This window comes from Geodermatophilus sp. SYSU D00867 (assembly GCF_054050315.1).
The window spans coordinates 1-57671 of record NZ_JBJGZC010000005.1 but is presented as its reverse complement, the minus strand read 5'-3'; the positions used below and the strand labels follow the sequence as shown (position 1 = coordinate 57671).

General features: G+C 76.2%; 52 protein-coding genes (1 of these 52 running past the window's edge). 13 read left to right on the top strand and 39 right to left on the bottom strand.

Translation table 11 applies throughout. The features are described from left to right. From ACI8AK_RS06070 to ACI8AK_RS06060, 3 genes are all read right to left on the bottom strand, one after another. Window positions 1-670 carry the start of an alkaline phosphatase gene (locus ACI8AK_RS06070; protein ID WP_456955510.1) on the bottom strand. It extends 674 nt beyond the left edge of the window, so the window shows 670 of its 1344 coding nt (coding positions 1-670); its start codon is at window positions 668-670; its stop codon lies beyond the left edge, outside the window. Between the two features lie 206 nt (window positions 671-876). Next, the gene (locus ACI8AK_RS06065; protein ID WP_456955509.1) at window positions 877-5781 is read right to left on the bottom strand and encodes an NAD-glutamate dehydrogenase; all 4905 of its coding nucleotides are present in this window, start codon (window positions 5779-5781) and stop codon (window positions 877-879) included. A 135-nt stretch (window positions 5782-5916) separates the two neighbouring features. Next, entirely contained in the window at window positions 5917-6282 is a 366-nt protein-coding gene (locus tag ACI8AK_RS06060) for a phage holin family protein (RefSeq protein ID WP_387991841.1), read from the bottom strand. Window positions 6283-6430: 148 nt separating this feature from the next. Here ACI8AK_RS06060 and ACI8AK_RS06055 point away from each other — a divergent pair, with 148 nt between their 5' ends. Then, a complete protein-coding gene (locus ACI8AK_RS06055; protein WP_456955508.1) occupies window positions 6431-7381 on the top strand; it encodes a chemotaxis protein CheB in 951 nt (316 codons plus the stop codon). Between the two features lie 7 nt (window positions 7382-7388). Here ACI8AK_RS06055 and ACI8AK_RS06050 read toward each other — a convergent pair whose 3' ends face one another. Together ACI8AK_RS06050 and ACI8AK_RS06045 are read right to left on the bottom strand one after the other, a co-directional pair. Next, the gene (locus ACI8AK_RS06050) at window positions 7389-7772 is read right to left on the bottom strand and encodes a nuclear transport factor 2 family protein (RefSeq protein ID WP_456955506.1); all 384 of its coding nucleotides are present in this window, start codon (window positions 7770-7772) and stop codon (window positions 7389-7391) included. Window positions 7773-7826: 54 nt separating this feature from the next. Then, the gene (locus ACI8AK_RS06045) at window positions 7827-8543 is read right to left on the bottom strand and encodes a GAP family protein (protein WP_456955505.1); all 717 of its coding nucleotides are present in this window, start codon (window positions 8541-8543) and stop codon (window positions 7827-7829) included. 72 nt (window positions 8544-8615) lie between these two features. On the opposite strand from ACI8AK_RS06045, the gene ACI8AK_RS06040 reads away from it, so the two are divergent. Both ACI8AK_RS06040 and ACI8AK_RS06035 read left to right on the top strand, forming a co-directional pair. Then, entirely contained in the window at window positions 8616-9215 is a 600-nt protein-coding gene (locus tag ACI8AK_RS06040) for a TetR/AcrR family transcriptional regulator (RefSeq protein WP_387991853.1), read from the top strand. 54 nt (window positions 9216-9269) lie between these two features. Further along, window positions 9270-10457 carry an AAA family ATPase gene (locus ACI8AK_RS06035; RefSeq protein ID WP_387991856.1) on the top strand — a complete coding sequence of 396 codons (1188 nt, stop codon included), beginning with the start codon at window positions 9270-9272 and terminating at the stop codon, window positions 10455-10457. On the opposite strand, the gene ACI8AK_RS06030 is transcribed toward ACI8AK_RS06035, so the two are convergent. Next, a complete protein-coding gene (locus ACI8AK_RS06030; protein ID WP_456955504.1) occupies window positions 10411-11286 on the bottom strand; it encodes an alpha/beta fold hydrolase in 876 nt (291 codons plus the stop codon). The two genes, ACI8AK_RS06035 and ACI8AK_RS06030, sit on opposite strands and share 47 nt — an antisense overlap. A gap of 137 nt (window positions 11287-11423) precedes the next feature. On the opposite strand from ACI8AK_RS06030, the gene ACI8AK_RS06025 reads away from it, so the two are divergent. Together ACI8AK_RS06025 and ACI8AK_RS06020 are read left to right on the top strand one after the other, a co-directional pair. Continuing rightward, complete coding sequence (locus ACI8AK_RS06025) at window positions 11424-12191, top strand: ZIP family metal transporter (RefSeq protein WP_456955502.1); 768 nt, start codon at window positions 11424-11426, stop codon at window positions 12189-12191. A gap of 17 nt (window positions 12192-12208) precedes the next feature. Next, window positions 12209-13132 carry an alpha/beta fold hydrolase gene (locus ACI8AK_RS06020; RefSeq protein WP_456902931.1) on the top strand — a complete coding sequence of 308 codons (924 nt, stop codon included), beginning with the start codon at window positions 12209-12211 and terminating at the stop codon, window positions 13130-13132. Here the strand turns inward: ACI8AK_RS06020 and ACI8AK_RS06015 are convergent, their stop codons facing one another. After that, entirely contained in the window at window positions 13133-14905 is a 1773-nt protein-coding gene (locus ACI8AK_RS06015; RefSeq protein ID WP_456955500.1) for a SpoIIE family protein phosphatase, read from the bottom strand. A gap of 171 nt (window positions 14906-15076) precedes the next feature. Here ACI8AK_RS06015 and ACI8AK_RS06010 point away from each other — a divergent pair, with 171 nt between their 5' ends. Then, a complete protein-coding gene (locus ACI8AK_RS06010) occupies window positions 15077-16759 on the top strand; it encodes a SpoIIE family protein phosphatase (protein ID WP_456955498.1) in 1683 nt (560 codons plus the stop codon). Between the two features lie 113 nt (window positions 16760-16872). Beyond that, window positions 16873-17328 carry an ATP-binding protein gene (locus tag ACI8AK_RS06005; protein ID WP_387991874.1) on the top strand — a complete coding sequence of 152 codons (456 nt, stop codon included), beginning with the start codon at window positions 16873-16875 and terminating at the stop codon, window positions 17326-17328. Between the two features lie 104 nt (window positions 17329-17432). Here the strand turns inward: ACI8AK_RS06005 and ACI8AK_RS06000 are convergent, their stop codons facing one another. The 19 genes from ACI8AK_RS06000 to ACI8AK_RS05910 all read right to left on the bottom strand — a co-directional run bounded on the left by ACI8AK_RS06000 (window position 17433) and on the right by ACI8AK_RS05910 (window position 39218). Next, a complete protein-coding gene (locus ACI8AK_RS06000) occupies window positions 17433-17927 on the bottom strand; it encodes a hypothetical protein (RefSeq protein ID WP_387991877.1) in 495 nt (164 codons plus the stop codon). Continuing rightward, entirely contained in the window at window positions 17924-18286 is a 363-nt protein-coding gene (locus ACI8AK_RS05995) for a response regulator (RefSeq protein ID WP_387991880.1), read from the bottom strand. Before ACI8AK_RS05995 ends, ACI8AK_RS06000 begins: the two co-directional genes overlap by 4 nt. Next, entirely contained in the window at window positions 18283-18801 is a 519-nt protein-coding gene (locus ACI8AK_RS05990) for a chemotaxis protein CheX (protein ID WP_456955496.1), read from the bottom strand. The genes ACI8AK_RS05995 and ACI8AK_RS05990 overlap by 4 nt, the downstream gene beginning before the upstream one ends. After that, on the bottom strand, window positions 18798-19187 hold the full coding sequence (locus ACI8AK_RS05985; RefSeq protein WP_456902936.1) for a response regulator: 390 nt from the start codon (window positions 19185-19187) through the stop codon (window positions 18798-18800). The genes ACI8AK_RS05990 and ACI8AK_RS05985 overlap by 4 nt, the downstream gene beginning before the upstream one ends. Further along, window positions 19184-20008: a CheR family methyltransferase gene (locus ACI8AK_RS05980; RefSeq protein ID WP_387991888.1), complete on the bottom strand. Its 825-nt coding sequence runs from the start codon at window positions 20006-20008 to the stop codon at window positions 19184-19186. Before ACI8AK_RS05980 ends, ACI8AK_RS05985 begins: the two co-directional genes overlap by 4 nt. Beyond that, entirely contained in the window at window positions 20005-21126 is a 1122-nt protein-coding gene (locus tag ACI8AK_RS05975; RefSeq protein ID WP_456955494.1) for a protein-glutamate methylesterase/protein-glutamine glutaminase, read from the bottom strand. Before ACI8AK_RS05975 ends, ACI8AK_RS05980 begins: the two co-directional genes overlap by 4 nt. 395 nt (window positions 21127-21521) lie before the next feature. Continuing rightward, entirely contained in the window at window positions 21522-22415 is an 894-nt protein-coding gene (locus ACI8AK_RS05970) for a hypothetical protein (RefSeq protein ID WP_456955493.1), read from the bottom strand. Between the two features lie 157 nt (window positions 22416-22572). After that, window positions 22573-23019: a chemotaxis protein CheW gene (locus ACI8AK_RS05965; RefSeq protein ID WP_387991897.1), complete on the bottom strand. Its 447-nt coding sequence runs from the start codon at window positions 23017-23019 to the stop codon at window positions 22573-22575. Window position 23020: 1 nt separating this feature from the next. Next, a complete protein-coding gene (locus tag ACI8AK_RS05960) occupies window positions 23021-25396 on the bottom strand; it encodes a chemotaxis protein CheA (RefSeq protein WP_456955491.1) in 2376 nt (791 codons plus the stop codon). 205 nt (window positions 25397-25601) lie between these two features. After that, window positions 25602-27203, bottom strand: coding sequence for a methyl-accepting chemotaxis protein (locus tag ACI8AK_RS05955; RefSeq protein WP_456955489.1), 1602 nt, complete (start codon window positions 27201-27203; stop codon window positions 25602-25604). A 401-nt stretch (window positions 27204-27604) separates the two neighbouring features. Then, a complete protein-coding gene (locus tag ACI8AK_RS05950) occupies window positions 27605-29227 on the bottom strand; it encodes a methyl-accepting chemotaxis protein (RefSeq protein WP_456955487.1) in 1623 nt (540 codons plus the stop codon). A 19-nt stretch (window positions 29228-29246) separates the two neighbouring features. Beyond that, window positions 29247-30848 (bottom strand): methyl-accepting chemotaxis protein, encoded by a 1602-nt coding sequence (locus tag ACI8AK_RS05945; RefSeq protein WP_456955485.1) that lies wholly within the window; start codon window positions 30846-30848, stop codon window positions 29247-29249. 306 nt (window positions 30849-31154) lie between these two features. Then, window positions 31155-31895: a trehalose-phosphatase gene (gene otsB / locus ACI8AK_RS05940; protein ID WP_387988567.1), complete on the bottom strand. Its 741-nt coding sequence runs from the start codon at window positions 31893-31895 to the stop codon at window positions 31155-31157. Further along, the gene (locus tag ACI8AK_RS05935) at window positions 31892-33283 is read right to left on the bottom strand and encodes an alpha,alpha-trehalose-phosphate synthase (UDP-forming) (RefSeq protein ID WP_387988568.1); all 1392 of its coding nucleotides are present in this window, start codon (window positions 33281-33283) and stop codon (window positions 31892-31894) included. Before ACI8AK_RS05935 ends, otsB begins: the two co-directional genes overlap by 4 nt. Window positions 33284-33357: 74 nt before the next feature. Next, window positions 33358-33708 carry a fluoride efflux transporter FluC gene (locus ACI8AK_RS05930; RefSeq protein WP_387988569.1) on the bottom strand — a complete coding sequence of 117 codons (351 nt, stop codon included), beginning with the start codon at window positions 33706-33708 and terminating at the stop codon, window positions 33358-33360. Beyond that, complete coding sequence (locus ACI8AK_RS05925; RefSeq protein WP_387988570.1) at window positions 33705-34091, bottom strand: fluoride efflux transporter FluC; 387 nt, start codon at window positions 34089-34091, stop codon at window positions 33705-33707. Before ACI8AK_RS05925 ends, ACI8AK_RS05930 begins: the two co-directional genes overlap by 4 nt. Continuing rightward, window positions 34088-35845 carry an N-acetylglutaminylglutamine synthetase gene (gene ngg, locus ACI8AK_RS05920; RefSeq protein WP_456904169.1) on the bottom strand — a complete coding sequence of 586 codons (1758 nt, stop codon included), beginning with the start codon at window positions 35843-35845 and terminating at the stop codon, window positions 34088-34090. The genes ACI8AK_RS05925 and ngg overlap by 4 nt, the downstream gene beginning before the upstream one ends. Before the next feature lie 11 nt (window positions 35846-35856). Further along, window positions 35857-37638 (bottom strand): N-acetylglutaminylglutamine amidotransferase, encoded by a 1782-nt coding sequence (locus tag ACI8AK_RS05915; protein ID WP_456955483.1) that lies wholly within the window; start codon window positions 37636-37638, stop codon window positions 35857-35859. Window positions 37639-37745: 107 nt separating this feature from the next. Further along, window positions 37746-39218: a S8 family serine peptidase gene (locus ACI8AK_RS05910; protein WP_456955481.1), complete on the bottom strand. Its 1473-nt coding sequence runs from the start codon at window positions 39216-39218 to the stop codon at window positions 37746-37748. A 137-nt stretch (window positions 39219-39355) separates the two neighbouring features. On the opposite strand from ACI8AK_RS05910, the gene ACI8AK_RS05905 reads away from it, so the two are divergent. Beyond that, window positions 39356-40027 (top strand): hypothetical protein, encoded by a 672-nt coding sequence (locus ACI8AK_RS05905; protein ID WP_456955480.1) that lies wholly within the window; start codon window positions 39356-39358, stop codon window positions 40025-40027. An 85-nt stretch (window positions 40028-40112) separates the two neighbouring features. Here ACI8AK_RS05905 and ACI8AK_RS05900 read toward each other — a convergent pair whose 3' ends face one another. The 4 genes from ACI8AK_RS05900 to ACI8AK_RS05885 form a co-directional block, all read right to left on the bottom strand. After that, entirely contained in the window at window positions 40113-40871 is a 759-nt protein-coding gene (locus ACI8AK_RS05900) for an iron ABC transporter ATP-binding protein (RefSeq protein WP_387988575.1), read from the bottom strand. Next, on the bottom strand, window positions 40868-41875 hold the full coding sequence (locus tag ACI8AK_RS05895) for an iron chelate uptake ABC transporter family permease subunit (protein WP_456955479.1): 1008 nt from the start codon (window positions 41873-41875) through the stop codon (window positions 40868-40870). The genes ACI8AK_RS05900 and ACI8AK_RS05895 overlap by 4 nt, the downstream gene beginning before the upstream one ends. Beyond that, entirely contained in the window at window positions 41865-42821 is a 957-nt protein-coding gene (locus ACI8AK_RS05890; RefSeq protein WP_387988577.1) for an ABC transporter permease, read from the bottom strand. Before ACI8AK_RS05890 ends, ACI8AK_RS05895 begins: the two co-directional genes overlap by 11 nt. Before the next feature lie 79 nt (window positions 42822-42900). After that, window positions 42901-43911 carry a siderophore ABC transporter substrate-binding protein gene (locus ACI8AK_RS05885; protein ID WP_456904176.1) on the bottom strand — a complete coding sequence of 337 codons (1011 nt, stop codon included), beginning with the start codon at window positions 43909-43911 and terminating at the stop codon, window positions 42901-42903. A gap of 133 nt (window positions 43912-44044) precedes the next feature. Here ACI8AK_RS05885 and ACI8AK_RS05880 point away from each other — a divergent pair, with 133 nt between their 5' ends. Further along, window positions 44045-45037: an aldo/keto reductase gene (locus tag ACI8AK_RS05880; protein WP_456955477.1), complete on the top strand. Its 993-nt coding sequence runs from the start codon at window positions 44045-44047 to the stop codon at window positions 45035-45037. On the opposite strand, the gene ACI8AK_RS05875 is transcribed toward ACI8AK_RS05880, so the two are convergent. After that, window positions 45007-45912 (bottom strand): PaaX family transcriptional regulator C-terminal domain-containing protein, encoded by a 906-nt coding sequence (locus tag ACI8AK_RS05875; protein ID WP_456955475.1) that lies wholly within the window; start codon window positions 45910-45912, stop codon window positions 45007-45009. The genes ACI8AK_RS05880 and ACI8AK_RS05875 overlap by 31 nt on opposite strands. Before the next feature lie 62 nt (window positions 45913-45974). Between ACI8AK_RS05875 and ACI8AK_RS05870 the strand changes: the two genes are divergently transcribed. Then, the gene (locus tag ACI8AK_RS05870; RefSeq protein ID WP_387988581.1) at window positions 45975-46340 is read left to right on the top strand and encodes a hypothetical protein; all 366 of its coding nucleotides are present in this window, start codon (window positions 45975-45977) and stop codon (window positions 46338-46340) included. Then, window positions 46333-46821 carry a hypothetical protein gene (locus tag ACI8AK_RS05865; RefSeq protein WP_456955473.1) on the top strand — a complete coding sequence of 163 codons (489 nt, stop codon included), beginning with the start codon at window positions 46333-46335 and terminating at the stop codon, window positions 46819-46821. Before ACI8AK_RS05870 ends, ACI8AK_RS05865 begins: the two co-directional genes overlap by 8 nt. Window positions 46822-46825: 4 nt before the next feature. Here ACI8AK_RS05865 and ACI8AK_RS05860 read toward each other — a convergent pair whose 3' ends face one another. Beyond that, entirely contained in the window at window positions 46826-47692 is an 867-nt protein-coding gene (locus ACI8AK_RS05860; protein ID WP_456955471.1) for a hypothetical protein, read from the bottom strand. Between the two features lie 119 nt (window positions 47693-47811). On the opposite strand from ACI8AK_RS05860, the gene ACI8AK_RS05855 reads away from it, so the two are divergent. After that, entirely contained in the window at window positions 47812-50211 is a 2400-nt protein-coding gene (locus tag ACI8AK_RS05855; protein ID WP_456955469.1) for a SpoIIE family protein phosphatase, read from the top strand. A 74-nt stretch (window positions 50212-50285) separates the two neighbouring features. On the opposite strand, the gene ACI8AK_RS05850 is transcribed toward ACI8AK_RS05855, so the two are convergent. Further along, a complete protein-coding gene (locus tag ACI8AK_RS05850) occupies window positions 50286-50786 on the bottom strand; it encodes a flavin reductase family protein (protein ID WP_387988585.1) in 501 nt (166 codons plus the stop codon). After that, window positions 50783-51727, bottom strand: a complete 945-nt coding sequence (locus ACI8AK_RS05845; RefSeq protein ID WP_456955467.1) for a hydroxymethylglutaryl-CoA lyase — start codon at window positions 51725-51727, stop codon at window positions 50783-50785. Before ACI8AK_RS05845 ends, ACI8AK_RS05850 begins: the two co-directional genes overlap by 4 nt. 130 nt (window positions 51728-51857) lie before the next feature. On the opposite strand from ACI8AK_RS05845, the gene ACI8AK_RS05840 reads away from it, so the two are divergent. Continuing rightward, window positions 51858-52748 (top strand): diguanylate cyclase domain-containing protein, encoded by an 891-nt coding sequence (locus ACI8AK_RS05840; protein WP_387988587.1) that lies wholly within the window; start codon window positions 51858-51860, stop codon window positions 52746-52748. A 6-nt stretch (window positions 52749-52754) separates the two neighbouring features. Here the strand turns inward: ACI8AK_RS05840 and ACI8AK_RS05835 are convergent, their stop codons facing one another. The 5 genes from ACI8AK_RS05835 to ACI8AK_RS05815 all read right to left on the bottom strand — a co-directional run. Next, window positions 52755-53408: a hypothetical protein gene (locus ACI8AK_RS05835; RefSeq protein ID WP_387988588.1), complete on the bottom strand. Its 654-nt coding sequence runs from the start codon at window positions 53406-53408 to the stop codon at window positions 52755-52757. A gap of 66 nt (window positions 53409-53474) precedes the next feature. After that, a complete protein-coding gene (pgm, locus tag ACI8AK_RS05830; protein ID WP_456903480.1) occupies window positions 53475-55109 on the bottom strand; it encodes a phosphoglucomutase (alpha-D-glucose-1,6-bisphosphate-dependent) in 1635 nt (544 codons plus the stop codon). A 49-nt stretch (window positions 55110-55158) separates the two neighbouring features. Beyond that, window positions 55159-55521, bottom strand: a complete 363-nt coding sequence (locus ACI8AK_RS05825) for a hypothetical protein (RefSeq protein WP_456955466.1) — start codon at window positions 55519-55521, stop codon at window positions 55159-55161. After that, window positions 55518-57233 (bottom strand): 5,6-dimethylbenzimidazole synthase, encoded by a 1716-nt coding sequence (gene bluB, locus ACI8AK_RS05820; RefSeq protein WP_456955465.1) that lies wholly within the window; start codon window positions 57231-57233, stop codon window positions 55518-55520. The genes ACI8AK_RS05825 and bluB overlap by 4 nt, the downstream gene beginning before the upstream one ends. After that, window positions 57230-57671: hypothetical protein (locus ACI8AK_RS05815; protein WP_456955463.1), on the bottom strand; the 442-nt coding region annotated here is incomplete at its 5' end. The genes bluB and ACI8AK_RS05815, both read right to left, overlap by 4 nt.

Genomic DNA, 57671 nt, shown 5'->3' with positions numbered 1-57671 from the left:
TGCGGGACACCTCCGGGTCCTCCGTGTCGCCGGTGCGCGGCGGGTGGGTGCCCTCGTCGCCGGCGGGCAGCCACCAGTCCTCGCCACCGCCGAGGACCACCTCGGGCCGGCTGCGCTCCAGGTACTGGCGGGCGATGTCGTCCTGCGCGGCACGGTCGGTGCTGTTGGCGAAGAACGCCGCGGGGCTGGCGTCGGTGACCTGCGCGGTGGTCACGATGCCGCCGGCCAGGCCCGCGTCCTCCACCTGCTGCCCGACGGTCGGCAGCGGCTCGCCGTCGACGTCGACGCTGATCGCCCCGTTGTAGGTCTTCACGCCGGTGGCCCAGGCCGACGCCCCGGCCGCGGAGTCGGTGACCGTGTCCTCCGGGTCCCGCGCGTCGGTGGTCTGCAGGCCGGCGATCGGCAGCGAGTCCATCGCCAGCTGCCCGTCGAAGCCGACCTGGTCGAGCCGGGCGGCCTCGCGGTGGGCGGCGCCCATGCCGTCGCCGGTGATGAAGATGACGCTGCGCGGGTGCCCGTCCGCGTGGCCGCCGCCGTGTCCTCCGCCGCCGTGCGCGGATCCGCCCCCACCGGCGAACGCCCCCGTCAGGGGCAGCAGCGCGAGCGTGCCGCCGGCCACCGCCACCACGGTGGCCGTCCGCAGCCGCCGTCCTGTCCTCGGGTCGGTCATGGTCGTCCTCTCGTCGCCGGGCCCCCGGCGACCGGTCGCACCGCCCGGGGGACGCCCCACCGTGGGACGTGACCCGGGTCACTCGCGCAGGCGACGCACCACCGGCGTTCCGGGTCGCGGCCGGTCCGGTCGGACCGTGACGGACCGACCCCTCACAGCGACCGCACAGCCGCCTCCCAGCCGGCGCCCGGTGGCGGCTCCGGTGGTCAGCGGCGGCGCAGGCCCCGCAGGGTCCGGACGGCGACCAGCAGCTCGGGCAGGTCGTGCCGGTCGCCGGCGGCGATGTCCGCGAGCTGGGCCGCGGCCCGCCGCTGGGCGGGGTCCCAGCCCTCCACCCAGCCCGCGACCAGGGTCGTGGCATCGGGGGAGGCGTCGTTCCCGCTCCCCCGCCCGGCCAGCACCTCGACGGCGAGCTCGGCCTGCTCGGCGGCCAGGTCGTCGCGCAGCGCCGCGCGGGCCATCGACGGCCAGCGCCGGTCCCGGGGCAGCGCCGTCACGAGCTCCCGCAGCGGCACCAGCGCCAGCCGCTCGGCCAGCTCCTCGGTGACCCGCCCGGCCAGCTCGATCGGCGCGCCGGTGCGCTCGGCGACGACGGCCAGGTCGAGGGCCGTCGGCAGCAGCGGCGCGGCCGCCAGCTCGCCCGCCAGCCCGGCCGGCACGCCCGCGGCCTGCAGCCGCCGCGCCCGCTCGGCGTAGGCGGCGGCCTCGTGGCCCAGCAGCCAGCCCGGCAGGCCGGCCCGCACCGCCGCCACGGGGCCGGCGAACCGCTCGGTGAGGGCGGCGATCCCCGCCGCGGGGTGCGCGCCGATCTCGGGCAGCCGCAGCAGCCACCGCGCCGCCCGCTCGGCCAGCCGGGTCGCCTCGGTGCGCAGCTCCACCTGCACCGGCGCGGGCACCCGGTTGTCCAGCGGCCGGACGGCGTCCCACAGCCGGTCGACGTCGAACACCGCGCGGGCCACCGCGTGCGCCCGGACGACGGCGGCGAGGTCGAGCCCGCTCTCCTCGGCCAGCCGGAACAGCCCGGTCACGCCGGCGGTGTTGACCGCCCGGTTGGTCAGCGCGGTGGCGGTGATCTCCCGGCGCAGCGGGTGGGCCTCGACCGCGTCGGGGAACCGCTCGCGCAGCGGGACCGGGAAGTACTCGCGCAGCAGCCGGGCCAGGGCGGGGTCGTCGGGCAGGTCGGAGCCGAGGACGGCGTCGCCCGCCTCGAGCTTGGCGTAGGCCAGCAGCACCGACAGCTCGGGGCTGGTCAGCGCGTGCCCGTCGCGGCGCCGCTGGGCGAGCGCCCGGTCGTCGGGCAGCGCCTCGACCGCGCGGACCAGCCGCCCCGACCGCTCCAGCGCCCGGATGAACCGCTCGTGCGCGTCGAGCAGGCTGCGCGCGGAGGTCACCTCGACGGCGAGCGCGGCGTTCTGCGCGTGGTTGTCGGTGAGGACGGCCGCCGCGACCTCCTCGGTCATGTCGGCCAGCAGCGCGGCGCGGCCGTCGGCGTCGAGCACGCCGGCCTCCACCACCTCGTTGAGCGCGATCTTGATGTTCACCTCGTGGTCGGAGGTGTCCACGCCCGCGGAGTTGTCGATGGCGTCGGTGTTCACCCGGCCGCCGGCCAGCGCGTACTCCACCCGCCCGCGCTGGGTGAGGCCGAGGTTGCCGCCCTCCCCCACCACGCGCACGCGCAGCCGGTGGCCGTCGACCCGGACGGCGTCGTTGGCCTTGTCGCCGACGTCGAGGTGGCTCTCGGTGGCGGCCTTGACGTAGGTGCCGATGCCGCCGTTGAACAGCAGGTCCACCGGGGCCAGCAGCACCGCGCGGACGAGCTCCACCGGGGAGAGCGTGTCGACGTCGGCGTCGAGGCCGAGCGCGGCCCGCATCGGCTCGCTGACCGGGATCGCCTTGGCCGTCCGCGGCCACACGCCGCCGCCCGCGCTGATCAGCGCGGGGTCGTAGTCGGCCCACGACGAGCGGGGCAGGTCGAACAGCCGCCGGCGCTCGGCGTAGGACGTCGCGGCGTCGGGGGTGGGGTCGACGAACACGTGGCGGTGGTCGAAGGCGGCCACCAGCCTGATGTGCTCGGACAGCAGCATCCCGTTGCCGAAGACGTCGCCGCTCATGTCGCCGATGCCGACGACGGTGAACTCCTGGCTCTGCACGTCGACGCCGAGCTCGCGGAAGTGGCGGGTCACCGACTCCCACGCGCCGCGGGCGGTGATGCCCATGGCCTTGTGGTCGTAGCCGACCGAGCCGCCGGAGGCGAAGGCGTCGCCGAGCCAGAACCCGCGCTCGAGCGCGACGGCGTTGGCGATGTCGGAGAAGGTCGCCGTCCCCTTGTCCGCGGCGACGACGAGGTAGGCGTCGTCGCCGTCGTGGCGGACCACCCGCTCCGGGGGCACGACCTTCCCGCCCACCAGGTCGTCGGTGAGCGACAGCAGCGCGCCGATGAACAGCCGGTAGCAGGCCTGGCCCTCGGCCAGGACCTCCTCGCGGGAGGCGCCCTCCGGTGGGGGGTTGCGGACGACGAAGCCGCCCTTGGCGCCGGTGGGCACGATGACGGTGTTCTTCACCATCTGCGCCTTGACCAGGCCGAGGACCTCGGTGCGCAGGTCCTCGCGGCGGTCGGACCAGCGCAGCCCGCCGCGGGCCACCGCGCCGAACCGCAGGTGCACGCCCATCACCCGCGGGGAGCTGACGAACACCTCGCGGGCCGGGCGCGGCTCGGGCAGGTCGGGGACCGTCCGGCAGTCGAGCTTGATCGCCAGCGGCCCGCCCGCGTAGTAGGTGGTGCGCTGGGTGGCGAGGACGGCGGCCAGCAGGCTGGTGAGCACGCGGTCGGCGTCGAGGGTGTCGACCCGGCCGATGGCCTCGCGCAGCGACGCGGCCAGCGCCTCCTGGCGGGTGGCCCGGCCGGCCTCGCGCCCGGGCGAGAACCGGGTCTCGAACAGCGCCACCAGCCGCGCGACGACGTCGGGGTGGGCGGCCAGCGTCGTCTCCACGTACCGCTGGCCGAAGGGCAGCCCGGCCTGGCGCAGCCACTGCACGTAGGCGCGCACGACCGTCACCTGCCGCCAGTTGAGCCCGGCCAGCAGCACCAGCGCGCCCAGGCCGTCGTCCTCGGCGTCGCCGCGCCACACCGCGGCGACCGCCTCGGTGAACCGCTCGGGCAGCGAGCCGGGGAAGGGCAGCTCCCCGCCGGGGGCGGTCAGCCCGAAGTCGTAGATCCAGGCCGGTGGGGCGCCGATCCGGTCGATCTCGTAGGGCCGCTCGTCGACGACGTCGACGCCCATGTGCTGCAGCACCGGCAGCACGTCGGACAGCAGCAGCCGCTCCCCCACCCGGTAGACGGTCAGCCGCGGCTCGGTGGCGTCGGCACCGCGCGGTCGGCGCAGCCGCAGGCCGAGCTCGCCGGGCGGCAGCGCGTCGAGGCGGGCGAGGTCCTCGACGGCCGTCGCCGCCGGGAAGTCCTCCTGGTAGGCGGCCGGGAAGGCGTCGGCGATGCGGGCGAGGACCTGGTCGCCGTCCGGGCCGTACCGCTCGGCCAGGGCGTCGGACAGGTCGTCGGTCCAGCTGCGGGCGACGGCCGCGAGCTCCTGCTGCAGCGCCTCCGCGTCGACGTCGGGCAGCGCCGGCGTCCCGCCCCGGCCCACCGGCAGCCGGACGACGAAGTGCAGCCGGGCCAGCACCGACTCGGTGGAGCGGGCGGTGAACTCGATGTCCCGGCCGCCCAGGCGGGACAGCAGCAGCCGCTGCATCGCCAGGCGGACCTCGGTCGTGTAGCGGTCGCGCGGCAGGTAGACCAGCGCGGACCAGAACCGGCCGTAGGGGTCGAGGCGGAGGAACAGCCGGGTCTGCCGGCGCTCCTGCAGGTAGAGCACGGCCAGCGCCACCGGCAGCAACTCGGCGGCCGACGCCTGGAACAGCTCGTCGCGCGGCAGGGTGTCCAGGACGTCGACCAGCGTCTTGCCGGTGTGGCTGTCGGCCGGCACGCCGGAGCCCTCGACCACCTCGGCGACGCGGCGGCGCACCAGCGGCACGTCGCGGACGTTGGCCGCCGCGGCCGCGGAGGGCAACAGCCCGACCAGCCGGTGCTGGCGGGCGGGGCGGTCGCCGTCGGCGGGCTCGGTCACCGCGACCAGGTCCAGCCAGGCGCGGCGGTGCACCGTCGAGCGGATGTCGGCCTTGGTGACCGTCAGCAGCGCCGGGCCCAGCGGGCCGGCGGCCTCCGGCAGCGCGGTCCCGGTGTCGCTGCGCAGGACGCCCAGGCCGGTGCCGGGGACGGCGCGCACGGCGGTCCCGACCTCGACCTCGCGGGCGCCGAGGAACACGAAGTTGCCGTCGGCCAGCCAGCGCAGCAGGGCCGCGGCCTCGGCGGGGTCGTCGGCCGGGTCGGCGGTGTCGGCGCTGCCGCGCTCCTCCAGCCGGGTGGCCAGCTCCAGCGCGCGGGCGGCGGTGCGCGGGGCGTCCTCGTCGACGGCGCGGACGTCGGCGAGCACGGTGCGCAGCCCGGCGACCAGGTCACCGGCGGCCTCGTCGTCGAGCGGGCCGTCCAGGACGGCGGCCATCCACGACTCGGCCAGCGCGTCGGGGCCGCAGCGGGCCACGGCCGTGCCGGGGCTGTCGCAGAAGGCCCGCAGCACGCCGGAGACGTCCCGCCGGACCACGACCACGGGGTGCACGACGTGCTGCAGCCCCACGCCCTGCCGGACCACCTCGGCGGTCACCGAGTCGACGAGGAAGGGCATGTCGTCGGTGACGACGAGCAGCAGCCCGCGCCCGTCGCCCAGCCGCTCGACGACGACGGTGGCCGCGCCCTGCGCCCGGACGCCGGCCAGCCGGAGGTGGCGCAGGGCCAGCCCGGCGAGGTCGGCCGGGTCGTGCCCGAGGACCTCGGCGGCCGGCTCGCTCCAGTAGTAGCGCTGCAGCAGGGCCGGGAGGTCCGCGGTGCCGCACCCGGCGGGCAGGTCGGGCCCGCCGTCGGCGTCGTCGGCGGCGGCGCGCGCGGCCTCGGCGAGCAGGGCCCGCTTCTCCTCGTTGGCGGCCTCGAGGGCGACCAGTCCCGGCGGGACGTCGTCCTCCGGTCGGTCGGGGACGACGGTGTCCACGCCGGTGGTGCTCATGTCCGGCGACGCTAACCCGCCCGTGCCACCTCGTCAGCGCGACGCGGCCACCCGGCGGGGTGACGTGCTGGAACAGCCCCGCTGCAGGGGCCCGCCGCGAGCCTGCGAGCGGTGGGGGGCAGCGGGGTCCTTCGTCTAGCGGTCCAGGAGCTGGTCGGCGGCCCAGCCGACGACGGCGAGGACGAGCCCGCCCAGGATCGCGGTGCCGAAGCCGTCGACCGAGAGCCGGTCCGACAGCGCGGCGGTGAGGCCGAGCAGCGCGGCGTTCACGACCAGGAGGAACAGGCCGAGGCTCAGCAGGATCGCCGGGAAGGACAGGAACCGCAGGATCGGCCCGACCACCGCGTTGACGACGGCGAACAGCAGCGCCACCCAGAGGAAGGTGCCGCTGACGCCGAGCGCCCCGTTCTCGTTGCCGTCGATCTGGATGCCCGGCAGCAGCCGCGTGAGGCCGTAGAAGGCCAGGGCCATGACGACGACCTTGAGCGCGAACCTGATCACGCGTCCACGCTAGTGGCCGGACCTGGCAGTCCCCTGGTCCTGCACGCCTCTACCGCTCTCTGGCGTCCGCGCTAGAGAGCCGTAGAGCGGCCTCGACGTGCGTGCGGGCGCGTCCGTGTGGGCACTGCGGACGGTGAGGGGGTGCGCCGTGGTGGACCGGCTGGTGGTCGTGGGTGCGTCCGCGGGGGGCGTGGACCCCCTGCGGCAACTGCTGGCGGCGTTGCCCGCCGACCTGCCGGCCGCCGTCGCCGTCGTCCTGCACCTGTCCCCCACCGGTGAGAGCCGGCTGCCGGAGCTGCTGTCCCGGGCCGGACCTATGCCCGTGCGGCACCCCACGGAGGGCGGGGCCCTGGTGCCGGGGCAGGTCGTCGTCGCACCGCCCGACCGGCACCTGGTCGTGCGCGACGGCCGGGTGCACCTCACCCGGGGGCCGCGGGTCAACCGGCAGCGGCCGGCCGTCGACGTGCTGTTCCGCAGCGCCGCGCTGTCCCACGGCGCCGGCGTGGTCGCCGTCGTCCTGTCCGGCGCGCTCGACGACGGCGCCCTCGGGGCGGCCGCCGTCGCGGCGCAGGACGGCCGCGTGCTGGTGCAGGACCCCCGTGAGGCGCGGGTGTCCGCCATGCCCCGGGCGGCGCTGGCCGTCGTGCGCCGGGCCCGCGCGGCCCCCGCCGCCGAGCTGGGGCCGCTGGTCGCCGAGCTGGTCGGCAGCCCTGCTCCCCCGGCGCCCACCGCCGGCGCCCCGTCCGACGAGAGGAGTCCGCAGATGGCCGGCGGACCGACAGCCGAGACCGACCTGGGTGTCCCCGCGGCCCTCGGCTGCCCCGAGTGCCAGGGCGGCATGTTCGAGAACGCCGCCGACGGGTCGGTGAGCTGGACCTGCCACGTCGGCCACTCGTGGTCGGCGCAGAGCCTGCTCGAGGCGCAGCGCCAGGCCGTCGAGAGCGCGGTCTACAACGCCGCGTCGAAGCTGCTGGAGATCGCGTCGGTGCACCGCCGGCTGGCCGAGCTCGGCACCGGCGGCAGGGACGAGCACCTGCGCGCGGCCGAGCGGGCCGAGACGCGGGCCGCCCAGGTCCGCGGCGAGGCCGGCGGCGGCTGACCGGCGGTCAGCGCGCGGGCGTCTGCGTGTAGAGCGCGAGCCGCCAGCGGTCGCCGTCGCGGACGTAGAGGCTGCTCATCGCCCCGGTGAACGGCGGCTCCTGCTCGTGCCGCCAGGCCCGGCCGGTGTAGACCAGCGCCGCCGCGTCCGCGCCGGCGCGCACCAGCCGGACGTCGCCCAGTTCGTAGCGCAGCCACGGCGGGGAGGCGCCCAGGGCGGCGACGACGGCGGCGCGGTCCATCACCGCCCCGTCCGCGAGCACCATCAGGCCGTCGTCGGCCATCACCTCGCCGTAGAAGTCCCCGCCGGTCGCGTCGCACAGGGCGTCCCAGCCCCGCCGCTCCAGGGCGAGGAGCTCGGTCTGCACCTCGGTCTCCGTGTGGGTCCCCATGTGCCCGACCCTGGCCCGCGCAGGTGCCGGAAGTCCAGCCCCCGGCCGACGTCGTCAGGTGAGCGGCAGGGCGTCGGCGAGCAGGTAGAGGCCGAGCAGGAACAGCACCCAGGCCACCACCTCACCCGAGGTGCGCGACAGCCGGCCCTCGATCCGGGCCAGGACGGGCGTGAGCCGGTCGTGCAGCGCCGTGCGGAGGGCCAGCAGGACCAGCGCCGGCAGGACCATGAGCAGGCAGTAGCCCGCGAGCAGGGCCAGCGTCGCCGCCGGACCCGGTGCCGACGTCACGAGCAGGGCGATCGCGGCGAGGTAGGGCAGCATCGAGGCCGCCTCGATCCCCACCGCGGTGACGGCGAGGACGACGACCGCTCCGGGCGGGCCGTCGCCCCGGGTCCGGTCGCGCCACCGGCCCAGCCGCCCCGGTCCCCGGGCCGCCCGCGCAGCGCGCCGCCGCTCCTTGCCCTCCCGCGTCCACGGCTCCACGGTCAGCCCGAGCAGGACCAGGACGGCCCCCACGGCGAGTTCGGCGACGCGGCCGGCCGTGCTCTCCAGGGCTGCGCCGAGCGGTTCCAGCAGCACCCCGGCACCGAGGACGAGCGCGATCCCGAGCAGCAGGTACGCGCCGGCCACCGTGCCGAGGAAGAGCAGCACCCTGGCCACCCGGACCCGGCCGGGGGCCAGCAGCAGCCACAGCGGGAGGACGAGCGTGCCGACGCTGGTGCTGTCCACCAGGGCCAGGCCGGCCAGTGGCAGCAACAGGGCGACGTCCACGGCTCCTCCGGTGTCTTGGCAGCACACCTGTGCTGTTCTGCCAACGTAGCACAGTCGTGCTAGAACGAGGCCGTGCCCAGGACCGTCGACGCCACCGTGCGCCGGAGGCAGCTGGCCGAGGCCGTCTGGCGGGTCATCCGGCGCGACGGCGTCTCGGGCGCCTCGGTGCGCAACGTCGCCCGGGAGGCCGGCACGTCGACGGGCTCGCTGCGGCACTGGTTCGCCACCCAGGACGAGCTCCTGCACTTCGCGATGACCCTCGTGATCGAGCGCGCCCGGGAACGGGCGGAGGCGGTCGCGGCCGCCGGCGGGCCCCTGGTGCCGAGCCTGCTGCGGGTGCTGGAGGAGACCCTCCCCCTCGACGAGGAACGGCGCGCCGAGACGGAGGTCTGGCTGGCGCTCACCGCGCGCGCCCTGGTCGACCCCCGCCTGGCCGAGCTGCGCGACCGGTCGGCCGCCGACCTGCGCGCCTTCTGCGCCCACGCCGTGCAGGCCCTGGTCGCGGCCGGGGAGGCCCGCCCCGACCTGGACCCCGACCTGGAGGCCGAACGGCTGTACGCGGTCCTCGACGGCCTGGCCGTGCACGCCGTGACCCGGCCGTCCACGCTCCCGCCGGACCGGGCCCGGGAGGTGCTCGCGGCGCACCTGCGCTCGCTGGGCGACACGCCCTAGCCCGTTCTACCGATCTCTACGGCGGGGGCTAGACGGGGCCATACGGTGCTCGACGTGGACCCCGTCCGGAACCCCTACGCCCCCGGCGCGGGGCAGCGCCCGCCGGAGCTCGCCGGCCGCGACGACGAGCTGTCGGCCTTCGACGTCGTCCTGGAGCGGATCGCCCGCGGCCGGCCCGAGCGGTCGCTGGTGCTCACCGGGCTGCGCGGCGTGGGCAAGACGGTGCTGCTCAACCAGCTGCGGTCGGCGGCGATCGGCCGCGGCTGGGGCACCGGCAAGATCGAGGCGCGACCGGACCAGTCGCTGCGCCGGCCGGTCTCCTCGGCGCTGCACATGGCCCTGCGCGAGCTGCGCCACCCCGACCAGGAGTCGATGGACGCCGTCCTCGGGACGCTGAAGGCCTTCGCCCAGCGGCTGGCCCCGTCCGACGCGAAGCTGCGGGACCGCTGGCAGCCGGGCATCGACGTGCCCGCCACCACCGGCCGGGCCGACTCCGGCGACATGGAGATCGACCTGGTCGAGCTGCTCAGCGACGCCGCCGGGCTGGCCGCGGACGTCGGCAGGGGCGTCGCGCTGTTCATCGACGAGATGCAGGACGTGCAGGCCCCCGACGTCTCGGCCATCTGCGCGGCCTGCCACGAGCTGTCGCAGCAGGGCGCGCCGCTGATCGTCGTCGGCGCCGGCCTCCCGCACCTGCCGGCGGTGCTGTCGGCGTCGAAGAGCTACTCCGAGCGCCTGTTCCGCTACCTGCGCATCGACCGGCTGGACCGGCCCGCCGCCGACCGCGCGCTGCTGGCGCCCGCCGAGCGCGAGGAGGTCACCTTCGAGCCGGCCGCCCTCGACGCCCTCTACGCGGCCGCCGACGGCTACCCGTACTTCGTGCAGGCCTACGGCAAGGTCACCTGGGACGTCGCGGCGGCCTCCCCCATCACCGCCGACGACGTCGCGATGGCCGCGCCGGTCGCCGAGGCCGAGCTGGCGGTCGGGTTCTTCGGCTCCCGGTACGACCGCGCCACCCCGGCCGAGCGCGAGTACATGCACGCGATGGCCGAGCTCGGGGGTCCGGCCGGCGCCCCGGTGGCGACGTCGGAGGTGGCCGCGACGCTGGGCCGCAAGCCGGCGTCGCTGTCGCCGGCGCGCGACTCGCTGATCAAGAAGGGGCTGGTCTACTCCGCCGAGCGGGGGCAGATCGCCTTCACCGTCCCCCACTTCGGCCGCTACCTCCTGCGCCACCCGGACTAGCGGCCCGGGTGTCGCGTCGGCCTGGCAGGAGGAAGGCGTCCAGGTCGGCGGCGAGGGCCCGCGGGCACTCCCAGTTCGGGCAGTGGCCGGTGCCCTCGTGGACGAGCAGCCGGGCGTCGGGGAGCGCGGCCAGGAGCCGGTCCTGCTGCCCGCGGTCGAACAGCGCGTCCCGGTCGCCCCACACCAGCAGCGTCGGCGCGGTCACGGCCCCGAGCCGGTCGCGGTCGTCGACGGCCACCATCTCCTCCCAGGCGTCCCGGTAGACCCACCCCGGCGCCCGGCGGCCCTCCGCGACCAGTGCGTCGAAGAACGCCGGCTCCACCGGCCGGTACACCGCGCTCGCGGCGAACTCCCGCACGAAGCCCTCGGGGACGTCGTCGGGCAGGTCGGCGATCGCCGCCCGCACCTCCGCGGCCAGCCGCCCGCCCACCCGGTCGGCCGAGTCGACGAGCACCATCCGGTCGACCAGCCCGGGGTGCTCCTCCGCCGCCCGCCGCACCACGAAGCTGCCGTGGGAGTGGCCCACCAGGTGCGCGCGCCCGATCCCGAGCACCTCGCACAGGGCCACCAGGTCCTCGGCGAGCCGGTCCACCGCGTAGCCGGCCCGCGGGTGGTCGGACCCGCCGAACCCGCGCTGGCTGTAGGCGACGACGTGCAGCCGCGGGTCCAGGTGCGCGAGGACGCGGCTCCAGGAGAACCAGGAGTCGGGCCAGCCGTGGACGAGGACGACGACCGGCCCGCCGGGGTCCCCCTGCTCCACGGTCTCCAGCCGCAGCCCGCCCGGGAGGGTCACGGTGCGCGGGCGGAGGGTCTGCGTCGTCCCGGACACGGGGCCTCCCCGGAGCCGTCCCCCCGCACGGCCACGGTAGGGGCGCAGCCCTCCCCGCGGGCCGGTCGGATGCGGCAGGGGCGGCCGCTTCTGCCGCCCGGACGGTTGCTGCGCGCAACCGGGGGCAGGAGCGTCCCGTGCCCGACGTCGTCGAAGCCGGTCTGTGGGGTCTGCTAGGCGGCGCCGCCCTGGTGCTCGGGGCGCTGGTCGCCTGGTTCGTGCGGGTGCCGCAGGCGGTGATCGCCTCGGTCATGGCGTTCGGCTCGGGGGTGCTCATCTCCGCCGTCGCCTTCGACCTGGTGGAGGAGGCCGCCGACACCGGCGGGCTGGGTCCCACCGCGATCGGCTTCCTCGGCGGCGCGGTCGCCTACCTCGCCGCGAACGCGGCGCTGGCCCGGCGAGGCGCCCGGCACCGCAAGCGGTCGGGCGGGGCGGGGAGCGAGCAGCAGCCGTCGGAGGGCGAGCAGGGCGGCAGCGGCGCGGCGATCGCCGTCGGCGCGCTGCTCGACGGCGTCCCGGAGTCGGTCGTCCTGGGGCTCGGCCTGCTCGGCGGCGGCGCGGTGAGCGCGCCGGTCCTGGCGGCGGTCGTCATCTCCAACGTGCCCGAGGGCCTGTCCAGTGCCGCCGGCATGAAGGCCGGCGGACGGCCGGCCGGCTACGTCTTCGGGCTCTGGGGCGGCATCGCGGTGGCCAGCGGCCTGGCCGCGCTGGTCGGGTACGCCGCCCTGGGCAGCGCCCCGCCCGAGGTCATCGCCGTCATCACCGCCGTCGCGGCCGGCGCCATCCTCACGATGATCGCCGACACGATGATCCCGGAGGCCTTCGAGCGGACCCGCACCTGGACCGGTCTGATCACCACCGCGGGGTTCCTCGTCGCCTTCGCGATCGAGCGGCTCGGCGCGTGAGCGGGCAGGGTGGGTCCGTGGCAGAGGCACGCGACCCCGTCCAGATCAGCGTCCCCGTCGACGGCGGCGAGCTGTCCGCCCTGCACTGGGCCGCCGACGCCCCCGGCTCCCCCATCGCCGTGCTGGTCCACGGCATCACCGCCAACGCGATGGCCTGGGCCCGCGTGGCGGCCGCGCTGGCCGGCGAGTTCGAGGTCGTCGCCCCCGACCTGCGCGGGCGGGCCGGCTCGGCCGGGCTGCCCGGCCCCTACGGCCTGGAGCGGCACGCCCGGGACGTCGCCACCCTGCTCGACCGGTTCGGCGCCGACGACGACGCCGGAGCCGACGCCACGGTGGTCGTCGGCCACTCGATGGGTGCGTTCGTGGCCGCGATGGCCGCGGCCGGCCCGGCCCGCGACGAGGTGCACGGGCTGGTCCTGGTCGACGGCGGGCTGGCCCTCGCCCAGCCCCCGGGCGCCGACGTCGACGCGATGCTCTCCGCCGTCCTGGGCCCGTCGCTGGACCGGCTGTCGACGTCGTTCCCCGACGTCGCCGCCGTGCGCGCGTTCTGGGCGCGGCACCCCGCCGTGGGCCCGTGGGTGGACGTGCCCTCGGTGGCCGCCTACCTCGCCCGCGACCTCGCCCCCGGCGGGCCGCCGCTGCGCAGCGCCTGCGTGCCCGAGGCGGTCCGCGTCGACGGCGGGGACGTGCTGCTCAACGAGCGCGTGCTGGAGGCCACCACCGCCCTGCCGGTGCCCGCCACCCTGCTGTGGGCCACGCGCGGCCTGCTCGACCAGACGCCCGGCCTCTACGACGAGGTGCGCCTGGCCTCGCTCGGGCTGGAGCCGGCCGGCATCACCGCGCGCGAGGTGCCCGGCACCAACCACTACTCGGTGCTGTGGGCCGAGGAGGGCGTCGCGGCGATCGCGGACGAGGTCCGGGCGGCCGCCGCCCGGACCTGATCAGGCGGGGTGGCCGAGCAGCGGGGGCAGCACCTCGGGCCCGGCCTCGGCCGGGCGCTCCCCGCCCACCGGGTGCGCCCGGACGGCGAGCACCGCGACGTCGTCCTCGGCGCCGTCGCCGAGCATGCTGGCCAGCAGCCCGTCGCACAGGTCGGCCAGCGACGAGCCGGCCGCGGCCTCGACCAGCCGGCGGAGCTCCTCGCGGCTCTCGTCGAGCGGCACGCCACGCCGCTCGAACAGCCCGTCGGTGAACAGCAGCAGCGTGCTGTCCGCCGGGATGACGTCGTGCCCGTCGGCGCGGGGGCCGCGCCAGCCGATGCCCAGCGGCGGGCCGACCGGCGCGGAGAGGTCGCGGACGGTCCCGTCGGGCAGCAGCAGCATCGGCTCGGGGTGGCCGGCCGTGGCCCAGCGCAGCCGGCGCAGTCCCACGGCCGCCTCGGCCGGGGTCTGCTCGACCCGGCACACCAGCGCGGTGGCCATCGCGGGCACGGCGAGGCCGACCAGGGCGTGGTCGACCCGCCGCAGCACCCCCGCGGGCTCCTCCAGCCGGTCGAAGGCGATGGCGCGGACCAGCGTCTTGACCTGCCCCATGGCCGCGGCGGCCTCGATGTCGTGGCCCATGACGTCGCCGATCACCAGCACGGTGTCGCCGTCGGGCTGCAGGAACGCGTCGTACCAGTCACCGCCGATGGACACCCCGCGGGTGGCGGGCCGGTAGCGGACGGCGAGCTCGAGGTGGTCGGGCTGCACCGGCGGGGACAGCAGACTGTGCTGCATCCGCTCGGCCACCTGCTGGGCGGCGCTGGCCAGCCGGGCGTTGTCCAGGGCCAGCGCGGCCCGCCGGGAGGCGATCTCGGCGGTGCGCAGCTCGGCGTCGGTGTGCGGGCCCCGCTCGGGCTCGTTGACCAGCGTGAACGCGCCGAACACCTCGCCGCGGGCGAGCAGCGGGAAGGTGGCGACGGCGGACACCCGCAGCGGCGCCAGCGCCTCGCGGCTGGCCTCGTCGGCGACCATCACCCGGACGTCGTCGTCGGTGACCTGCGGGAGGACCACCGGCCGCCCGCTGGCCAGCGCCGTGGGCACCGGGGCGTTGGGCCGGTTGCTGCGCACCCGCAGGTCGGCGTAGCGGTGCATCGCCGGCACCATCGCCGGGTCGCTGTGCGCGCGGCCGACGTCGCGGCGGGTGCCGTCGGGGTCGACGACGCTGACCAGGCACCAGTCGGCCAGCAGGGGCACGACCAGGTCCGCGAACCGGGCGACGGCCTCGTCGACGTCGGTGGTCGACGTCATCGCCTGGCTGATGTCGCCGAGCAGCACCAGGTGGCGGGCCGACACCTCGGCCCGCGCCGCGGCCGCGGCCGCCTCCGCGGCGGCGGACTCGCGGGCCGCGACGGCCGCGGCGCGCTCCTCCTCGGTGCGCCGGCGCTGCGTGACGTCGTCGTAGGTGACCACCAGGCCGGCCCCGGTGAGGAACGCGTCGGCGCGGAACCACCGCCCCAGCGGGGGGAAGAACGCCTCGGTGGTGCCGGACTCGCCGGTCTCGCGGACGTGCCGGTACAGCTCCTCGAACGGTCCCCCGACCGCCTCCGGGAACTCCTCCCAGATGCCCCGGCCCTGCAGCCCCGCGACGGTGCGCTCGAGGACCGCGGCCCCGGCCGGGTTGACGTAGCGGAACCGCCAGTCGTCGTCGAGGACGAACAGCGGCCGGTCCATGCCCTCCACGGCCTGGACGAGCAGGTCACGGGGCGGCGGAGCGGCGCCGTCCGGGGTCATGGGGCCATGCTGCCCCATCCCCGGCGGCCGGCCCGCCTGCGGTCCCTCGTCGTGGGGAACGGTCCGGCGCGGACCCGTTGGCAGCGCGGCCCGGGCGCGGAACGATCGGGGCCGGCCCGTGGCGTCCGGCACCCGTCCGCCGGTGCGGACGGCCGGCGAGGAGGTGCGGGCATGGCCGATCCGCTGCCGGCCCCGCCCGCCGGTCCGGGAGCGGGGTGGCGGCAGGACGCGCAGCACCGGGCGACCGTGCCCCTCGCCTGCCGGCTGCCCGACCCCGCGGCCCTCGCCGCCCTGGCGGACCGCCTGCCGGCCGCCGTCCTGGCGCTCGACCCGGCCGGCCGGCTGGCCTGGCTCAACGCCGCCGCAGCGCGGCTGTTGGGCGGCACCGCCGCCGGGCTGACCGGCCGGCCGCTGGACGACGGCGTGCCCGGCGCCACCGGCCACGTCCTGGCCCAGGCCTGCTCCGAGGCCGCCGCCACCGGCGAGCCGGTGACCGTCGCCGCCGGGGACGGCTGGTACGAGGTGCGGGCCCTGCCCGGGCCCGAGGGGCTCGCGGTGACGGTCACCGACGTCACCGCCCGGCGCGCGGTGCAGGAGCAGGCCGACCGCGCCGCGGCCCGCGCGACCCTGTTGGTGCGGGTCAGCGGGGAGCTCTCCGGCGCGCTCGACGGCGTCTCGGCGCTGGGCCGGCTGGCGCGGCTGGTGGTGCCGGTGCTGACCGATGGCTGCGTGGTCACCGTCGTCGACCGGGAGGGCCGCGCCCGCGACGTCGGCTCCTGGCACGCCGACCCCGAGCGCCGCGAGCTGCTGGCCCGCTACACCCGGGTGCGGCTGGAGCGCATGTCGCCGTCCTCCCCCGTGGCGCAGGCACTGCGCGCGGGCACGCCGCTGACCACCTGCGTCGCCGACGTCCTGGAGGACATGACCGACGAGGACGCGCGCGAGATGCTGCGCGGCCTGCGCGCGGAGTCGGTGGTGGTCCTCCCCCTGCCCGCCGAGTCGCGGACCGTCGGCGTGCTCACCCTCTACCTCGACGCCGGCCGCACGCTGGGCGAGGCCGACCTCGCCACCGCGCGGGCGGTCGCGGTGCAGGCCGGCCGCGCGGTGGACCGGGTCGGGCGGCAGAGCCGGCAGATCCAGCTGGCCGAGGCGCTGCAGCGCAGCCTGCTCACCGACCCGCCGTCGTTCCCCGGACTGGAGGTCGCCGTGCGGTACCTGCCGGCGGCCGAGGCGGCCCGGGTGGGCGGGGACTGGTACGACGCCTTCTCCTCCCCCACCGGCGACCCGGTCGTGGCGATCGGCGACGTCGTCGGCCACGACACCGCGGCCGCGGCGACGATGGGCCAGCTGCGCGGCCTGCTGCGGGGGATCGCGCACGCCCGCGGCGCCGGTCCCGCGGAGGTGCTGCACGGCCTGGACGAGGCCATGGCGGACATGCACCCGGAGACGCTGGCCACGGCCGCGGTCGCCCGGCTGGAGGACGGCGGCCGGCGGCTGCGGTGGGCCAACGCCGGGCACCCGCCCCCGGTGCTGCTGCTGCCCGGCGGCCGGGTCGTCGCGCTCGACCACGGCGACCCGATCGGCGACCTGGCGCTGGGCGTGGACGCGACGGCCGAGCGGCGCGAGTCGGCGGTCGCCCTTGTCCCGGGGACGACGGTGCTGCTGCACACCGACGGGTTGGTGGAGCGGCGCGGCAGCACGCTCGACGCGGACACCGCCCGCCTGCACGACGTGCTGGCCGGGCTCGCCGGCCGGCCGCTGCCGCAGCTGTGCGACGAGCTGCTCGCCCGCCTGGTGCCCGGCCCGCCCGAGGACGACGTCGCGCTGCTCGCGGTGCGCGTCGGGGCGGGCTGAGCCGAGATCCGGCTCACCCCGCGGAGGCAGGTGGGCGCCGGCAGGGTTGGGCCGCCGGCCGGCTGGGCACCGAGTCATCGTCCGAGCAACAGGACGACGACGGAGAAGAGGTCATGGGCCGACTGACCTGGCCGCTACGCCCGCTGCCCGACGGGCGCGGCGAGTTGTGGCGCCGGGACCTGAGGGGCCTCGCCGAGCTGCCCGCCGCACGGGCCGGCCTCCGCGACCACCTCAGCAGCGTCGGCTTCCCGCGGGACGACGACCCGGCCACCGACCGGATGATCCTGGCCTTCGACGAGCTGGCCTCCAACGCGCTGCGGCACGGCGTCTCGCCGGTCGTCGCGACCGTGGTGGCCGGCTCCGGCGGCTGGCTGCTCGACGTGAGCGACCGCGACCCCGACACCATGCCGGCGCCCGCGGTCGGCCGGGACCCCGCGCAGGGCGGGCTGGGTCTCTACCTGGTGGCCCGGCTGTCGGTGGCCCACGGCTGGTACGTCGACGACGGCTGCAAGCACGTGTGGGCCTGCCTGCCGACGACCTTCGAGGAGTGCGCGGCCACCGCCTCCTGAGGACGCGGGCGCGCCCGGGGCGGCGGGGAGGGCGGTCCCTGCGCCGCCCCGGGGCGGCCGGTGCGGGCGCTCCCGGCCGGGTCCCGGCCGGGAGCGCCCGTCGGTCAGGAGGGGACCACCAGCGACAGCCGGCCCTTGCCGTAGCCGGGGACCTCGACGGCGAGGTCGAGCCGGTTGAAGGCGGCGAGCATGCCGGCGACGTCGCCCGGCAGGTCGTCGCCCGGCGCGTACAGCTGGTAGAGCTTCGAGTGCGGGGCACCGGGCACGTTGAACAGCGCCGACAGGACGTTGACGACCTCGTGCAGGGCCTCGGTGAGCATGGCGGTGAGCTCCCCGTCCTCCTCCACGACGTCCTGGACGCCGCCCGGGGGCAGCAGGGCCAGCGCGCCGCCGGTCCAGGCCGACAGCGGCAGGTCCATGACGCACAGCGCGTTGACGGCCATGGTCGGGCTGACGTAGACGGCCACCGAGACGGGGTCCTTCTCGGTCGGCGTCACCGGGGCGCCCGGCGTCACCGCGACGGGCTTGCCGACGAGGCCGGACAGCATGTCCTTGACGGCCTTGGCGTCGGGCAGGACGACGGTCAGCGGCGCGGTCACGCGAGCACCCCGTCGAGGTGCTCGGTGAAGGTGTCCGCGGTGAACGGCTTGGCGATGAGGAACAGCGCGCCGGCGTCGGCGGCCTTCTCCCGCATCTCCGCCGACCCCTCCGAGGTCACGAAGCCGAACGGGACGGTCGAGCCCGAGCCGCGCAGCGCCTGCAGGCACTCCAGGCCGCTCATGTTGGGCATGTTCCAGTCCGACAGGACCAGGTCGGGGCTCTCGCTCTGCACCTTGTCGTAGGCGTCGCGGCCGTCCTCGGCCTCGACGATGTCGTGGTCGTCGTAGCCGGCCTGCCGCAGGGTGCGGATGACGATCTGCCGCATGACGCGGCTGTCGTCGGCGACCAGGATCTTCACAGGGGCACCTCGTTCTCTTCCTCGGCGTGCGACTGCACGGAGACGGTCAGGGGCTCACCGCGCCACAGGACGGCGACGCGGCAGGTGTCGGCCTCGCGGCCGGCAGGCGGGGTGTCGCCGGTCTCGGGCAGGCCGAGCACCGACGGGCCGGGGAGGACGGCCTTGACGTTCCCGCCGACGACGTTGGCGAGCTCGCCCAGCGCGTCGTCGACGTCCTCCTCCTCGAGCGCGGCGGGGGCGTGCTCGCGGAGCAGGGCCCGGGTCAGCTCCTGCGCCGTCCCCCGGCCGCAGGTGAGCACGACGGCGCCGGTCCACGGGCCGACGATCTCGACCCAGGCGCTGCGCGTGTCCGCGGGCAGCGGCGCCGGCAGCGGGACGAGCACCTCGTCCTCGCCGACGAGCGCGCACCACGCCTGCTCGGTGATCCCCTGGACCGTCGCCTCGTCGATCAGCTCGCGGACCGCCGGCGGGCGGTCGGACGCGCGGCGGCGCAGCCCGGTGTCCGGACGGATCACAGCGAGACCTCCTGCGGGAGCAGGCCGAGCAGCGCGAGCTTGTCGCGGATGGCGTCGGCGGTGAACGGCTTGATGACGTACTCGTGGGCGCCGGCGGCCAGCGCGCGCACGATCTGGCCGTGCTCGCTCTCGGAGGTGACCATCATCAGCGTCACCGCGCGCCAGGCCGGGTTGGCGCGGACGGCGTTGACGAACTGCAGGCCGTCCATCACCGGCATGTTCCAGTCGATCGTGCAGAGGTCGGGCACCCAGCCCTCGTGGAGGACGTCGAGCGCCTCCTGGCCGTGGCCGGCCTGCCGGGTCTCGTAGCCGAACCCCTCGAGGGTCCCGGTCACGATGCGCCGCATGGCGCGGGAGTCGTCGATCACCAGAGCACGCACGGTCATGCCCCCTTCAGCGGGCGGTAGGCGGAGCTGCGGCCGAGCACGACCCGGCTCCAGGAGTCGTCGACGCCGAGGGTGGTCTCGGCGGCACCGAGGAACAGCCAGCCGTCGGGGCGCATGAGCTCCCGCACCCGGCGGAGGATCGCCTGCTTGGTGGGCAGGTCGAAGTAGATGAGCACGTTGCGCAGGTAGACGACGTCGAACGGGCCCATCCGCGGCAGCGGGGCGGCCAGGTTGCACTCCCGGGCGGTGACCATGCGGCGCAGGCCCGGGGCGACCTCCCACTCGCTGCCGGCCCGCTGGAAGTGGCGGACCAGCATCGGCGCGGGCAGGCCGCGGTTCACCTCGAGCTGGCTGAACCGGCCGGCCCGGGTGCGCTCCACCATCTCGCGGGAGATGTCGGTGGCCGTGATCGAGACCCGCGCCGAGGCGTTGGGCAGCGCGTCCTCGAGCAGCATCGCGACCGTGTAGGGCTCCTGGCCGCTGGAGCAGGCGGCCGACCAGATCTGCAGCCGCTCGGCGGGACCGCGGGCGGACAGCAGCGAGGGCAGCACGGTCGAGGTCAGGGCGGTGAACGGGTCGCCGTCGCGGAACCACGAGGTCTCGTTGGTGGTCAGCGCCTCGACGATGGAGCGGGTGTCGTCCGGGCGGGGGCGGCTGCGGACGGAGTCGACGAACGCGTCGACGTCGGTCAGCCCCATCCTGCGGGCCAGGGGGAGCAGGCGGGCCTCGACGAGGTACTCCTTGCCCGGCGCGAGGACGATCGCGCTCTCCCGGTGCACCAGCTGGCGCACCCAGTCGAAGCGGGTGGCGGTGAGGGTCATCGTGGTGCTCCCGTCGCGTGGATCAGGGGGGCGGGCTGCGGCGGGATGCCGGGGACGGCGCGGCCGAGGTGGCGGGTGATCGCCTCGGCGACGCGGTCGAGCGGGAGGACCTCGTCGGCGAGGCCGGCGGAGGCGACGGCGCCGGGCATGCCCCACACGACCGAGGTGGCCTGGTCCTGGACGACGACGGTGCCGCCGGCGTCGCGGACGGCACCCGCGCCGCTGCGGCCGTCGGAGCCCATGCCGGTGAGCACCACGGCGAGGACGGCGCCGTCGTAGGCGGTCACCGCGCTCCGGAACAGCGGGTCGACGGCGGGCCGGCAGAAGTTCTCCGGCGGGCCCTGCGACAGGACCGTCGTCGCGCCGCGGCCGGTGCCGCGCACGGTGAGGTGGTGGTCGCCGGGGGCCAGGTGGACGGTGCCGGGCAGCAGCGGCGAGCCGTCGACGGCCTCGACGACGCGCAGCGCGGAGAGGCGGTCCAGCCGCTGGGCGAACTGGCGGGTGAAGACCGGCGGCATGTGCTGCACGAGCAGGACCGGCACCGGGAGGGCGGCCGGCAGCGCGGGGAGGACCCGGGCCAGCGCCTCGGGGCCACCGGTGGAGGAGCCGATGACCAGCACCGCGGGCGCCTTGTGCGGCGCGCTGCGCGGCGCCGGCGGGCGCGGTGCGACGGGGGCCGCCACGGGGCGGGCCGCGCCGAGGCCGACCGGGCGCCCGGTGAGGGCCTTGATCTTCGGGATGAGCTGCTCGCGGACGCTCTCCATCGACTGCGCGACGCTGCCGACGTTGGCCGGCTTGGTGACGTAGTCGTTGGCGCCGGCGGAGAGGGCGTCGAGGGTCGCCGCGGCGCCGCGCTCGGTGAGCGTGCTGAACATGACGATCGGCACCCGGTCGCGGCGGGCCCGGATGGCGCGGACCGCCTCGATGCCGTTCATCTCCGGCATCTCGATGTCCATCGTGACCAGGTCGGGCTTGAGCGCGTCCAGCTTGACGAGCGCGAGCCTGCCGTTGACCGCCGTGCCGACGACCTCGATGGCGGGGTCGGAGGACAGCACGTCGGTCACGATCTTGCGGACGACGACCGAGTCGTCGACCACCAGCACGCGGATCGGGTCCACACGTCCTCCTGCTCCGGCGACGACGGCCGGCGGGGGCCGTCGTCGGGGTCTCGGCAGCGCGGCGGGGGGCCTCAAGGTCAGCTCCGGGCTGTTCCGGAACGTCCTCGGGCGTCCCACCCGCATCGCCTGTCCCAGGAGTTGTCGGCCGTCCCACCCGCCGGGTTGACGCGGGCAGCGCAACCGTTACGGGGTGGGCGGTGACCACGGGCCCCGCGGGGACTTGTCGACCCGCGTGCCGGTGGCGGGGAGCAGCCGGCGCGCGCCCGACCTGCGCGGTCCCGGGGATCGGCGGGTCGACCCTCGGCTCGTCGCCGCTCCCGGCGGCGTGTCACCCCGTGCCGGCGGCGACTCGGTGATCGACCGGGAGACGGCGGGCGGTCGGGCGCCCGCGCGGCTCAGCGGCCGGTGGCGCGGTGCCAGGGGGCGAGCAGCACGCCCAGGGCGCTCGCGTCGAGCAGGTCGCCCATCGTCAGCGCCTGGACGACGCCCGCGAGGGCGTTCCACGAGCCCGTGGCGCCGTCGTGGGCGTCGAGGCCGCCGTCGGCGAACGCGCGGACGGCGAGCAGCTGGGCGGTGGCGAGCGTCCGGGTGCGGCCGGAGACGTGCGCGGCCCACGCGGCCTCGTGCATGGCGGCCGCCCACGGGCGCCGGGTGGCGCGGCCCTCGTCGACGGCGGCCCGCCAGCGCTCGCGGCCGCGGGCGTCCAGGCCGGCGAAGGTGGCCAGCAGCGAGCCCAGCTCGGGCGTGGCCGGGCCGAGGTCGGCGTCCGCGCCGCGGGTGCCGGCGTCCGGGACGGCGGCGTGGAACGGCGCCACCAGCTCGCGGTGCACGAGCCGCGGCAGCACGTCGGCGGCCCACTCCCCCACCGCGGCGTCGGCGAGGACCTCGGCGGCCTGCTCGCGGACGTCGTCGTCGGCCTGGGTGAACGCACCGTGCTCGGGGCCGAGGACGTCCTCGCGCAGCAGCCGCTCCAGGGCCGCGGCGTTGCCGATGGTGCCGCGCTCGAGCTGGGCGACCAGGACGGCGGCGCGGTCCTCCCCCGGCTCCGGGGACACGGAGCGCAGCTGGGGCACCGCGGCGGCGAGCTCGCGGGCGCGGCGGGCGCGGACGGCCAGGACGGTGCGCTGGTCGCGGTCGGCGCCGCGGGAGCGGGCACCATCGGCGATCGCGGTGAGCTCGGCGGGGCCGGCGGTGAGCCCGGTGAGCAGCACGTCGGCGACGGCGCGGCCGGCGGGCAGCCGCACCAGGTCGAACCCGAGCGTCGCGGCACTGACCAGCGAGTACGGCACGTCTCCCCCTCCGACGGCACCGCCGTCGAGCAGGCGGTCAGCCCATGCTCGCGGTGATCACCCCGCAACGCCACGCGGCCGTCACCCGATCGCCGGAGGGGCGAGGGGTGACGGCCGCGTGTCGGAACCGGTCGGGTGAGGCGTCAGTGACGCTGTGTCACGCGCCGACCGCCTTCTGCACGTCGAGCGCCAGGAGCAGCTGCCCGTCGAGCTTGTAGGCGCCGCGGATGAGCTCCCGGGCCTGCCCGTCGAGGGTGTCCGGCGGGGCCTCGAAGTCGGCCGCGTCGACGTCGACGACGTCGGCGATCGAGTCGACCAGCAGGCTCACCGCCTCGCCGTGCAGCCGCACCACGATGACGACGGCGTCGGTGCCGGCCGGCCGCGGCGGGCGGCCCAGCCGCTCGCGCAGCTCGATGGCGGTGACCACCTGGCCGCGCAGGTTGATCAGCCCGGCGACGGCCGGCGGGGCCAGCGGCACCCGGGTCAGCTTCTGGCTGCGCAGCACCTCCTGCACGTGCTCCACCTCGACGCCGTACAGGTCGCCGTCGAGCCGGAAGGTGGCCAGCTGCCCGCTGGTGGCGCGGGTGGCGGTCTCGATGGTCACGTCAGACCTCCAGCAGAGCGGACGCGGGGGAGTGGTCGTCGGTGGCGTAGAACGCCGGGTCGGCCGCGAGGATCGCGGCGCGGACGTCGAGCAGCTCGGTCACCTTGTCGCCGAGGACGGCGGAGCCGAGCAGGCCCATGTCGTCGATGTCGCTGCGGACGGCGGCGCCGCCGTCGACGATGTCGAGGATCTCCTCGACGACGATCGCGACGCTGCGGCCGTGGTCGCTGTAGACGATGACCTCGAGCACCTCGCGCTCGCTCGTGCCGTAGGCGCCCAGGTGCCGGTCGAGCCGGACGATCGGCAGGATCGCGCCCCGGTACTGCACGACCTCCCGGTTGCCGACCCGCTCGACGGCCTCGGCGCGCACCTGCTCGAGGCGGGTGACGGTGTCCAGCGGGATCGCCACGCGGCGCCCCTCGCCGATCGCGGCCAGCAGCATGCGCTGGCGCTCGGTCTCGCCGCCGCCGGTGCCGGCGGCGGCCGCCCCGCGGGCCTCCTGCCGCTCGCTGCTCTCGGTGCGCAGCGCGCGGCGGGCCAGGGCCTGGACGTCGAGGATGAGCGCCACCGCGCCGTCGCCGAGGACGGTCGCGCCGGAGTAGAGGCCGATCGCCTTGAGCTGGCCGCCGACGGCCTTGACCACGATCTCCTCGGTGTTGATGACCCGGTCGACGACGAGGCCGAAGCGCCGGCCCTCCGACCGCAGGACCGCGATGACGACGTGGCCGTCGTGCCGGTCAGAAGCGAGGCCGAGGACGTCGGTGAGCCGGACGAGGGGGAGCAGCTCGCCGCGCAGCCGGTAGACCGGTGCGCCGCCGACCTCCTCGACGGCGTTGGCCGCCTTCTCGGCGTCGAGGCTGACCAGCTCCTGCAGGCTGATCTGCGGGATGGCGTAGCGGTCGCCGGCGCACTCCACGGTCAGCGCCGGGACGATCGCCAGGGTCAGCGGGATGCGCAGCCGGCAGACGGTGCCGCGGCCGGGCTCGGACTCGACCTCGATCGTGCCGCCGATCGCCTCGATGTTGGTCTTGACGACGTCCATGCCGACGCCGCGGCCGGAGACGTTGGTGACCGCGGCGGCCGTGGAGAAGCCCGGCAGGAAGATGAGCTGGAAGACGTCGGCCGGGCTCATCCGCGCCAGCTGGTCGGCGGTGACGAGGCCGCGCTCGACGGCCTTGGCACCGACCTTGACCGGGTCGATGCCGGCGCCGTCGTCGGCGACCTCGACGACGACCTGCCCGCTCTCGTGCTTGGCGCGCAGGGTGAGCACGCCCTCGGCGGGCTTGCCGGCGGCGCGGCGGCGGTCGGGGGCCTCGATGCCGTGGTCGACGGAGTTGCGGACCAGGTGGGTCAGCGGGTCCTTGACCGCCTCGAGCAGCGTCTTGTCCAGCTCGGTGTCCCGGCCCTCCATCTCCAGGCGAACGCTCTTGCCGCACTGGATGCCGAGGTCGCGGACGACGCGCGGCAGCTTGGACCAGATGTGGTCGATCGGCTGCATGCGCGTCTTCATGACGCCCTCCTGCAGCTCGCTGGCGATGAGGTTGAGCCGCTGCGAGGCGCGCACCAGGTCGGTGTCGGTGGAGCGGCCCACGTACTGGACGATCTGGTTGCGGGTCAGCACCAGCTCGCCGACCAGCAGCATCAGCGAGTCGAGCAGGTCGACGTCGACGCGGATGGTCGAGTCGGCGACGGCGCGGCGCTGCTGAGCACCCTGGCCCTCGGGGCGGGCGGCCCCGGCCGGCAGGCCGCCGTCGGCGTGGTCGTCGTGCACCTCGTCGTGGTGCTCGTCGTGCACCTCGTCGTGGACGGGCTCGAGCTCGGGCTCCGCCTCGGTGGCCGCCTCGACCACGGCCTCGGCGGCCGCGACGACCTCCGCGGCGGCCTCCGGAGCGATCTCCGGGGCGATCTCCGGGGCGACCTCGGCGGGCGCCCCGGCGACGGCGGCGGGGGCGGCGACGGGCGCGGGGGCGGCGACGGGCGCGGGGGCGGGGGAGTCCTCCATGGCCGCACTGATCTCAGCGACGACGGCGGAGACGTCCACGCCGCCCTCGCCGCCGGTGGCCTCGATGGAGGCGAGCAGCGAGCGGACGGTGTCGACCATCCGCAGCAGCACGCTGGTGCGCTCGGGGGTCAGCGCGAGGACGCCGTCCCGCAGCCGGGAGAGCATGTTCTCCCCGACGTGGGTGACCTCCTCGAGCCGGCCGAAGGCGAGGAAGCCGCTGGTGCCCTTGATCGTGTGGATGGTGCGGAAGATGCTCGAGAGCCGCTCGCGGGAGTCGGGCTCCTGCTCGAGGGCGACCAGGTCCGTGTCGAGCTGGTCGAGGTTCTCGTGGCTCTCGACGAGGAACTCCTCGACGATGTCGTCCAGACCGTCCACCGTTGCCTTCTCTCTCGCGTGCAGGGGACGGATCCGTCCCCGGATGGTCTTCGGCGGCCCGCCGTCGGACTCAAGGTGAGCGCCGGGCGGCCGCGGGGGTGTCGGGGCGCCTCCCGCGGCCGGCCCCGGAGGCCGGCCGCGGGAGGTGGCCCCCCTGCCGGGCCCCGCCGCGGGCGTGCGGGCGGTGGGGGCAGGGGCGGCCCTCTCAGTACGTGAAGCGGGCGACGCTGGTGCGCAGGTCGGCGGCCATGCGGGAGAGCTCGTCGACGGCGGTGCGCGTCTGGGTCAGCGCCTGGGTGGTGGAGTCCGCCGCGGCCGAGACCCCGGAGATGTTGTCCGCGATCTGCCCCGAGCCCTGCGCCGCCTCGGACACCGACCGGCTCATCTCGTTGGTGGTCGCGGTCTGCTCCTCCACCGCGGAGGCGATGGTGGTCTGCCGGTCGGAGATCTGCGCGACGATCGAGCTGATCTCCCCGATCGCGGCCACCGCGGCGGTGGTGTCGCCCTGGATGGCCTGCACCCGGCGGGCGATGTCCTCGGTCGCCTTCGCCGTCTCCTGCGCCAGCTCCTTGACCTCGTTGGCCACCACCGCGAAGCCCTTGCCGGCCTCCCCGGCCCGCGCCGCCTCGATGGTGGCGTTCAGCGCCAGCAGGTTCGTCTGCTCCGCGATGCTCGTGATCACCTTGACCACGTTGCCGATCTCGGCCGACGAGTCGCCCAGCTTGGCCACCGTCGCCGTCGTGGTCTCCGCCGCGGTCACCGCGCGGGCGGCCACCGCCGACGCCTCGGCGGCGTTGGTGGCGATCTCCCGGATGGAGGCGCCCATCTGCTCCGCGCCCGCGGCGACCGTCTGCACGTTCCGGCTGACCTCCTCGGCCGCGCCGGCCACGACGCCGGACTGCGCCGAGGTCTCCTCGGCCGAGGCCGAGATCTGCGCCGAGGACGCCGACAGCTCCTCGCTGGAGGCCGCGACCGCGTCCGCCGAGGCGACCACGGCCGACATCACCGCGCGCAGGTTCTCCTGGGCCTCGCCGAGGGCGGCGGCCATGCGGCCGAGCTCGTCGCGCCCGCGCACCTCGGGGGTGACGGTGAGATCGCCGGCGGCCAGGGCCTCGACCGAGTGCTGCACCGAGCGGACGGTGCCCACGAGCCGCCGGACCACGAGGACGGTCAGCCCGCCCGCGACCAGCGTGCCCAGCGCCAGGGAGACCCACAGGGTGGTGGTGGCCGAGGAGACGATGCCGACGGCGTCGTCGGTGTCGGCCTGGCCGGCGGCGACCCGCCGCTCCTGCATGGCGTTGTACTGGTCCATGAGCACGTCGGAGCGGTCCTGCAGCGGGCCGGTGATGACGGCGGCCGCCACGGCGAGGTTGCCGGCGTCGGCCGCGGGCAGCAGCTGGGTGTCGGCGATCGTGTAGTAGTCCTCGACGGTGCCGCGGAACTCCTCGAACGCCTCCCTGTTGACCGTCACGGCGGCGTAGGCGTCGAGCTGGCCGTCGATGGTCTCGCGGCGCTCGGCCAGGTCGGCCCGCAGGGCGGCGCGCTGCTGCGCGTCCGCGATCGGGTACGTGTTGTAGCGCGACCGGTCGCCCTGCCAGGAGCGCTGGATGTTGGCCAGGTCGGACAGCCGGACGACGTTGTCGTTGATCCGGGCGGCCGCGTCCTGGACCGCCGACAGCCGGTTGACGGCGAGGACGGTCATCGCGACGGCGACCAGCGCGAGGACGGCGACGGCGGCGCCGATCTTGACGCCGACGGGGCGGTCGGCGAACCAGCCGCCGGTGCGGCCGGCGCGTTGCGTGCTCATGGGGACTGCTCCTGGGTTCTCGGGGTGGCCGGTGGTGAAGAAGCGGGCGCTCTCGGGGTAGGAGAGTGACGGATCCGGAAAGGAACTCGCGTCGTCCGGAAATGGCGTGTCGGTAACGATCCGAACACGGCCGTTATTGGTTGCGGCGGGCAACGCCGGGACCATTTCCGGCAGCAAGTCGACAAGCGGTACGACTTGGACGAGCAGCACAGATGCCCAAGTCGACAAGGGCATCCGCGCTGCCGGCCGAGCTCTTCAACGGCGGATATGGCCATTTCCGCCGGTCGGGGCGGGGGCGGACGACCGTGCTCGGAGCCATTGTCGAGGAAATGGCTCCGGACGGGTCCGTGGTCACCGGTTGCCGGGACGGACGGCCATTCCCGGCGGCCGGGTCACACGGGTCAGTGCGTGAAACGGCCGACGCTCGCCCTGAGCTCGGCGGCCATGCGGGAGAGCTCGTCGACGGCGGTGCGCGTCTGGGTCAGCGCCTGGGTGGTGGAGTCCGCCGCGGCCGAGACCCCGGAGATGTTGTCCGCGATCTGCCCCGAGCCCTGCGCCGCCTCGGACACCGACCGGCTCATCTCGTTGGTGGTCGCGGTCTGCTCCTCCACCGCGGAGGCGATGGTGGTCTGCCGGTCGGAGATCTGCGCGACGATCTGGGAGATCTCCCCGATCGCGGCCACCGCGGCGGTGGTGTCGCCCTGGATGGCCTGCACCCGGCGGGCGATGTCCTCGGTCGCCTTCGCCGTCTCCTGCGCCAGCTCCTTGACCTCGTTGGCCACCACCGCGAAGCCCTTGCCGGCCTCCCCGGCCCGCGCCGCCTCGATGGTGGCGTTCAGCGCCAGCAGGTTGGTCTGCTCCGCGATGCTCGTGATCACCTTGACCACGTTGCCGATCTCGGCGGAGGACTCCCCGAGCTTCGCCACGGTGGCGGTGGTGGTCTCCGCGGCCGTGACCGCCCGGGCCGCGACGGCGCTGGCCTCGGCGGCGTTGGTGGCGATCTCCCGGATCGACGCGCCCATCTGCTCGGCGCCCGCGGCGACCGTCTGCACGTTCCGGCTGACCTCCTCGGCCGCGCCGGCCACGACGCCGGACTGCGCCGAGGTCTCCTCGGCCGAGGCCGAGATCTGCGCCGAGGACGCCGACAGCTCCTCGCTGGAGGCCGCGACCGCGTCCGCCGAGGCCACCACCGCGGCCATCACCGCGCGCAGCTCGTCCTGGGCGGCGTCGAGCGCGCGGGCCAGGTCACCGACCTCGTCGCCCTGCTCGATGCCGGTCCGCGCCGTGAGGTCACCGGCGGCCAGGCGGGCCGCCACCACCTGCACCCGGCGCAGCGGCCGGACGACGGACCGCCCGACCAGCACCGCGCACAGCCCGGCGAGGACGAGCGCGGCCAGCCCCACGACGCTCAGCAGCACGGTGGCGCGGGTCTGCGCGGAGTCCTGCTCGACGCGCAGCTGCGCGGCCCGCTCGGTCGCCGAGGCCTGCATGCGGTCGGCCAGGTCGAGCACGGCGCCGTAGCCCTCGCCGGCCTCGCCGCCGTTGATGCTCTCCAGCGCGGTGCGGTAGCCCTCGGTCGTGCCCGACGACAGCCACGTGACGACCTGGTCGTCCCACCGGAAGTAGTCGTCCCACGCCGGCCGCAGCCCGGCGAAGGCGGCGACCTCCTCCTCGTTCATGGCGGAGGTGTCGACGTCGTCCAGCCAGGCGTAGACACCGTCCTTCGCCTCCAGCAGGCCGGAGCGGTTGTAGGCGTCGGGCGCCAGGGCGACCACGGGGCCGAAGGTGACCGCGTCGGCGACCACCAGGCCCTGCCACCCGGTGACGTCGGCGATCTGGAAGCGGGCGGTCTCGGCCTCGGCCAGGACGGCGTCGGCGCGGCTGAGCTCCTCGGCGAGGTCGCGCTGCTCGGCGACGGCCGAGAGGCCGGTGCCGGCGCTGACGGCGACCAGGACGCCCACCACGCCGAAGGCGAGGGCGAGCCGGCGGCCGATCCGCAGGGACGAGAGCCAGGACAGGTGCACGGTGGTGCCTCTCAGGGTGTCAGTGGGTGAAGCGGCTGACGCTGGTGCGCAGGCCGGCGGCCATGCGGGACAGCTCGTCGACGGCGACCCGGGTCTGGGTCAGCGCCTGGGTGGTGGAGTCCGCCGCGGCCGAGACCCCGGAGATGTTGTCCGCGATCTGCCCCGAGCCCTGGGCGGCCTCCTGCACCGAGCGCGACATCTCGCTCGTGGTGGCGGTCTGCTCCTCGACGGCGGAGGCGATGGTGGTCTGCCGGTCGGAGATCTGGGCGACGATGTGGGAGATCTCGTCGATCGCCGCGACGGCGGCGCCGGTGTCCTTCTGGATCGCCTCGACGCGGCGGGCGATGTCCTCGGTGGCCTTGGCCGTCTCCTGCGCCAGCTCCTTGACCTCGTTGGCCACCACCGCGAAGCCCTTGCCGGCCTCCCCCGCGCGGGCGGCCTCGATGGTGGCGTTGAGCGCCAGCAGGTTGGTCTGCTCGGCGATCGAGGTGATGACCTTGACCACGTTGCCGATCTCGGCCGACGAGTCGCCCAGCTTGGCCACCGTCGCCGTCGTGGTCTCCGCCGCGGTCACCGCGCGGGCGGCCACCGCCGACGCCTCGGCGGCGTTGGTGGCGATCTCCCGGATGGAGGCGCCCATCTGCTCCGCGCCCGCGGCGACCGTCTGCACCGACCGCGACACCTCGTCCGCGGCCGCCGCGACCACCCCCGACTGCGCCGAGGTCTCCTCGGCCGAGACCGAGATCTGCGCCGAGGACGCCGACAGCTCCTCGCTGGAGGCCGCGACCGCGTCCGCGGAGGCGACGACCGAGGCCATGACGCCGCGCAGGCTCTCCATCGCCGCGTCGAGCGCACGACCGGTCTGGCCCAGTTCGTCGCGCGAGCGCAGACCGCTGGTACGGGTCAGGTCGCCGTCGGCCAGTCCGGCGGCGACGTGCTGGACGCGCCGCAGCGGGCGGACGATCTGGCGGCCGATGACCAGCGCCAGCGCCAGGCCGAGGACGGCGCCGACCACCAGGATCACCAGGACCTGCGTCCGGGCGCTGCGGTACGACGCCGCGGCGTTCGCCTGGGTGCCCTCGACGGCGTCGGTCTGTGCGGCGCCCAGCGCGTCGCCGGCCTCCACGACGACGCCGAACAGGCGGTCGCACTCGGCGAGGACGGGCGCCACGTCGACGGCGGGGTCCATCGCCCGGCTCGCGGGCAGGATCGTGCCGTCCCGGTAGGTGCGGTACTCCGCGACGGCCGCGAGGTAGCCGTCCAGCAGGCCCGGGTCCACCGCCTCCCGGCGCAGGGCCGCGACCGCGGTGTCGAAGACCTGGTCGAACCGGGTGATCTCCTGCTCGCGGCGCGGCTTGTCCGTCACCGGTCCGGCGAGGTGGAGCAGCACGCGCTGCCGCATGCTCCCCACGGCCTCCTGGGCCTCCGCCAGGTCCCTGAGCGGCACCGCGCCGTCGCTGTAGATGCTCTCCGCCGCGGCGTTCACCGTCCCGAGCTGCACGACGGCGAGGCCCCCGACGGCGCCGGCCACCAGCAGCAGTGCGGCGAGCAGGGACATGAGCTTGGTGTTGACGCGCAGGTCGGCGAACCAGCCGGCACGCGGGCGGGATGCGGCGTTCACGAGAGCCTCCTGGGCTTCCTGTGCACGCTGCGACGGGTGTGACGGGCGTGCAGCAGGAATGGTGGCGGCGGCCGGCGCCCGCGCCGCGCTGCCGGAGACGCCCCGGGACGGATCGTTGCGGAGGAGGCGGTGACCGCCCGCCGCGCCGTCGCCGAGTCGACGGAGCCCGCCGGTGACCGGCCGGGCCCGGGGACGTCCGTGCAGGTCGGCGCGGGGGAGGGGCGCCGTGTCGACCCACAGCGGGCGGTGACCGCGCGACGGGGGAGCGGTCGTCCCGGGCCGGCGCGCGACGCGCCGCGCCGGGGGTCAGGCGAGCAGGTCGCCGAGCAGCCGGAGGACGGCGAGGGCGGCGGCCGGGTCGGCCACCCGCTGGGTCGCGGCCGTCTCGCCCTCGCCGACCTTGATGCCGACGTCGTCCGGCCCGAGGGAGCGGAAGACGTCCTCGTCGGTGCGGTCGTCGCCGAGATAGACGACGGCGGCGGCGCCGATCTCCGTGCGCAGCCGGCGCACGGCGCTGCCCTTGTCGGCGTCGGTGACCGCGAGCTCGAGCACCGCCTTGCCCGGCTTCTTCGTCAGTGACGGATCCGCGACCGCGTCCGCGGACGCCAGCAGCGCGGTGGCCGCGGCGGGGTCGGTCACCTGCCGGACGTGGACGGCGACGCTGGCGGGCTTGACCTCCAGCCGCGCACCGGGGACCGCGGCCACCAGCGGCGCCAGCTGCCCGGCGAGGGCGTCCCGGCGGCCGGCCAGGTCGCCGGTGAGCGGGCCGTCGAACTCGGCGCCGTGGCTGCCCACCCAGCGGTAGGGGCCGGTGAAGCCGCTGACCGCGCGCAGGTCCTCGAGCCCGCGGCCGCTGACCAGCGCCACGGTCACGCCGTCGGCGGCGGCGACCCGGGCGAGGGCCTCGGCGGTGCCGGGGGAGGGGACCGCCGCGCCGGGGTCCCCGACCAGCGGGGCCAGCACGCCGTCGTAGTCGGAGGCGACCAGCAGCGGGCGACGGGCGGCGACCGCCGCCAGCGCGGCCGCCGTCCCCTCCGGGACGCTCACGCCTGGGCGCGCAGGGCGTCGAAGAAGGACGACGCCCAGTGGTCGAGGTCGTGCTTGGCCAGGTACCGGCGCATGGCGCGCATCCGGCGGGCGCCCTCGTCGGGCTCGATCCGCAGCGCGCGCAGCAGCTGGTTCTTCACGCCGGCGATGTCGTGCGGGTTGACCAGGAACGCCTGCTTGAGCTCGGCCGCGGCGCCGGCGAACTCGGACAGGACGAGCGTGCCGCCGAGGTCGCCGCGGGCGGCGACGTACTCCTTGGCCACGAGGTTCATGCCGTCGCGGTAGGGCGTCACGAGCATGACGTCGGCCGCGCGGTAGAGGGCGGCGAGCTCCTCGCGGGGCATCGACTGGTTGAAGTAGTGCACCGCCGGCCCGCCGATGGAGCCGAAGACGCCGTTGATGTGGCCGACCTGCTGCTCGATCGTCTCCCGCATGTGCACGTAGTGCTCGACCCGCTCGCGGCTGGGCGTGGCCACCTGCACCATGACGGTCCCGGGCGCCTCGATCGCGCCGTCCTCGAGCAGCTCCTGGAAGGCGTTGAGCCGGACGCTGATGCCCTTGGTGTAGTCCAGCCGGTCGACACCCAGGATGATCTTGTCCGGCTCGCCGAGCTCGGCGCGGATCTCCGCGGCCCGCTTGACCACCTCCGGCGAGGAGGCCAGCTCGTCGAAGGCGGCGACGTCGATGGAGATGGGGAACGCCCGTGCGGTCACCGTGCGCCCGTCGTACTCGACCGTCGCGCCGCGGGTGGGCAGCTCGTGCAGCCGGCGGGCCAGCTGGACGAAGTTCGCCGCGGCGCTCGGCCGCTGGAAGCCGACCAGGTCCGCGCCCAGCAGCCCCTCGACGATCGCCGACCGCCACGGCAGCTGGGTGAACAGCTCGTAGGGCGGGAACGGGATGTGCAGGAAGAAGCCGATCGTGAGGTCGGGCCGGCGCTGCCGCAGCATCGCGGGCACCAGCTGCAGCTGGTAGTCGTGCACCCAGACGATCGCGTCCTCGGCGGCCACCTCCGCGGTCCGCTCGGCGAAGCGCTTGTTGACCTGCACGTAGGCGTCCCACCAGGTGCGGTGGTACTCCGGCTTCTCGACCACGTCGTGGTACAGCGGCCACAGCGAGGCGTTGGACATGCCCTCGTAGTAGCGGTCGACCTCCTCCTCCGAGAGCTCGACGGGGATCAGCGACATCCCGCCGGACTCGAAGGGCTCGGGCGCCTCACCGGCCGAGCCGGACCAGCCCACCCACGCGCCGCCGCGGCCGGCGACGAAGGGCTCGAGCGCGGTCACCAGGCCGCCGGGGCTGCGCTGCCAGCGCGTCGTCCCGTCGGGGTCGGTCACCTGGTCGACCGGCAGCCGGTTGGCCACCACGACGACGGGACTGTCCGCCCCCACGTCTCCCGCGCCTGTCCTGGCCATACGCCGTCGACCCTACTGAGACGCAGCGGCCACGTCACCCGCAGGGCCGGTCAGCGCGCCAGCAGGTACCCGGCGGCCGCGGCACCGAGGCCGAGCACCAGCGTCGCCGCGAGGTAGGCGGCCGCCCGGCCGACGGCCCGCTCCTCGACCAGCCGGACGACGTCGGCGCCGAAGCCGGAGAAGGTGGTCAGCGTCCCGCAGAAGCCCGTGCCGACCAGCGCGACCACCGCCGGGGGCGTGTCACCGAGGCCCAGCAGCACGCCGAGCACGGCCGAGCCCGCGACGTTGACCGCCAGCGTGCCGACCGCGGGGTCCCGGCCCGCCCGCCCCGCGAGGCGGACCGCCAGCAGCCGCAGCGGCGCGCCGACCAGCGCGCCGGCCGCGACCAGCAGCGGGGTCACGGCGTCCGCCGCCGGACCGCGAGCAGGCCGGCGGCCGTGGCCAGCACCCCGCCGAGGACCGAGGCGAGCACGTAGCCCGCGGCGAGGAGGACCCGGCCGGCGTCGGTCAGCTCGACGACCTCGACGGCGAACGCGGAGTACGTCGTGTACCCGCCGAGCACGCCGACGGCGAGGAACGGGCGCACCCACGCCGGCTCCGGGCCCGCGGTGAGCAGGCCGAGGAGGACGCCCATCAGCAGGCAGCCGGTGAGGTTGACCAGCAGCGTCGCCCAGGGCCAGCCGGCGCCGGGGGAGGGGAGCGCCTCGGCGACGCCCCACCGCGCCAGCGCCCCCAGCGCCCCGCCGGCCGCCGCCAGCGCACAGGCCGCCGTCGGGGCCCTCACCGCCGGCGGGTCTCGGGGAACAGCAGGTCGACGAAGCGCGCCGCGGTGGGCTGCGGCTCGTGGTTGGCCAGCCCCGGGCGCTCGTTGGCCTCGACGAACACCGCGTCGGGGCCCTCGACGTCGGGGACGAGGAAGTCGACACCGGTCACGGGGATGCCGATCGCCCGGCTGGCCCGCACCGCCGCCTGGCCGATCGCCGGGTGCAGCCGGTCGGTGACGTCCTCGATGGTGCCGCCGGTGTGCAGGTTCGCCGTCCGTCGCACGCGCAGCCGCTGCCCGTTGGCCAGGACGTCGTCCATCGCGTACCCGGCCGCGCGGACGACGTCGGTGGTGACGTCGTCGAGCGGGATCCGCGACTCGCCGCCGGTGGCCCGCTCCCGCCGCCGGCTGGTCTCGCGCACCAGCTGGGCCACGGTGCTGCGGCCGTCGCCGACGACCTCCGCGGGCTTGCGCACCGCCGCGGCGACCACCTCGTGGTCGATGACGACGACGCGCACGTCCTCGCCCTCGACGAGCTCCTCGACCAGCACGTCCGGGCAGTACAGCCGCGCGGCGTCGACGGCCCGAGCGAGCTCCTCCTCGCTGGTCACGCCCACCGTGATGCCCTTGCCCTGCTCGCCGCGGGCGGGCTTGACCACCAGCTCCCCGCGCTCGGCCAGCAGCTCGCGGGCGGGGCCGAGGTCGTCACCGGGCACGGTGACACCGCGGGGCACGCGCACCCCGGCGGCCTCGACGATGCGCCGGGTGACCCGCTTGTCGTCGCAGCGGCTCATGGCGACGGCGGTGGTGAACTCCGACAGCGACTCGCGGGTCAGCACCCGGCGGCCACCGAGGGACAGCTGCATCTCGCCGAACTCGGCGTCGGTCACCTCGACGCGGATCCCGCGCCGCAGCGCCTCGTCGGCGATGATCCGCGCGTAGGGGTTCAGCCGGGTCAGCCCCGGCGGGCGGGCCGCGAACAGCGGCGTGTTGATCGGGTTCTTCCGCTTGACGCACACCGCGGGCGCGCGCACGAAGCCGAGCTTGCGGTAGAGCGCGATCGCGCCCTTGTTGTCGTGCATGACCGAGAGGTCGACGTAGGAGCGGCCGCGGCCGACGTACCGCTCGGCCAGCACCCGCACCAGCGCCTCGCCGGTGCCGGGCGGCGCGCTCTGCCCGTCGACGGCGAGGCACCACAGGCTGGTGCCGCCCTCCGGGTCGCCGAAGGCCAGCACGTGGTCGACGCCGGTGACCGTGCCGACGACGCGGGAGGTCCGGGTGTCCTCGGCGACGAGGTAGGTGAAGGCGCGGGTGCGGTGGTTGGCCCACATGGTCTCGGGGTCGCCGGTCACCATGCCGTTGCGGGCGTAGATCTCGTTGATCGCCACCATGTCCTCCAGCGAGGTCACCGTGCGCACGAAGACGCCGCGGATGAGCTCGGGGCGGGGCCGGTAGCGGTAGAGGTCCAGCCGGTAGGTGTAGCTGGGGTCGATGAACAGCTCGTCGGGCGCGAGGCCGACGAGGACGTGCGGGTCGCGGGCGTAGATGCAGATGTCGCGCTGCCCGGTCTCCTCGGCCCGCAGCGCGGCGAGGATGTCGCGCATCTCGGTGAAGGTCTGGCCGAAGACCAGGCGCCCCCACGCCAGGTCCAGCACGACGTCGGCGGCCATGCCCTCCAGCTGGTGCTCGGAGGGCCGCATCCAGTTGCGTCCGGTGAGGTCGGGGGTGCCGGCCACCGCCGTGCGGCGGCGGTGCCCGGCGAGCCGGGGTGCCACGGTGCGCCTCCTCAGACCCCGTGGTTCTGCAGCCACAGCTCCAGCAGGCCCAGCTGCCACAGCTTGTTGCCGCGCAGCGGCGTGAGCTCGCCGTTGGGGTCCTCGAGCAGCCGGGACACGTACTCCGGGCGGAACAGCGCCCGCTCCCGCGCCGCCTCGCTGGACAGCGCGTCCTTCACCAGGCCGAGCACCTTGCCCTCGAGGTGGGTGATCGCCGGCACCGGGAAGTAGCCCTTGGGCCGGTCGATGACCTCCGGCGGGATGATCCGGCGGCCGATCGCCTTGAGCACGCCCTTGCCGCCGTCGGCGAGCTTGAGCTCCGGCGGGCACTGGGCCGCGAGCTCCACCAGGTCGTGGTCGAGGAAGGGCACCCGGGCCTCCAGGCCCCACGCCATCGACATGTTGTCCACCCGCTTGACCGGGTCGTCGACGAGCATGACCTCGCTGTCCAGCCGCAGGGCGGCGTCGACGGCGGTCTGCGCGCCGGGGCGGGACATGTGGTCGCGGACGAACTCCAGGCTCGGGTCGCCGTCGAGGGCGTAGCGCTCGCCGACGAGCGCGCGCATGTCCTCCGCGCCGCGGTCGAAGAACGCCTTCGCGTAGCGCTCGACGGCCTCCTCGCGGTCGACGTCGGCCAGCGGCGGGTACCAGTGGTAGCCGGCGAAGACCTCGTCGGCGCCCTGCCCGGACTGCACGACGCGGATCGACTGGCTGACCCGCTCGGACAGCAGGTCGAAGGCGACGACGTCGTGGCTGACCATCGGCTCGGCCATCGCGCCGATGGCGTGGCCGAGCGCGGCGGCGAGCTCGTCGGAGGACACCCGGATGCGGTGGTGGTTCGTGCCGAACCGCTCGGCGATGACGTCGGAGTAGCGGAACTCGTCGCCCGCGTGGCCGCCGACGGTCTCGAAGCCGATCGAGTAGGTGGCGAGGCCGGTCTGCCCCTCCTGGGCGAGCAGGCCCACGATCAGGCTGGAGTCCAGCCCGCCGGACAGCAGCACGCCGACGGGGATGTCGGAGACCAGGCGGCGGCGGACGGCGACCCGCAGCGCCTCCTCGATCGCGTCCTCCCAGTCGCGGTTCGACCAGCCGGAGTGCTCGGGACGCCGCTCGTAGGTGGGCTCCCAGTAGCGGTGCTCGCGGCTGGTGCCGTCGGCCTCGATGACGCGGACGGTGGCCGGCGGCAGCTTGCGGACGCCGTTGAGCAGGGTGCGCGGCGCGGGGATGACGGCGTGCCAGGTCAGGTAGTGGTGCAGCGCGACGGGGTCGATGGAGGTGTCGACGTCGCCGGCGCGCAGCAGGGCCGGCAGCGACGAGGCGAACCGGAGCCGGCCCGGCGTCTCGGCGAGGTACAGCGGCTTGATGCCCAGCCGGTCGCGGGCCATGACGACCCGGCCGGTGTCCCGCTCGTGGATGACGACGACGAACATGCCGTGCAGGTGGTCGACGAAGTCGAGGCCCCAGTGGTGGTAGCCCTTGAGCAGGACCTCGGTGTCGCTGGTGGAGAAGAAGCGGTAGCCGTGGCCCTCGAGCTCGGCGCGCAGCTCCTTGTAGTCGTAGATGCAGCCGTTGAAGACCGCCTCGAGGCCCAGCTCGCTGTCCACCATCGGCTGGGAGCCGCTGGGGGAGAGGTCGATGACCGACAGCCGCCGGTGGCCGAACGCCACCCGGCCGGCGCTCCACTGGCCCTGGCCGTCCGGCCCGCGGGGGACCAGCGCCTCGACCATCCGCGCCACCGCGGTGGTGTCGGCCAGGGAGCCGTCGAACCTGATCTCGCCGGAGAGGCCGCACATGGGTTCGATCCAACCCCAGGGTGCCGGGCCTCGCGACGTGGTGGGCCCAGTTCACAGGAAGGTCACACGGCCCGGTTCCACGTGGAACCGGGCCGCGCGACCTCCCGCTAGGCGGTCAGCGCGGCGACGGCGGCCGGGACGTCGACCAGGCCGGCGCCCTTGTCGTACGACGTCGTCCGGCTGCCGACCGCGGTGTAGGCGGCACCGTCGGGATAGCGGTGCGCGGTCGAGGTGAGCGCCTCCTCGACCTCGGCCGGGGTCGCCGCCGGGTCGGCCTCGAACAGCTGGGCGACGATGCCCGCGACGTGCGGCGCGGCCATCGAGGTCCCGCTGATCGTGGTGAAGGTGCCCAGGTCGAGCAGGCCGGGACCGTTGCGCGGGTCGAGGCCGGTGGCGCAGACCGGCAGGTACGGCCGGCACGACGACGTGATGGCCTCGCCGGGCGCGGAGACGTCCGGCCAGGTGGAGGGGTCGGCCGCGGCGCCGCGCGAGGAGAACCCGCTGACCGCGCCGTCGCGGGTGCCGGTGTCCTGGTCGGAGTAGGACGCGACGCTGATGATCCCGCCGGTCGGGTCCTGGCCGGGCGGGTTGGTGAGCGACGTCGAGCCGTCGCCGCCGTCGTTGCCGGCCGCCCACACGGTGACGACGCCCTCGGCCGCCAGTGCGCGCTGCAGCTTGACCGTGGCGCTCTCCGGGTCGAACTCCCCGCCGCCGCTCGGGCCGTAGGAGTTGTTGGTGACCCGGATGGGCGGGCAGACGTCGGCGGGGACGTCCGCGCCGCACGGGTGCTCGTGGTTCTCCAGGACCCAGTTCAGCGCCGCGTCGGCGCCGACGATGAGCAGCGCCGCGCCGGTGGAGACGGACACGAGGCTCGCGCCGGGGGCCGCGCCCTGCAGCCGGCCGCCGTCGGGGAGCGCCGTCGGTCGGCCGGCCACGATCCCGCTGACGTGCGTGCCGTGCCCGCCGACCGACAGCGTGTCGGTGTCGACCGCGGTCGGCACCCGGACGACGCAGTCCGGCGTCGTCGCGGTCTCCAGCAGGCACAGGCTCTTCAGGTTGGCCACGACGGCGCTGCCGCCGTCGGGGTCGCGCAGGTAGGGGTGGGTGGGGTCGACGCCGGAGTCGATGACGGCGACCGAGACGCCGCTGCCGTCGAGCGGGGAGCCGTCGGGGCCGGTGAGCGTCCGCACGGCCTGCGCGCCGCCCGTGGCGGTGTGGGAGGTCTCCTGGGCGAACTCGATCGGGGTGTTGCCCTCGAGGTAGGTGACGCCGGGCTCGCCGCGGGCGGCCCGGACCTGGGCGGCGGTGCCGCGGGCGACGACCACGCCGATCCGCTCGAACTCGGTGACGGTCCGCATCCCGCTGGCGGCGACGGCGGCCCGGGCGGCCTGCGCGTCCTCCCCGTGCACCAGGACGGTGGTGGGGACGGCGGCGGCCAGGCCGGCGAGCTGGTCGGCCAGGAAGTCCTGGACGGGGGCGAGCGGATCGGGGGCCGCCTTGGCGGGGGAGGCCAGCAGCGCGCCGGCGACCAGCGCGGCCAGGCTCCCTCCTCCGAGCGCGCGACGGGTCGACCGGGTCATGGGCTCTCCTCGTTGAGAACTGACGGGTGCCCTGCTCGAACGAGTCGCTGCGACGCCGGTCACGCCGTGGGGGCGACCGGGCGTGTCGCCGGGTTCCAGGTGCCGGGCCGGCCGCTCCCGTTGGGCAGGGTGGGGGCGTGTACGACGACCCGCCGGGCGAGGCGCCCTGGGCGATGCAGCTGGTGGCGCGTGTGGAGCGGGTCGACCCGCCGGGCCGGACGGCCGTCTGCGAGGCGGCGGCGGTCGCGGTCGTGCGGCTGCTCGCCGACGACCGGGCGCTGCCCGGCGGGGAGTGGGAGCCGCTGGTCCGCCGGTGGACCGACGGGGCGATCCGCAAGCACTGCCGGCGGGCGCGGGGGGTCGCGTGGGACCGGGTCTCGGGGCTCCCGGGGGTGACCGCCGCGGTCGCCGGGGCGGAGGTCCGCGCGCTGGTGCCGGGCCCGACCGACGCCATCCCCCCGGAGGTCGCGAAGCTGCAGCTGACCGGTAGCGAGCTCGACGACCCCGGCGCCCGGCCGGTGGTCGACCCGGAACCGGGCGGCCCGCTCGTCCTCTCGGTCTGCCCCGAGCCGTTCCTGCCGCTGGGCAAGGCGGCCGCGGCCTGCGGTCACGCCGCGCAGCTGTCGGCGGTGCGCATGCGCGACGGGCGGTTCGACGCCTGGGCGGCCGCCGGCTTCCCCGTGGTGGTCGAGCACCCCGACGCCGCGCGGTGGACGGCGCTGCGCCCGCGGGCGGACGTCGAGGTGGTCGACGCGGGGTTCACCGTGGTCGCCCCCGGGACGAGCACCGCCCTCGCCCGCTGGGCCTAGCGCGGCGCGCCCGCGCGTCCTCGCCGCGTGCCGACCTGGTGTCGTCTCCCGCGCGCGGAGACGACAGCAGGTCGACACCGCGCGCTCAGCCGTAGTAGAGGGCGACCGGGCGGCCGTCGATCTCGCGGACGTCGACGGTGGTGTCGTAGACGGCCGCGAGCACCTCGGGACGCATGACGTCGCGCGCGGGGGCGTCCGCGACGACGGTGCCGTCCCGCATGGCCACGATGCGGTCGGCGTGAGCAGCCGCCGAGTTGACGTCGTGCAGCACGGTGACGACCCGCTTGCCGAGCTCGTCGGCCATCGTCCGGACCAGCCGCATGATCTCGGTCATGTGCCGCAGGTCGAGGTTGTTGAGCGGCTCGTCGAGCAGCACGTACTCGGTGTCCTGCGCGAGGACCATCGCGATGAAGGCCCGCTGGCGCTGACCGCCGGAGAGCTCGTCGAGGTACCGGTCCCGGTAGGGGTCGAGCTCCAGGTAGGCGATCGCCCGGTCGACGTGCTCGCGGTCGGCGACGGTGAGCCGGCCCCGGGAGTGCGGGAAGCGCCCGAACTCCACGAGGTCGGAGACGGTCAGGCGCGCGGCGACGTGGTTGTCCTGGCGCAGCACGGCCAGGCGCCGGGCCAGCTCCCGCGACGGCGTCGTCGCGACGTCCAGGCCGTCCACCGTGACCCGGCCGGCGTCCGGCCGGACCAGGCGGCCGACGAGGCCGAACAGCGTCGACTTGCCCGCGCCGTTGGGACCGATGAGCGCCGTCACCCCCTCGCCGCCGAAGCGGATCGTGACGTCGTCGACGACCGTCTGGCCGCCGTAGCGCTTGGTGACGCCCTCGAGCGCGATCACCGCGCCCCCTTCCGCAGGACGAGGTACAGGAAGAACAGACCGCCGGCGAAGTCGATGACCGTGGAGAGGGTGCCGCCGAAGCCGAGCACCCGCTCCAGGACCAGCTGACCGCCGAGCAGGCAGGCGACGCCGAGGAGCACCGCCGTGGGCACCGTCCACACGTGGCGGAACGAGCCGGCCCACGAGTAGGCGAGGTTGGCGACGATCAGGCCGAAGAACAGGATCGGCCCGACGAGCGCCGTCGACGCCGCGACCATTACCGAGACGACCAGGAACAGCGTCATGACCACGCGCCGGTGGTCGACGCCCAGGCCCACCGCGGCCGGCTCGCCGAGGGTCAGCACGTCGAGGGTGCGCAGCAGCGGCACCACCACCGCGCAGCCGAGGACGACGAGGCCCGCGGTGAGCGCCAGCAGCGTCTCGTCGGGCCGGGTCAGGGAGGCGAAGAAGGCGTCGGAGAGCACCTGGAAGTCCAGCGGGTCGAGCATCCGCTGCATCCACTCGCTGAAGGCGCGGAAGTACGTGCCCAGCACGACGCCGACCAGCAGCATCAGGTGGATGGAGCGCCGCTTCCCGCCGAACAGCCAGGTGAACAGGACGACGCTGAACCCGACCATGACCGCCACCTGCACCGCCCACAGGACGAGCGGGTCCGCCGCCAGGAACGCCGCGGACCCGGCGGCGAAGACGACGACGGTCGAGACCAGCACGTAGAACGCGTCGAACCCCATGATCGACGGGGTGAGGACGCGGTTCTGGGTGATCGTGTGGAAGACGACCGTCGAGACCCCGACCGCCGCCGCGACGACGACGACCGCGGCCACGGTCAGGCCGCGCTTCTCCAGCGCGTAGGCCAGCGACCCGGGCACGTCGGTGAACAGGTAGAGCGCGGTCAGGACGACGACGACCGCGCCGAGCACGGCCAGGCGGGCGGCGGGCCCGGCCCGGCGCACGCGCACCGCCGCGCGGGGGCGGACCGTCGTCGGGGCGGGGTCAGTGAGCACGGCTCCCCCTCCGCAGCAGCAGCCAGAGGAACAGCACCGCGCCGACGATGCCGACGACGACCGACAGCGGGATCTCGTAGGGGAAGCGCAGGACCCGGGCGAGGACGTCGCAGGCGACGACGAACACGGCCCCGAGCGCGGCCACCCACGGGATCGCGCGGCGGACGTTGTCGCCGATCAGCAGGCTGACGACGTTCGGGACGACGAGGCCGAGGAACGGGACCAGCCCCGCGGTGACGAGCACCGCCGCGGTGATGACCGCGACGACGACCATCCCGACGGCCACCCACCGGCGGTGGTCCAGCCCCAGGTTGGTCGCGAACTCCTCGCCGAGGCCGATGACGCTGAACCGGTCGGCGGCCAGCCAGGCGACGACGACCATCACGCCGGCGATCCACACGAGCTCGTACCGGCCCTGCACGACGCCGGCGAAGCTGCCCTGCGCCCACTGCCCGAGGGACTGCAGCAGGTCCAGGCGGTAGGCCACGAACGTCGTCACCGCGCCGACGACGCCGCCGAGCACGATGCCGACCAGCGGGACGAGGACGAGCTGGCGGACCGGCACCGCCCGGACCACCCGCAGGAACACCCAGGTGCCGAGGAGGCCGAACACCGCGGCGACGGCCGTCTTGCCGACGACGGCCAGCCCCGGCAGGAACACCGTCGTCACGAGCATGCCGAGCGTGGCGAACTCGGTGACGCCGGTGGTGCTCGGCTCCACGAACTTGTTCCGCACGAGCATCTGCATGATCAGCCCGGCGATGCCCAGCGAGGCGCCGGCGAGGACCAGGGCCACGGTGCGCGGGATCCGGGTGGCTCCGAGCAGGAAGGCGGCGGTGCCGTCGGACCCGCCGGTGAGCACCGACACCGGGGAGACGTCGGAGACGCCGATGAACAGGCTCGCGACCGCGAGGACCGCGAGCAGCACGCCGACGAGCACCCCCACGCCGGTGCGCCGGGGGCGCGCCGGGGCGGGGGTGCTCGTCCGACCCGTGTCGAGTGCCGTCACGGCGGAGGTGCGGGACTCAGCCGGCGATCTGCAGGACGTCGTCGATCATGATCCGGGTGGTGTCGATGCCACCGAAGACGACGTACCAGGCGACCGGGTCGAGGTAGTGGATCTGGCCCTGCTGGGCGGCGGTCGTCTGCGCGACGACGTCGTTGTCGAGCACCGCCGCGGCCGCCTGCGCGCCCTCCTCGCCGGTGGCGGCGTCGCGGTCGACGACCCACAGGTGGTCGGGGTCCGTCTCGAGCAGGAACTCGAAGGAGACCGGCTCGCCGTGCGTGGCGGCCTGGATGTCGTCGACGACGGGCTGCACGCCGAACGCGTCGTAGATGAGACCGCCCCGGGCGCCCCGGGCGTCCGCGCCGTCGCCCGCCGGGGCCATCGCGCTGAGCTCGCCACCGGCCACCATGAGGCCGAGGCCGGTGCCCGCGTCGGCGGTGGCGGCCCGCGCCTCCTCGATCCCCGCCTCCAGGTCGGCGACGGCCGCGGCCGCCTCGTCCTCCGCGCCGAGCACCTCGCCGAGGAAGGTGGCGTTGCGCTCGAGGGTCTCGGTGTAGCTGCCGCGCAGGCTCAGGTCGACGGTCGGCGCGATCTCGCTGAGGTCCTCGTACAGCGTCGAGGAGCGGCCGCCGATGACGATGAGGTCGGGCTGCTGCGACTCGATCTCGACCAGGTCGGCCTCGAACAGGGTGCCCGCGTCGAAGGCGTCGTCGGCCAGGTACCGCTGCAGGTAGTCGGGCACCGAGTCCAGCGGGGCGCCGGCGACCTCCCCGCCCAGGGCGCCGATGGTATCGAGGCTGGCCATGTCGAAGACCACGATCCGCTCGGGGTCCACCGGGACCTCGACCGTCGTCTCCTCGTACTCCGGCTCCTGGTCCTCGGCGGCGGTGTTCCGGTCCCAGGTCCAGGTCACGGTCCCGGCGTCGGTCGACGCCTCGGCCACCGGCCCGTCGGACGAGCACGCGCCGAGCGCGAGGACCGTGGCCAGGGACAGGGAGGCGGCCGCCAGCGGCCGGGTCGCGGTGCGCATCGTTCTCCTGCTCGAAGTAGGTCAGGCTGCCCTAACTGAGGACGGCCTAACCTGTCACAGCCCCCGGGGCAACGGAACGGCGGGGTCCCCTCACGGCCGGTTGCCCCCCTCCACCGGCGGGCAGGAGCGGCCCATGCAGACACGCACCCTCGGGTCCCTGTCCGTCCCCGCCATGGGGCTGGGCTGCATGGGGATGAGCGAGTTCTACGGCACCGGCGACCAGGCCGAGGCCGAGCGCACCATCCAGCGGGCCCTCGACCTCGGCGTCACCTTCCTCGACACCGCGGACATGTACGGCCCGTTCACCAACGAGCGGCTGGTCGGGAAGGCGATCGCCGGCCGCCGCGACGAGGTGGTGCTCGCGACCAAGTTCGGCAACGAGCGCGGCGAGGACGGCTCGTTCCGCGGGATCAACGGGAGGCCGGACTACGTGCGGCGGGCCTGCGACGCCTCGCTCGAGCGGCTCGGTGTCGACGTCGTCGACCTCTACTACCAGCACCGGGTGGACACCACCGTCCCGGTCGAGGACACCTGGGGCGCGCTGGCCGAGCTGGTCGAGGCGGGCAAGGTGCGCACCGTCGGCATCTCCGAGGCCGCGCCGGAGACCATCCGCCGCGCGCACGCCGTCCAGCCGGTGACCGCCGTGCAGACCGAGTACTCGCTGTGGAGCCGCGACCCCGAGGAGGACGGCGTCCTGGCCACCTGCGCCGAGCTCGGCATCGGGTTCGTCGCCTACTCGCCGATCGGCCGCGGCTTCCTCTCCGGGCAGATCCGCAGCGTGGACGACCTCGCGCCCGACGACTTCCGCCGGCACAACCCGCGGTTCCAGGGCGAGGCGTTCCAGCAGAACCTGCGCCTGGTCGACCGGGTGCGCGAGATCGCCGACGAGAAGGGCGTGACGGCGTCGCAGCTCGCGCTGGCGTGGGTGATGGCGCAGAGCGACCGCGGGGGCAACCCGGGCGTGGTGCCGATCCCCGGCACCAAGCGGGTGCGCTACCTCGAGGAGAACGCCGCGGCCGCCGACGTCGAGCTGTCCGACGACGACCTGCGCCGGCTCGACGAGGCCGCCCCGGTCGGCGCCGCGGTCGGCGACCGCTACCCGGACATGTCCGGCGTCCACCGCTGACGGAGAACCTCGCTGCCCCCACCCCTCGCGCGCTCGCGCCGGGCCCCTGCGGGGAGGCCGGACCACGCGGCCGTCCGGGGCGTGACGGCGCCCAGCACCTCGGCGACGTGGGCGCGGGCGGCGGCGGCCAGCCGGGCGCCGGCGTCGGCCCACGCGTCGCGGACCTCGCGCGCCGGCCAGGCCTCCGGCTGCAGCGCCGGGGGCAGCAGCGGGTCGCCGGTGAGCAGCGCCCGCACGTCCGCCCGCAGCCGCAGGTGGCGGCCGAGCGCGGCCGGGCCCTGGGGCACCGCGTCCGCGACCGCGCGCAGCCGGTCGAGCACCCGGGTCCAGGCGGCGGCGAGCCGGGGGAGGTCCCAGCAGCGGGTGGCCAGGTCGGCGTCGGACAGCCGCGGGTCGGCCACGCGCGCGGTGAGCAGGTCCAGCCGGGAGGTGCGCTCGCCGGCCAGCTCGGCGCGCACCTCCTCCAGCGCGGCGGCGTGCGGCGACACCCACGTGGCCGGCGCCAGCGGGCCGAAGCCGGCGCGGGCCAGGCCGCGCCGCACCCGCTCGCGGGCCGCGCGGTCGGTCTCCGGCACGCCGTAGACGACCATCCGCCACTCCCCGTCCCACGGGCCCAGCCGCGACCGGACCCGGTCGCAGCGGGTGGTGACCGCCGCGCGCAGCGCCGCGGTCGGGGCGAGCAGCGTCTCCCGCCCGCGCCGGGACGCGGTCAGCCACCCGGCGCGGCGCAGCGCCGACGCGGCGGCCCGGGTGCTCGGCTCGGCCACCCCGCACGCCGCGAGGAGGCCGACCAGGGCCTGCAGCGGCACCGGGTCGCCCGTGACGGCGTCCAGGTGCTCGGCGCACAGGTCCACCACCAGGTCGCGGACGGTCATGGCCCGTGCCTACCCCGCGCCCGCTCCCGGCTCCCCCGGAGGGCGCGCGATCATGGGAGGCGATGAACGCCCTCCTCGTCTGGTCGGCCACGGCGGTGGCCCTGCTCGTCGCCCTCGCCGGCCTGGCGTCCACCCTCGCCCGCCGGCGGATCGGCCTGCTGCACCTGGCCGGCGCCGCGGTGCTCGAGGTGCTGCTCGTCGTCCAGGCGGTGGTGGCGGCGGTGGCGCTGGCGGACGGGCAGCGGCCCCCGGAGACGGCGACCTTCGTGGGCTACCTGGCCGGCGTCGTCCTGCTGCCGGTGGCCGGGGTGCTGTGGTCGCGCACCGAGCCCAGCCGCTGGGCGGGGACGGTGCTGGCCGTGGCGTCGCTGGTGACCGCCGTCATGGTCTGGCGGCTGGTGCAGCTCTGGGAGGCCCCCGGTGCCTGAGCGGGACGCGCGGGGCACCGCGCCGGGCGGGACCGCCGCCGGGCCGGGCCGGGTGCTGGTGGCCGTCTACGCCGTCTTCGCGCTGGCAGCCGGCGCGCGGGCCGGCGTGCAGCTGGCCACCCGCTTCGACGAGGCGCCGGTGGCCTACCTGCTGTCGGCCCTGGCCGCGGTGGTCTACCTGGTCGCCACCGTCGGGCTGGCCCGCGGCGGGCGGGCGGGACGGCGGACCGCCGTCGTCGCGTGCTCGGTGGAGCTGGCCGGCGTGCTGGTGGTGGGCGTGCTGTCGCTGGTGGACCCGGCGGCCTTCCCCGACGAGACGGTGTGGTCGGCGTTCGGCCGCGGCTACGGGTTCGTGCCGCTGGTGCTGCCGGTGCTCGGCCTGCTGTGGCTGCGCCACCAGGCCGACGTGGCGGCGGGGGAGGTGGCGGCGGGGGAGGAGGCGACCGGGTCCGTCCCCGGGGACGGTCCCGGCCGGTCCTGAGCGGTCAGAAGTCGCCGCCCCCGAAGTCGCCGCCGAAGTCCCCGCCCCCGAAGTCCCCGCCGCCGTAGTCGCCGCCGTCGAAGCCGTTGTCGGCCCCGCCGGCGAAGTCGGCGCCCGGGTCGCCGCCGTAGCCACCCTCGGAGGCCGCGTAGTCGCCGCCGCCGCCGCCGTCGCCGTCGCCGGCCCCGGCGCCGTCCTGGTAGCCCTCGGCGTAGGCCTCCTCGTCGCCGCCGCCGAACAGGCCGCCGTCACCGAGGCCCGTGTCGAACAGCGCGTCGGCGACCGCCGTCCCGACGACGAGGCCGCCGATGGTCCCGAGCAGGCTGCCGCCGATCGAGCCGGCGAAGCCGCCCATCCGGGGCCCGTAGCCGCCGCCGTAGCCGTACCCGCCGCCGTAGCCGTACCCGCCACCGCCGTAGCCCGGGCCGTGGCCCGGGCCGTAGCCGGGTCCGTACCCGCCGCCCCCGTAGCCGGGGCCGCCGCCGTAGCCGCCGAAGGTCCGCTCGAGGAACCCGGGCTGGCGGAGCTCGGCGCGGGTGGCGACCCGGGCCAGCGTCTGGGCGTCGTCGCTGCGCGGGCGCTCGGACGCCGGTACGCCGGCCGCGAGCTGGGTGAGCACCTCCTGCCGCTGCTCCGGAGTGAGCTGGGCGAAGGCCTCCGCGTGCGCCTGCTCGATCTGGTCCGGCGGCGCGGTCTTCAGCAGGTAGCGGTAGCGCTCGATGGCCTGCTGGTCGGTCAGCGGGCGGTCGCCGGAGGCCCGCCGGGCCGCGGGCGGGGCCGGTGCGGGCGGCGGGGCGTAGCCGTCGTAGCCGCCGTAGGCCGGGGGCTCCGGCGCGCGGCGCCGGCCGAGGAGCCGGTCGAGCAGTCCCATGACGTCTCCCTCCCGAGTGGTCCCCGGGAGGGTGCCCGTCACGCAGCCGCGCACACCTGTCCGGGCAGGTCACCTGGCGGTCGGGAGGAGTCGGCCCGGGCGGCCGGTAGATTGGTTGCGTGCGACCGGACGGGAACCGACCGCAGGAGGGGCAGGGCCCGCCGCCCGGCGTGCTCCCCGGCGTCGGCGGTCCCACCGACTCGCCGTCCGGTGACGGCATCCCGCCCCGCACCCGCGCCGCCATGGCCGAGGCCACGGCACCTGCCGGGGACGACGCCACCGACCGGCAGGCCGGCGTCGTCAGCGCCGCCACCGCCGTCGTCTCCGAGCACCGCGGGGACCACGCCGCGTCCACCGCCCTGCCCGCGGTCCTGGCCGACGTCCCGGTCGCGGTCCTGCTCATCGACCAGGAGTCGGGCGCGGTCACCTACGCGAACACCGCCGCGGTCGAGATGGCCGGCAACGTCCGCCTGCCGGTCGACGTCGACACCTGGGGCGCGTCGGCCGGGCTCACCGACCTCGGCGGCGCGCCGCTCGCGCGCACCAGCGGCCCGCTGTCGCTGGTGGCCCAGGGCCGGCCGGTCACCGGCGAGGCGGTGCGGCTCTCGCCGGGCCGCAGCACCGACGCCGGCCGGGCCCGGGAGGACGACGGCGACGCGGACCGGCTGCTGTGGGTGACCGGCTTCCCGCTCTCCCAGCCGGACAGCAGCCAGCAGCTGTCGCTGGTGGTGCTGCTCGAGGTCGAGAACGCGGGCGGCGAGGACGCCGACGCCGAGCTGCAGGCGCTGCGCGAGCGGGCCGTCGTCGCCACCGACATCGCGTTCACCATCACCGACCCCCGCCAGCCGGACGACCCCCTGGTCTGGGTCAACCCGTCGTTCTCCCGGATCACCGGGTACTCCTACGAGGAGTCGGTGGGTCGCAACTGCCGCTTCCTGCAGGGCCCCACCACCGATCGGGCGAGCGTCGAGCAGATCCGCGCGGCTCTGCGCGCGCGGGAGGCGGTCACCGTCACGCTGCTCAACCACCGCCGCGACGGCACCGCCTTCTGGAACCAGCTCGCGATCAGCCCGGTGTTCGACGGCGACGGCGAGCTGGTCAGCTTCGTCGGCGTGCAGACCGACGTCACCGAGCGGGTGCGGGTCGAGGCCGAGCGGGAGGCGGCCTTCGCCGCCGAGCAGGCCGCCCGGCGGGAGGCCGAGCTCGCCCGCGCGGTCGCCGAGCAGGCCCAGCGCGACGCCGAGCGGGCGCAGCGCGACGCCGAGAGCGCCCAGGCCCGGCTCGCGCTGATGGCCGAGGCGACCAGCGCGCTGATCGCCACCCTCGACATCGCCGACGTGCTCGACCGGCTGGCCGCCCTGTGCGTGCCGCAGCTGGCCGACTGGGCGGTCATCACGCTGGTCGACGAGTCCGGCGAGGTCCGGGAGCTGGTCTCCCGCGATCGCGAGCACCAGCGCACCGATCTGCGCCGGTTCGACGCCGGGCACGCGCTGCGGTTGCCCCCGGACTCGCCGGGCCAGCGCAGCATCACCACCTCGCGCGCGGTGCTGGTCGAGCGGCTGCCCGAGCGGCTGGACGACGTCACCGCCTCCCCGGTGGCCCGGGAGATCGCCGGGCGGCTGGGCGCGACGTCGGCGCTGAGCGCGCCCATGGTGGCCCGCCGCCGGACCCGCGGGGCGATCACGCTGGTGCGCACCTCCCCGGAGCGCCCGTTCACCCCCGACGACGTCGGGCTGGTCGAGGACCTCGCCCGCCGGGCGGCCCTGGTCATGGACAACGTGCGGCTCTACCAGCAGGAGCACGCCGTCGCCGACACCCTGCAGCGGTCCCTGCTGCCGGACCTGCCGGAGATCCCCGGGCTCGAGGCCGCCGCGCACTACGTCAGCGCCTCGACCGCCGCCGACGTCGGCGGGGACTTCTACGACCTGCTGCAGCTGCCCGACGGGTCGGTCGGGATGGTCGTCGGCGACGTCGCCGGCCACGACGTCGCCGCGGCCGCCGCGATGGGGCACCTGCGCGGGCTCATCCGCGCCTGCCTCTGGGACGCCCCCGACCCCTCCCCGAGCACGGTGCTCACCCGCGTGGACCGGCTGGTGCAGGGCCTGCGGGTCGCCTCGCTGGCGACGATGGCCTACCTGCGCGCCCTCCCCCCGGACGGGCCCGGCGGCGCCTGGACGGCGCAGCTGGCCAACGCGGGCCACCCGCCGCTGCTCCTGCGCTCACCCGACGGGTGCCTGCGGCCGGTCGACGGCGTCACCGGCCTGCTGGTCGGCGTCGACGCCACCGCCGAGCGGCGGACGCGGACCCTGCGGCTGCCGCCGGGCTCCACGGTGCTCGCCTACACCGACGGGCTGGTGGAGACCCCCGGCTCGGACCTCGACCAGGGCATCGCCGCGCTGGTGGAGCGGGTGTCGGCCACCCCGGCCGACGCCTCGCCCCGCGAGCTGTGCGACGCCGCGGTGAGCGGCACCCTCGACGGCCGCGACGACGTCGCGCTCATCGCCGTCCGCTTCGGCTAGCGGACGGAGTCCTCCCGGCCCCTCCGCGGGGTCCCGCCGCGAGCTGGCGAGGGGTGGGGCGGAGGGGTCCTCCATCAGGCGCCGTCGGCCTCCACGAACCCGTAGCGGCCGCGGTGGAACAGCAGCGGGCGGCGGCCGGGGTCGGCGCCGAGGTCCAGCACGCGGGCCGCGACGATCGTGTGGTCGCCGCCGTCGTACTCCGCCCACAGCGTGCAGTCGATCCACGCGACGACGCCGTCGAGCACGGGGGAGCCGTGCCGGCTCGGCCGCCACGGGACGCCGGCGAACTTGTCGACGCCCGAGCGGGCGAACGCCGCCGACAGCCCGGACTGGTCCTCGGCGAGGACGTTGACGCAGAACCGGCCGATGTCCCGCAGCCGCGGCCAGGTGCTCGACGTGCGCGCCGGCGCGAGCGCCACCAGCGGCGGGTCCAGGGACAGTGAGCTGAACGACTGGCAGGTGAAGCCGATCGGGCCGTCGTCGGTGTCCGCGGTGACCACGGTGACGCCGGAGGCGAAGTGGCCGAGCACGTCCCGCATGACCCGCGGGTCGACGACCTCCGCCGGACCGCTCACGCCGTCGTCCCGGCGGCCGCCCGGGGCACCGAGCGGCCGCCGGCGCGGTACAGGGAGCTCGGCAGCTCGTGGCCGACCGCGGACTCGGTGACCCGCGCGGCGGCCAGCAGCGCGTCCAGGTCGATCCCGGTGCGCACGTCGGACTCCTCCAGCCAGTAGACGAGCTCCTCGGTGGCGATGTTGCCGCTCGCGCCGGGCGCGAACGGGCAGCCGCCGAGCCCGCCGACGGAGGCGTCGAGCTGGGTCACCCCGGCCTGGACGGCGGCCAGCGCGTTGGCCTGGCCGGTGCCGCGGGTGTCGTGGAAGTGGACCGCGACCGGGGTGCCGGGGCAGGCGCGGCGGACGGCGTGCAGCAGGCGGACCACCCGCGCCGGCGTCGTCGTCCCGATCGTGTCGCCCAGGCACAGGGCGTCGGCGCCGGCGGTGACCGCGGCGCGGCAGACGTCGACGGTGCGGGCGATCGGGGTGCGCCCCTCGAACGGGCAGTCCCACGCGGTGGCGACGACGACCTCCAGCGAGCCGCCGGCGCCGTGCGCCAGCGCGGCCACCTCACCGACGCCGGCCAGCGCCTCCGCGGTGGAGCGGCCGGCGTTGGCCCGGCTGTGCCCGTCGGAGGCGGACACGACCAGCTCGAGGTCGGCGATGCCGGCGTCGACCGCGCGGACCGCGCCGCGGGGGTTGGCGACCAGCGCCGACCAGTGCACGCCGGGCCACCGGGACAGCTCGGCGGCCACCCGGTCGGCGTCGGCCAGCGCCGGGACGGCCTTCGGCGAGACGAACGACGTCACCTCGATGCGGCGCACGCCCGTGGCGACCAGCGCCTCGAGCATCGCGAGCTTGCCCTCGAGCGGGACGGGGGCCTCCAGCTGCAGCCCGTCGCGCATGCCGACCTCGCGGACGTCGACCGCCGTCGGCAGCACCAGGTCGAAGTCCGACGGCACCGCTGCCCTCCTGTCTGCTCGCCCGGACGGGGGAACCCGACCATCCTGCCTCGCGAAGGGGTTCCACGTGGAACGCAGGAGGTAATGACTGGGGTCGGTACACCGAGACGAGGTGCGGGAGGGAGGCGCCGTGGACCTGGAGGGCGCCACGGGCACCCTGCCGCCCCCCGACCTGGGCAGCGCGTTCACGAACTCACCGATGGGGGTGGCACTGACCACCCCGGAGGGCGTGCTGATCGAGGCGAACGCCGCGCTCGGCGAGCTGCTCGGCCGCGAGCCCGGGACGCTGCGCGGCACGACGCTGTTCGCCGTCACCCACCCCGAGGACGTGGCCGGCGCGGTCGCCGTCTGCACCGGCCTGCAGGAGAGCCGCGGCCGGGCCCGGCACGAGTGCCGGATGGTGCGGTCCGACGGGGAGGTGGTGCCGGTCCAGGTGACGTCGTCCTGGGTCGACGGCACCCCGGGCGTCGCCGCGCCGCACCTGGTCCTGGTGGTCGAGGACGTCACCGACCGCAAGGCGTTGGAGGCCCGGCTGCTGCACCTGTCGGCGCACGACCCGCTCACCGGGCTGCCCAACCGGCTGCTGTTCCGCGACCGGCTGCGGCACGCGCTCGAGCGCGGCCACCGCGAGCACACGCCGACCTGCGTGCTCGTGCTGGACCTCGACGGGTTCAAGGCGGTCAACGACCAGTTCGGTCACCCCGTCGGTGACGCTGTCCTCGTGGCCGTCGCCGGGCACCTGGCCTCGGTGCTGCGGGCCAGCGACACCGCGGCCCGGCTGGGCGGCGACGAGTTCGCCGTCGTCTGCGAGAACACCGAGCGGGCCGACGCCGAGGTGCTGGCCGCGCGGCTGCGGGAGGCGTTCCCCGGCTCGCTGAGCATCGGCTCGACCACCGTGCGGGTGGGCCTGAGCATCGGCATCGGCTCGGTCGACGGCGGCGTGGACCCCGAGGAGGCGCAGGAGGCGGTGGTCCGGGAGGCCGACGCGGCGATGTACGCCGACAAGGCCCGCCGCCGCTGAGCCGGCTCAGGCGCGCGAGCCGGCCCAGCCCACCGTGCGCGGCAGCCGGGCGAACACCGCGGTCAGCACCGGCAGCGGCAGCGCGAACACCAGGAACGCGGTGAAGCCGGCGACGTCGTCGGCGTCCTGCGACGCGGCCCCGACGACCAGGGCGAGGAAGAGCACGACGACCGAGGCGAGCGCGGAGGCGAACAGGACCGTCGGGGAGTGCCGGCCCAGCAGCCGCGCCGCCCCGGTGACCAGCCCGGCCGCGCAGGGGAGCCCGAGCAGCAGCGTGACGGTGATCGGGTCGTCCTCGGCACCGGTGAGCACCGCGACGAGGAAGGCCAGCGACACCAGCGCGGTCAGGCCGCCGGTGACGAAACCGAGCACGGCCGCGGTGGTCGCCGTCCCCGGCCGCCCCGGACCGTGCGGCCACGCCGGCGGCGCGAACGGCACCGCCGCCCAGCCGGGGCCGTACGGGACCGGCTGGGGGTGGGGCGGGACCTGCCCGTGGGGCGGCACGGCGCCGTACGGGGGCGGGGCGCCGTGGGGAGGCGGGGCGCCGTACGTGGGCTGGGCGCCGTACGTGGGCCGGCTGCCGTACGCGGGCGGCGGGGGAGGGGGGACGGACCCGGGCGGGACGACGTCCCACTCCTGCTCGTACGGCTGACCGGTCATGCGCCCAGTCTGCGGCTGCCACCCCCGCGCCCTCCGCTCCTGCTCCCGTGTCGTCGCCCGCACGGGTCAGACGCCGAGGGCGGCGCCGACGACGGCGCGGGCCTCCTCCTGCACCTGCGCGAGGTGGTCGGGGCCGCGGAACGACTCCGCGTAGACCTTGTAGACGTCCTCGGTCCCCGACGGGCGGGCGGCGAACCAGGCGTTCTCCGTGACCACCTTCAGCCCGCCGATGGCGGCGTCGTTGCCGGGCGCGCGGGTGAGCTTGGCGGTGATCGGCTCGCCGGCCAGCTCGGTGGCGGTGACGTCCTCCGGCGACAGCTTCCCCAGCGCCGCCTTCTGCTCGCGGGTGGCCGGGGCGTCCACCCGCGCGTAGGCCGACGCGCCGTACCGCCCGGTCAGCTCCGCGTGCAGCTGCGACGGCGAGCTGCCGGTCACCGCCTGGATCTCGCTCGCCAGCAGCGCGAGCAGGACGCCGTCCTTGTCCGTCGTCCACACCCCGCCGTCGCGGCGCAGGAACGACGCCCCCGCGGACTCCTCGCCGCCGAACCCGACCGAGCCGTCGAGCAGCCCGGGCACGAACCACTTGAACCCGACCGGCACCTCGACCAGCCGCCGCCCCAGCCCGGCGACGACGCGGTCGATCAGCGACGACGACACCAGCGTCTTGCCGACGGCGACGTCCCCGCCCCACTCCGGGCGGTGCGCGAACAGGTAGGAGATCGCGACGGCGAGGAAGTGGTTGGGGTTCATCAGCCCGGCGTCGGGGGTGACGATGCCGTGCCGGTCGGCGTCGGCGTCGTTGCCGGTGGCGATCGCGTAGTCGGCGCGCTTGCCGATGAGCGAGGCCATCGCCGACGGCGACGAGCAGTCCATCCGGATCTTGCCGTCCCAGTCGAGCGTCATGAACCGCCACGTGGGGTCGACCAGCGGGTTGACCACGGTGAGGTCGAGCCGGTGCCGCTCGGCGATCGCCGCCCAGTAGTCCACCGACGCCCCGCCGAGCGGGTCGGCGCCGATCCGGACGCCGGCCGAGCGGATCGCGTCGAGGTCGAGCACCGCCGGCAGGTCGTCGACGTAGGCGGCGACGTAGTCGTACCGCTGCGCCGCCGCGTGCGCCCGGGCGAACGGCACCCGCCGCACGCCGTCGAGGCCCGCGGCGAGCAGCTCGTTGGCGCGGTCGGCGATGACCTTCGTGGCGTCGGTGTCGGCCGGGCCGCCCGAGGGCGGGTTGTACTTGAAGCCGCCGTCGCGCGGCGGGTTGTGCGACGGCGTGACGACGATGCCGTCGGCCAGGCCGCTCGTCCTCCCCCGGTTGGCGGTGAGGATCGCGTGGCTCACCGCCGGGGTGGGCGTGTACCGGCCGGCGGCGTCGACCAGCACGGGGACGTCGTTGGCGACGAGCACCTCGAGCGCGCTGGCCCACGCCGGCTCGGACAGCGCGTGGGTGTCGCGGCCGAGGAACAGCGGCCCGTCGTAGCCCTGCGCCGCCCGGTACTCGCAGATGGCCTGGGTGGTGGCCAGGATGTGCGCCTCGTTGAACGCGGTGTCGAACGCCGACCCGCGGTGCCCGGAGGTCCCGAACGACACCCGCTGCGCCGGCTCGGCCGGGTCGGGCACCAGCGTGTAGTAGGCGGTCACCAGGGAGGCGACGTCGACCAGGTCGGACGGGGCGGCGGGCTGGCCGGCACGGGGATCGGTCACGCCGCCGATCCTGGCCCGGCTCCCGGCCCGGTGGCGAGCGGAGACCGCGCTACTGCCCGAAGGAGTACCGCAGGTCCGCGTTGACCAGCTCGTTGAGCCGCTTCCGCAGGTGCCCGAGGAGCGAGGCGTCCGGCAGGGGTCCGTCAACCAGCAGGGTCCAGCGGAGGTCGGTCCCGGAGGCGCCGGCGAGGGCGAGCACGTCGAAGCGGACCCGCGCGTCGGGCCGGCGCTCCCACAGCGAGGACCAGACGACGAGGTGCGGCCGCTCGGCGTGCACCACGGTCGGCCGGTGCTCGTCGTCGAGCAGCCGCAGCCACGGGCGCGCGGGGTCGCGGTCGGGCCCGGTGAGCGCCTCGAACACGACGTGCGGGGGAGCGGGTTGGTCGCGCCGCCGCGTCCCGGCCTCGATCACGGCCCGACGCGGGCCGTCGCGCGGCGGACCCGGAGGCCGTCGAGCAGCAGGCCGGCGGCCAGCGCGGCGCCGGCGCCCTCCCCGGCGCGCAGCCGCAGGTCCAGCAGCGGCTCCAGGCCGAGGGCGTGCAGCACCAGCTCGTGCCCGCGCTCGCGGCTGCGCTGCCCGGCGACGAGGCAGGCCTGGGCGCCGGGCTCGAGCAGGACGGCGGCCAGCGCGGCCACCGAGACGGCGAACCCGTCGAGGACGACGGGGGTGCGCGCCGCCGCGGCGCCGAGGACGGCCCCGGCCAGCACGGTGAGCTCCGGCCCGCCGAGCTCGGCCAGCGCGCGCTCCGGCGCGAGCCCGCTGCCCGCCCGGCGCACCGCCTCCGCCACCACGGCGCGCTTGCGCTCGAGCACCTCGCTGTCGGCGCCGGAGCCCAGCCCGGTGACGTCGGCGGGGTCGGCGCCGAGCAGCCCGGCGGCCAGCGCGGCGGCGACGGTCGTGTTGCCCACGCCCACCTCGCCGAGCGCGAGCAGGCCGTCGCGGGCGCCCAGCTCCCGCCCGGCGGCCAGCAGCCGCTCGACGTCGGCGGCGGTCAGCGCGGGGGCGGCGGCGAGGTCGCCGCGAGGGCCGGCCGGCCGGGCGGCCCTCGCGCCGGGCAGCGGGTCGCCGTCCACCCCGGCGTCGACGACGACCGTCCCCAGCCCGGCCGCGGCCGCGGCGGTGGCGCCGACCGAGGTGCCGGCCAGCGCGGCGCGGACGACGTCGCGGGTGACGTGCCCGCCGTAGGCCGAGACGCCGAGCGCGGCGACCGGGTGGTCCGCGGCGGCGAGCACGAGCGTGCCGCCGGCGACGTCGCCGCGGCCGAGGGCCACGACCCGGTCCACCGCGCGGTCGAGCACGCCGAGCGACCCCGGGGGAGTGAGCAGGCGGTCGGCCTCGTCGCGGGCGCCGACGACGTCCTCGCGGCCGGGCGCGCGCAGGTGCGACGGGGGAGCGGCCGGGCCGCCGTCGTCGGCGGGCCAGCGGTCCTCCAGGACGACGGCCTCCAGCGGCAGCCGCCGTGACCAGCCGGCCCGCTCCAGCCCGGGCGCGGGCGGGCGCTCGTCGGGCCAGCCCAGGCACAGCCAGCCGAGGGTGGCCACGCCGTCGGGGAGGCCGACCAGCCCGGCCAGCTCCTCGGGGCGGAACAGCGTCACCCAGCCCATGCCCAGGCCCTCGGCGCGGGCGGCGAGCCACAGGTTCTGGATGGCCGCCGCGCAGCTCCACAGGTCGGCGTCGGGGAAGGTCGCGCGGCCCAGCACGCCGGCCGCGGGGGTGCGCCGGTCGCAGCAGACGACGATCCCCAGCGGCGCCTCGCGCACGCCCTCGAGCTGCAGGTCCAGCAGCCGGCGGGCGGCGTCGGGCTCCATCTGCGCGGCCTGGCGCAGCCGCTCGCGGTCGGTGAGGACGGCGGCGCGGTCCCGGACGGCCGGGTCGCGGACGACGACGAACCGCCACGGCTGGCTGTGGCCCACCGACGGGGCCGAGTGCCCGGCGGCCAGCACCCGGCGCAGGACGTCGTCGGGCACCGGGTCCGGGCGGTAGCGGCGGACGTCGCGGCGGGCGGCGACGACGGCGTAGAACCCGCCGGCGTCGTCGGGCATGGCCCAGCCGGCGGGGTCGCCGGCCCGCTCGGCGGCGGAGGTGGCGTCGCCGATGAGCGGGACCGGCCGGGGGTACGTCACGGGCGCTGCCTCCGCAGCCGGGCGGGGGCCCGGCGGGCCCAGGCCTCGTCCAGCAGGTCGGCGACGACGGCCGGGTCGGCCGCGGCCAGGTCGACCTGCACGCCCGAGAGCCGCTTCCCCCACCACAGCAGCGAGACCGCACCCCCCTCGGCCGCGCGCGCCTCCGACTCCCCGACCACGACGTTGAGGATGCCCGGTGCCCGCAGCGTGGCGAGCACGGCGGTCCCCAACCGGAAGGACGGGCGGCCGTGGTGGTCGGCCTCGGTGACCTCCGGCAGCGCCAGCGCCAGCGCGCGGACCTCCTCCTCGGTCATCGTCACGCCCTCCCGGCAGTCCGGGGTGTGGCGGGGCGCGGGCGTGGCCGGGGCGACTCGGCGGCGGCGGCGACGTCCCGCCCGCACGCCCCGCCGGCCGCGGCGGAGCGGCTGGAGGAGCAGG

What these genes read in the sequence shown, in the direction of transcription:
- ACI8AK_RS05980 (WP_387991888.1), bottom strand. Translation starts at nt 20,008, where the DNA reads ATGACCCTCACCGCCACCCGCTTCGACTGGGTGCGCCAGCTGGTGCAC.
- ACI8AK_RS05860 (WP_456955471.1), bottom strand. Translation starts at nt 47,692, where the DNA reads ATGGGACTGCTCGACCGGCTCCTCGGCCGGCGCCGCGCGCCGGAGCCC.
- ACI8AK_RS06005 (WP_387991874.1), top strand. Translation starts at nt 16,873, where the DNA reads ATGGGCCGACTGACCTGGCCGCTACGCCCGCTGCCCGACGGGCGCGGC.
- ACI8AK_RS06065 (WP_456955509.1), bottom strand. Translation starts at nt 5,781, where the DNA reads ATGAGCACCACCGGCGTGGACACCGTCGTCCCCGACCGACCGGAGGAC.
- ACI8AK_RS06050 (WP_456955506.1), bottom strand. Translation starts at nt 7,772, where the DNA reads ATGGGGACCCACACGGAGACCGAGGTGCAGACCGAGCTCCTCGCCCTG.
- ACI8AK_RS05985 (WP_456902936.1), bottom strand. Translation starts at nt 19,187, where the DNA reads ATGACCGTGCGTGCTCTGGTGATCGACGACTCCCGCGCCATGCGGCGC.
- ACI8AK_RS05955 (WP_456955489.1), bottom strand. Translation starts at nt 27,203, where the DNA reads ATGAGCACGCAACGCGCCGGCCGCACCGGCGGCTGGTTCGCCGACCGC.
- ACI8AK_RS05885 (WP_456904176.1), bottom strand. Translation starts at nt 43,911, where the DNA reads ATGCGCACCGCGACCCGGCCGCTGGCGGCCGCCTCCCTGTCCCTGGCC.
- ACI8AK_RS05880 (WP_456955477.1), top strand. Translation starts at nt 44,045, where the DNA reads ATGCAGACACGCACCCTCGGGTCCCTGTCCGTCCCCGCCATGGGGCTG.
- ACI8AK_RS06010 (WP_456955498.1), top strand. Translation starts at nt 15,077, where the DNA reads ATGGCCGATCCGCTGCCGGCCCCGCCCGCCGGTCCGGGAGCGGGGTGG.
- ACI8AK_RS05875 (WP_456955475.1), bottom strand. Translation starts at nt 45,912, where the DNA reads ATGACCGTCCGCGACCTGGTGGTGGACCTGTGCGCCGAGCACCTGGAC.
- ACI8AK_RS05835 (WP_387988588.1), bottom strand. Translation starts at nt 53,408, where the DNA reads ATGACCGGTCAGCCGTACGAGCAGGAGTGGGACGTCGTCCCGCCCGGG.
- ACI8AK_RS05915 (WP_456955483.1), bottom strand. Translation starts at nt 37,638, where the DNA reads ATGTGCGGCCTCTCCGGCGAGATCAGGTTCGACGGCTCCCTGGCCGAC.
- ACI8AK_RS05910 (WP_456955481.1), bottom strand. Translation starts at nt 39,218, where the DNA reads ATGACCCGGTCGACCCGTCGCGCGCTCGGAGGAGGGAGCCTGGCCGCG.
- ACI8AK_RS05870 (WP_387988581.1), top strand. Translation starts at nt 45,975, where the DNA reads ATGAACGCCCTCCTCGTCTGGTCGGCCACGGCGGTGGCCCTGCTCGTC.
- ACI8AK_RS06015 (WP_456955500.1), bottom strand. Translation starts at nt 14,905, where the DNA reads ATGACCCCGGACGGCGCCGCTCCGCCGCCCCGTGACCTGCTCGTCCAG.